Source organism: Sphingosinicella soli (assembly GCF_014199685.1).
Taxonomy (GTDB): Bacteria; Pseudomonadota; Alphaproteobacteria; order Sphingomonadales; family Sphingomonadaceae; genus Sphingosinicella; species Sphingosinicella soli.
The window spans coordinates 1-56,072 of sequence record NZ_JACHNZ010000019.1; the positions used below are offsets into that span (position 1 = coordinate 1).

53 protein-coding genes, 3 tRNA genes and 1 other RNA gene (1 of these 57 running past the window's edge) are annotated in these 56,072 nt (G+C 66.1%); 34 read left to right on the plus strand and 23 right to left on the minus strand.

Annotated features, from left to right (window positions below; translation table 11 throughout):
• Positions 1-151: 151 nt before the first annotated feature.
• The 11 genes from GGQ98_RS09255 to gcvA all read right to left on the minus strand — a co-directional run bounded on the left by GGQ98_RS09255 (position 152) and on the right by gcvA (position 11,085).
• Positions 152-679, minus strand: a complete 528-nt coding sequence (locus tag GGQ98_RS09255) for a gamma carbonic anhydrase family protein (RefSeq protein ID WP_184068441.1) — start codon at positions 677-679, stop codon at positions 152-154.
• Positions 679-1,218 (minus strand): GNAT family N-acetyltransferase, encoded by a 540-nt coding sequence (locus GGQ98_RS09260; protein ID WP_184068444.1) that lies wholly within the window; start codon positions 1,216-1,218, stop codon positions 679-681. Before GGQ98_RS09260 ends, GGQ98_RS09255 begins: the two co-directional genes overlap by 1 nt.
• Complete coding sequence (gene argC / locus GGQ98_RS09265) at positions 1,215-2,255, minus strand: N-acetyl-gamma-glutamyl-phosphate reductase (protein WP_184068446.1); 1,041 nt, start codon at positions 2,253-2,255, stop codon at positions 1,215-1,217. Before argC ends, GGQ98_RS09260 begins: the two co-directional genes overlap by 4 nt.
• A 39-nt stretch (positions 2,256-2,294) precedes the next feature.
• A complete protein-coding gene (gene motA, locus GGQ98_RS09270) occupies positions 2,295-3,167 on the minus strand; it encodes a flagellar motor stator protein MotA (RefSeq protein ID WP_184068449.1) in 873 nt (290 codons plus the stop codon).
• A gap of 70 nt (positions 3,168-3,237) precedes the next feature.
• Positions 3,238-3,843, minus strand: coding sequence for a redoxin family protein (locus GGQ98_RS09275; protein WP_184068452.1), 606 nt, complete (start codon positions 3,841-3,843; stop codon positions 3,238-3,240).
• A 39-nt stretch (positions 3,844-3,882) separates the two neighbouring features.
• On the minus strand, positions 3,883-5,931 hold the full coding sequence (locus GGQ98_RS09280) for a protein-disulfide reductase DsbD family protein (RefSeq protein ID WP_184068455.1): 2,049 nt from the start codon (positions 5,929-5,931) through the stop codon (positions 3,883-3,885).
• Between the two features lie 83 nt (positions 5,932-6,014).
• A complete protein-coding gene (locus tag GGQ98_RS09285) occupies positions 6,015-7,901 on the minus strand; it encodes an FAD-dependent oxidoreductase (protein ID WP_184068458.1) in 1,887 nt (628 codons plus the stop codon).
• A gap of 109 nt (positions 7,902-8,010) precedes the next feature.
• On the minus strand, positions 8,011-8,517 hold the full coding sequence (gene rpsI, locus GGQ98_RS09290; RefSeq protein WP_184068461.1) for a 30S ribosomal protein S9: 507 nt from the start codon (positions 8,515-8,517) through the stop codon (positions 8,011-8,013).
• 3 nt (positions 8,518-8,520) lie between these two features.
• Complete coding sequence (rplM, locus tag GGQ98_RS09295; RefSeq protein ID WP_184068464.1) at positions 8,521-8,994, minus strand: 50S ribosomal protein L13; 474 nt, start codon at positions 8,992-8,994, stop codon at positions 8,521-8,523.
• A gap of 143 nt (positions 8,995-9,137) precedes the next feature.
• The gene (locus GGQ98_RS09300; protein ID WP_184068467.1) at positions 9,138-10,157 is read right to left on the minus strand and encodes a COX15/CtaA family protein; all 1,020 of its coding nucleotides are present in this window, start codon (positions 10,155-10,157) and stop codon (positions 9,138-9,140) included.
• Positions 10,158-10,200: 43 nt separating this feature from the next.
• A complete protein-coding gene (gene gcvA, locus GGQ98_RS09305; RefSeq protein ID WP_184068470.1) occupies positions 10,201-11,085 on the minus strand; it encodes a transcriptional regulator GcvA in 885 nt (294 codons plus the stop codon).
• Positions 11,086-11,173: 88 nt separating this feature from the next.
• Here gcvA and GGQ98_RS09310 point away from each other — a divergent pair, with 88 nt between their 5' ends.
• Genes GGQ98_RS09310 through GGQ98_RS09330 form a run of 5 tightly spaced genes read left to right on the plus strand, consistent with a single transcriptional unit; the run spans position 11,174 to position 16,946 of the window.
• A complete protein-coding gene (locus GGQ98_RS09310) occupies positions 11,174-12,166 on the plus strand; it encodes a DUF1338 domain-containing protein (protein ID WP_184068474.1) in 993 nt (330 codons plus the stop codon).
• Positions 12,167-12,206: 40 nt separating this feature from the next.
• Positions 12,207-13,403, plus strand: coding sequence for an aspartate aminotransferase family protein (locus GGQ98_RS09315; RefSeq protein WP_184068477.1), 1,197 nt, complete (start codon positions 12,207-12,209; stop codon positions 13,401-13,403).
• Positions 13,403-14,404: an arginine N-succinyltransferase gene (locus GGQ98_RS09320; RefSeq protein ID WP_184068480.1), complete on the plus strand. Its 1,002-nt coding sequence runs from the start codon at positions 13,403-13,405 to the stop codon at positions 14,402-14,404. The genes GGQ98_RS09315 and GGQ98_RS09320 overlap by 1 nt, the downstream gene beginning before the upstream one ends.
• Positions 14,401-15,807: a succinylglutamate-semialdehyde dehydrogenase gene (astD, locus tag GGQ98_RS09325; protein ID WP_184068483.1), complete on the plus strand. Its 1,407-nt coding sequence runs from the start codon at positions 14,401-14,403 to the stop codon at positions 15,805-15,807. Before GGQ98_RS09320 ends, astD begins: the two co-directional genes overlap by 4 nt.
• A 26-nt stretch (positions 15,808-15,833) precedes the next feature.
• Positions 15,834-16,946, plus strand: a complete 1,113-nt coding sequence (locus GGQ98_RS09330) for an S-(hydroxymethyl)glutathione dehydrogenase/class III alcohol dehydrogenase (protein WP_184068487.1) — start codon at positions 15,834-15,836, stop codon at positions 16,944-16,946.
• Between the two features lie 119 nt (positions 16,947-17,065).
• Here GGQ98_RS09330 and GGQ98_RS09335 read toward each other — a convergent pair whose 3' ends face one another.
• Positions 17,066-18,601, minus strand: coding sequence for a phospholipase D family protein (locus GGQ98_RS09335; protein ID WP_341534171.1), 1,536 nt, complete (start codon positions 18,599-18,601; stop codon positions 17,066-17,068).
• Between the two features lie 135 nt (positions 18,602-18,736).
• Between GGQ98_RS09335 and GGQ98_RS09340 the strand changes: the two genes are divergently transcribed.
• Both GGQ98_RS09340 and GGQ98_RS09345 read left to right on the plus strand, forming a co-directional pair.
• Positions 18,737-19,975 carry an acetyl-CoA C-acetyltransferase gene (locus GGQ98_RS09340; RefSeq protein ID WP_184068493.1) on the plus strand — a complete coding sequence of 413 codons (1,239 nt, stop codon included), beginning with the start codon at positions 18,737-18,739 and terminating at the stop codon, positions 19,973-19,975.
• A gap of 12 nt (positions 19,976-19,987) precedes the next feature.
• A complete protein-coding gene (locus GGQ98_RS09345) occupies positions 19,988-20,764 on the plus strand; it encodes an SDR family NAD(P)-dependent oxidoreductase (RefSeq protein ID WP_184068496.1) in 777 nt (258 codons plus the stop codon).
• Positions 20,765-20,900: 136 nt separating this feature from the next.
• On the opposite strand, the gene GGQ98_RS09350 is transcribed toward GGQ98_RS09345, so the two are convergent.
• Both GGQ98_RS09350 and GGQ98_RS09355 read right to left on the minus strand, forming a co-directional pair.
• Complete coding sequence (locus GGQ98_RS09350) at positions 20,901-21,617, minus strand: SIMPL domain-containing protein (protein ID WP_207791334.1); 717 nt, start codon at positions 21,615-21,617, stop codon at positions 20,901-20,903.
• A 97-nt stretch (positions 21,618-21,714) separates the two neighbouring features.
• Entirely contained in the window at positions 21,715-21,969 is a 255-nt protein-coding gene (locus GGQ98_RS09355) for a GlsB/YeaQ/YmgE family stress response membrane protein (RefSeq protein ID WP_184068502.1), read from the minus strand.
• 362 nt (positions 21,970-22,331) lie between these two features.
• Between GGQ98_RS09355 and GGQ98_RS09360 the strand changes: the two genes are divergently transcribed.
• From GGQ98_RS09360 to GGQ98_RS09370, 3 genes are read left to right on the plus strand one after another with little or no spacing between them, the layout of a single operon-like run.
• Positions 22,332-23,507, plus strand: a complete 1,176-nt coding sequence (locus GGQ98_RS09360) for an efflux RND transporter periplasmic adaptor subunit (RefSeq protein ID WP_184068505.1) — start codon at positions 22,332-22,334, stop codon at positions 23,505-23,507.
• Between the two features lie 25 nt (positions 23,508-23,532).
• Entirely contained in the window at positions 23,533-26,679 is a 3,147-nt protein-coding gene (locus tag GGQ98_RS09365) for an efflux RND transporter permease subunit (RefSeq protein WP_184068508.1), read from the plus strand.
• A 54-nt stretch (positions 26,680-26,733) separates the two neighbouring features.
• Positions 26,734-27,936 (plus strand): DUF445 domain-containing protein, encoded by a 1,203-nt coding sequence (locus GGQ98_RS09370; RefSeq protein WP_184068511.1) that lies wholly within the window; start codon positions 26,734-26,736, stop codon positions 27,934-27,936.
• 4 nt (positions 27,937-27,940) lie between these two features.
• On the opposite strand, the gene GGQ98_RS09375 is transcribed toward GGQ98_RS09370, so the two are convergent.
• Both GGQ98_RS09375 and pabB read right to left on the minus strand, forming a co-directional pair.
• The gene (locus tag GGQ98_RS09375; protein ID WP_184068514.1) at positions 27,941-29,146 is read right to left on the minus strand and encodes a pyridoxal phosphate-dependent aminotransferase; all 1,206 of its coding nucleotides are present in this window, start codon (positions 29,144-29,146) and stop codon (positions 27,941-27,943) included.
• Positions 29,147-29,185: 39 nt separating this feature from the next.
• Positions 29,186-30,943, minus strand: coding sequence for an aminodeoxychorismate synthase component I (gene pabB, locus GGQ98_RS09380; RefSeq protein WP_341534172.1), 1,758 nt, complete (start codon positions 30,941-30,943; stop codon positions 29,186-29,188).
• A 45-nt stretch (positions 30,944-30,988) separates the two neighbouring features.
• Here pabB and GGQ98_RS09385 point away from each other — a divergent pair, with 45 nt between their 5' ends.
• The 7 genes from GGQ98_RS09385 to GGQ98_RS09415 all read left to right on the plus strand — a co-directional run bounded on the left by GGQ98_RS09385 (position 30,989) and on the right by GGQ98_RS09415 (position 36,856).
• Complete coding sequence (locus GGQ98_RS09385) at positions 30,989-32,959, plus strand: S9 family peptidase (RefSeq protein WP_341534173.1); 1,971 nt, start codon at positions 30,989-30,991, stop codon at positions 32,957-32,959.
• 33 nt (positions 32,960-32,992) lie between these two features.
• Positions 32,993-33,664: an MBL fold metallo-hydrolase gene (locus tag GGQ98_RS09390; protein WP_279380235.1), complete on the plus strand. Its 672-nt coding sequence runs from the start codon at positions 32,993-32,995 to the stop codon at positions 33,662-33,664.
• Between the two features lie 159 nt (positions 33,665-33,823).
• Complete coding sequence (gene rpmF, locus GGQ98_RS09395) at positions 33,824-34,003, plus strand: 50S ribosomal protein L32 (protein ID WP_184068517.1); 180 nt, start codon at positions 33,824-33,826, stop codon at positions 34,001-34,003.
• A 30-nt stretch (positions 34,004-34,033) separates the two neighbouring features.
• Positions 34,034-35,086, plus strand: a complete 1,053-nt coding sequence (plsX, locus tag GGQ98_RS09400; protein ID WP_184068520.1) for a phosphate acyltransferase PlsX — start codon at positions 34,034-34,036, stop codon at positions 35,084-35,086.
• Positions 35,083-36,066, plus strand: a complete 984-nt coding sequence (locus tag GGQ98_RS09405) for a beta-ketoacyl-ACP synthase III (protein WP_184068523.1) — start codon at positions 35,083-35,085, stop codon at positions 36,064-36,066. Before plsX ends, GGQ98_RS09405 begins: the two co-directional genes overlap by 4 nt.
• 62 nt (positions 36,067-36,128) lie before the next feature.
• Positions 36,129-36,428 (plus strand): integration host factor subunit alpha, encoded by a 300-nt coding sequence (locus GGQ98_RS09410; RefSeq protein ID WP_184068526.1) that lies wholly within the window; start codon positions 36,129-36,131, stop codon positions 36,426-36,428.
• On the plus strand, positions 36,428-36,856 hold the full coding sequence (locus GGQ98_RS09415) for a MerR family transcriptional regulator (protein ID WP_184068528.1): 429 nt from the start codon (positions 36,428-36,430) through the stop codon (positions 36,854-36,856). Before GGQ98_RS09410 ends, GGQ98_RS09415 begins: the two co-directional genes overlap by 1 nt.
• A gap of 6 nt (positions 36,857-36,862) precedes the next feature.
• On the opposite strand, the gene nudC is transcribed toward GGQ98_RS09415, so the two are convergent.
• Positions 36,863-37,762 carry an NAD(+) diphosphatase gene (nudC, locus tag GGQ98_RS09420; protein WP_184068531.1) on the minus strand — a complete coding sequence of 300 codons (900 nt, stop codon included), beginning with the start codon at positions 37,760-37,762 and terminating at the stop codon, positions 36,863-36,865.
• A gap of 236 nt (positions 37,763-37,998) precedes the next feature.
• Here nudC and ffs point away from each other — a divergent pair.
• The 3 genes from ffs (at position 37,999) to GGQ98_RS09435 (ending at position 40,108) form a co-directional block, all read left to right on the plus strand.
• Positions 37,999-38,096, plus strand: an RNA gene (gene ffs / locus GGQ98_RS09425) — signal recognition particle sRNA small type.
• Between the two features lie 63 nt (positions 38,097-38,159).
• Entirely contained in the window at positions 38,160-39,788 is a 1,629-nt protein-coding gene (locus GGQ98_RS09430; protein WP_184068534.1) for a DNA polymerase III subunit gamma/tau, read from the plus strand.
• Positions 39,785-40,108 carry a YbaB/EbfC family nucleoid-associated protein gene (locus GGQ98_RS09435; RefSeq protein WP_121049349.1) on the plus strand — a complete coding sequence of 108 codons (324 nt, stop codon included), beginning with the start codon at positions 39,785-39,787 and terminating at the stop codon, positions 40,106-40,108. The genes GGQ98_RS09430 and GGQ98_RS09435 overlap by 4 nt, the downstream gene beginning before the upstream one ends.
• Here GGQ98_RS09435 and GGQ98_RS09440 read toward each other — a convergent pair.
• Positions 40,092-40,691: a TetR/AcrR family transcriptional regulator gene (locus tag GGQ98_RS09440; RefSeq protein ID WP_184068537.1), complete on the minus strand. Its 600-nt coding sequence runs from the start codon at positions 40,689-40,691 to the stop codon at positions 40,092-40,094. The genes GGQ98_RS09435 and GGQ98_RS09440 overlap by 17 nt on opposite strands.
• 42 nt (positions 40,692-40,733) lie before the next feature.
• Between GGQ98_RS09440 and GGQ98_RS09445 the strand changes: the two genes are divergently transcribed.
• Complete coding sequence (locus GGQ98_RS09445; RefSeq protein WP_184068540.1) at positions 40,734-41,591, plus strand: metal-dependent hydrolase; 858 nt, start codon at positions 40,734-40,736, stop codon at positions 41,589-41,591.
• Here GGQ98_RS09445 and cutA read toward each other — a convergent pair.
• The gene (gene cutA, locus GGQ98_RS09450; protein WP_184068543.1) at positions 41,588-41,908 is read right to left on the minus strand and encodes a divalent-cation tolerance protein CutA; all 321 of its coding nucleotides are present in this window, start codon (positions 41,906-41,908) and stop codon (positions 41,588-41,590) included. The two genes, GGQ98_RS09445 and cutA, sit on opposite strands and share 4 nt — an antisense overlap.
• A 131-nt stretch (positions 41,909-42,039) precedes the next feature.
• Here cutA and GGQ98_RS09455 point away from each other — a divergent pair, with 131 nt between their 5' ends.
• The 12 genes from GGQ98_RS09455 to GGQ98_RS09510 all read left to right on the plus strand — a co-directional run bounded on the left by GGQ98_RS09455 (position 42,040) and on the right by GGQ98_RS09510 (position 53,431).
• The gene (locus GGQ98_RS09455; RefSeq protein WP_243451795.1) at positions 42,040-42,435 is read left to right on the plus strand and encodes a MerC domain-containing protein; all 396 of its coding nucleotides are present in this window, start codon (positions 42,040-42,042) and stop codon (positions 42,433-42,435) included.
• A 7-nt stretch (positions 42,436-42,442) separates the two neighbouring features.
• Positions 42,443-42,904 carry a Fur family transcriptional regulator gene (locus GGQ98_RS09460; protein WP_184068546.1) on the plus strand — a complete coding sequence of 154 codons (462 nt, stop codon included), beginning with the start codon at positions 42,443-42,445 and terminating at the stop codon, positions 42,902-42,904.
• A 70-nt stretch (positions 42,905-42,974) separates the two neighbouring features.
• On the plus strand, positions 42,975-44,900 hold the full coding sequence (gene dxs, locus GGQ98_RS09465) for a 1-deoxy-D-xylulose-5-phosphate synthase (protein WP_184068549.1): 1,926 nt from the start codon (positions 42,975-42,977) through the stop codon (positions 44,898-44,900).
• A gap of 2 nt (positions 44,901-44,902) precedes the next feature.
• On the plus strand, positions 44,903-45,310 hold the full coding sequence (locus GGQ98_RS09470; RefSeq protein WP_184068552.1) for a hypothetical protein: 408 nt from the start codon (positions 44,903-44,905) through the stop codon (positions 45,308-45,310).
• Positions 45,291-46,031, plus strand: coding sequence for a TlyA family RNA methyltransferase (locus GGQ98_RS09475; RefSeq protein WP_184068555.1), 741 nt, complete (start codon positions 45,291-45,293; stop codon positions 46,029-46,031). The genes GGQ98_RS09470 and GGQ98_RS09475 overlap by 20 nt, the downstream gene beginning before the upstream one ends.
• 179 nt (positions 46,032-46,210) lie before the next feature.
• Positions 46,211-46,295, plus strand: a tRNA-Leu gene (locus tag GGQ98_RS09480).
• Positions 46,296-46,342: 47 nt separating this feature from the next.
• Positions 46,343-47,926 carry a trigger factor gene (gene tig / locus GGQ98_RS09485; protein WP_184068558.1) on the plus strand — a complete coding sequence of 528 codons (1,584 nt, stop codon included), beginning with the start codon at positions 46,343-46,345 and terminating at the stop codon, positions 47,924-47,926.
• Between the two features lie 138 nt (positions 47,927-48,064).
• Positions 48,065-48,706: an ATP-dependent Clp endopeptidase proteolytic subunit ClpP gene (clpP, locus tag GGQ98_RS09490; protein ID WP_184068561.1), complete on the plus strand. Its 642-nt coding sequence runs from the start codon at positions 48,065-48,067 to the stop codon at positions 48,704-48,706.
• 148 nt (positions 48,707-48,854) lie between these two features.
• Positions 48,855-50,132: an ATP-dependent Clp protease ATP-binding subunit ClpX gene (gene clpX / locus GGQ98_RS09495; protein ID WP_184068564.1), complete on the plus strand. Its 1,278-nt coding sequence runs from the start codon at positions 48,855-48,857 to the stop codon at positions 50,130-50,132.
• Between the two features lie 262 nt (positions 50,133-50,394).
• Positions 50,395-52,788, plus strand: a complete 2,394-nt coding sequence (lon, locus tag GGQ98_RS09500; protein ID WP_184068567.1) for an endopeptidase La — start codon at positions 50,395-50,397, stop codon at positions 52,786-52,788.
• A gap of 136 nt (positions 52,789-52,924) precedes the next feature.
• Positions 52,925-53,197, plus strand: a complete 273-nt coding sequence (locus GGQ98_RS09505) for an HU family DNA-binding protein (protein WP_121049309.1) — start codon at positions 52,925-52,927, stop codon at positions 53,195-53,197.
• Positions 53,198-53,356: 159 nt separating this feature from the next.
• A tRNA-Val gene (locus GGQ98_RS09510) sits at positions 53,357-53,431 on the plus strand.
• Positions 53,432-53,446: 15 nt separating this feature from the next.
• Here the strand turns inward: GGQ98_RS09510 and GGQ98_RS09515 are convergent.
• Positions 53,447-53,905 (minus strand): hemerythrin domain-containing protein, encoded by a 459-nt coding sequence (locus GGQ98_RS09515; protein WP_184068569.1) that lies wholly within the window; start codon positions 53,903-53,905, stop codon positions 53,447-53,449.
• Between the two features lie 64 nt (positions 53,906-53,969).
• Positions 53,970-54,045, minus strand: a tRNA-Val gene (locus tag GGQ98_RS09520).
• A gap of 95 nt (positions 54,046-54,140) precedes the next feature.
• Here GGQ98_RS09520 and GGQ98_RS09525 point away from each other — a divergent pair.
• Entirely contained in the window at positions 54,141-54,569 is a 429-nt protein-coding gene (locus GGQ98_RS09525; protein WP_207791336.1) for a peptidylprolyl isomerase, read from the plus strand.
• 52 nt (positions 54,570-54,621) lie between these two features.
• Here the strand turns inward: GGQ98_RS09525 and GGQ98_RS09530 are convergent, their stop codons facing one another.
• Positions 54,622-54,882 carry a GlsB/YeaQ/YmgE family stress response membrane protein gene (locus GGQ98_RS09530; protein WP_184068574.1) on the minus strand — a complete coding sequence of 87 codons (261 nt, stop codon included), beginning with the start codon at positions 54,880-54,882 and terminating at the stop codon, positions 54,622-54,624.
• Positions 54,883-54,966: 84 nt separating this feature from the next.
• Positions 54,967-56,072 carry the 3' portion of a 3-hydroxyacyl-CoA dehydrogenase NAD-binding domain-containing protein gene (locus GGQ98_RS09535; protein WP_184068577.1) on the minus strand. 961 nt of this gene lie beyond the right edge of the window, so 1,106 of the gene's 2,067 nt are visible here — the last part of the coding sequence; its start codon lies beyond the right edge, outside the window; the stop codon is at positions 54,967-54,969.

The following is a 56,072-nucleotide window of genomic DNA, read 5'->3' on the forward strand; positions in this document are numbered from 1 at the left end:
CTCAGTCGTTGTGGCGCTCCCATGGAGTATCTGTCCCATAGCGCATCCTTCCATTGCTGGCTGAATAATGCACCATCAAAGCCTGGGATAAAACACCTAGGCCTTTGGCCAAGGCTTCGTATCCTCTCCCGCGGGCGGGAGAGGAGGGGGGTCAGGGGTTTACGATGGGCAGATCGTGGTGGGTTTTCGCCAGTCTTGCGTAGTGCTTCGGCCCTTCGCGGTTTCCGGCGATTTCCTGGGGGGTGAGGTCGCGGACGTATTTGGCGGGGCGGCCCGCCCACATCTGGCCCGAGGGGATGCGCTTGCCCGGCGTGAGCAGCGCGCCCGCCGCGAGCATCGCATCGCTTTCGATGACACAGCCATCCATCACGATCGCGCCGAGGCCGACGAAGGCGTCGTCGTGGAGCGTGCAGCCGTGGATGATGGCGGTGTGGCCGATGAGGCAGCGGTCGCCGATCATGGTGTCGAACTTGCCGCCGGAGATGTGGACGACGGTGCCGTCCTGAATGTTGGCGCCTGCGCCGACGGTGATCGTGCCGACATCGCCGCGCAGCACGCAATTGTACCACACGCTGGACCCTGCGCCGATCTTCACCTTGCCGATGACCTGCGCGCCCGGCGCGATGAAGGCGTCCTGCGCGATATCGGGCACGGCGCCCTCGTAGGCGTAGACGGGCATCAATCCCACTCGCGCGCGCGGGCGTAGGCGATGATGCGCGTCTCTTTGCCGCCGGTGACCTGCGAGCTTTCGTAGAAATCCAGCTCCGGCTTGCGGCGCATCCGCAGGCGATCCATCAGCCCCCAGCTGCGCGTGTTTTCAGACGTGGTGAGCGCGATGATGCGATCGCACTCCAGATTGGCGAAGCCCCAGTCGAAGCTGGCGTAAGCGGCTTCCTTGGCGAAACCCTGGCCCCAGCAATCGGGCCGGAAACGCCAGCCGATCTCGATGTCGCCCGCGACCGGCGTGCCCGCCTTTTCGCAGACGATCAGCCCGCAGAAGCCGATGAAGGAGAAATCCGCCTTGCGCTCGACCGCCCAGAAGCAGTGGCCGTGCGTCTTCTGGCTCTGGATCATCCGCTCCATCGCGGCATCGGCATCGGCCGCGCGGCGCGCGCCGCCGAGATGCTCCATCACGCGCTTGTCGGCGCAGAGCATGCGGAACGGCAGGCGGTCGGACTCGCGCCAGGGGCGCAGCTTCAGGCGTTCGGTGACGATCATGGGAACAGCGGCGCCGCAAGGAGCCCGGCGGTTTCGGGCAGGCCGAACATCAGGTTCATGTTCTGGATCGCCTGACCCGACGAGCCCTTCACGAGGTTGTCGATCGCGACGATGACGATGGCGCGGCCGGGGATGCGATCCTCGAACACGTTCATCACGCAGTGGTTCGAACCGCGCACCATGCGCGTCGACGGGCCTTTGCCTTCGGGCAGCAGGTGCACGAACGGCGCGGCAGCGTAGCGGTGGCCGAGCGCGGCGCGCAGGTCCGCCGCGCGCTTGCCGGGCATCAGCTCGACCGTGATGGTTTCAAGCTCGCCGCGGTTCATCGGCACCAGATGCGGCGTGAAGCTGATGGTGACGGGGCCGTTCGCGCGCTTCGACAACTCCTGCTCGATCTCCGGCATGTGGCGGTGGCGGCCGATGCCGTAGGGGTGGACGGCCTCCGCAACCTCGGTGAAGAGGTTCGCTTCCTTCAGGCTGCGGCCCGCGCCGGAGACGCCGGAGAGGGCGTTGATGGTGATGCGCTCGTGGCCGATGAGGCCGGATTCGAGGAGCGGCAGCAGCGCGAGCAGCGCCGCCGTGGGGTAGCAGCCGGGGCAGGCGACGATGCGCGCGGCGGGCAGCATGTCGGCGGCATATTCGGTAAGGCCGTAGATCGCATCGGGCAGAAGCTCTGGCGCGGGGTGCGGGTTGCCGTACCAATCCGCGTAGGTTTCGGCGCTGTTCAGCCGGAAATCCGCCGACAGATCGATGATGCGCGGCCCCACGAGCGTCGAGAGGAGCTCTGCGGAGGCGGCGTGCGGCAGGCAGCCGAACACGGCGTCGATGCCCGCCCAGTCGATCTCGTCGGCGCGGACGAGGCCGGGCAGGGGCACGTGGGCGAAATGCGGCCACACGTCCGCCATCGATTGCCCCGCCTTGGCGTTCGCGCTGAGCGCGGCGATTTCGATATCGGGATGCGTGAGCGCGAGGCGAACGAGATCGGCGCCGGTGTACCCCGACGCTCCGAGCACGGCGATGCTGATTTTCTGCGACATGGGGCGGGGCTTAGCGGATATGCCGGGGGGATTCCAGCGCTAGACGAGATCGCGCGGCAGGGCGTCGAGGGCGGCTTCCATTTCCGCGAAGGTGGGCGCGTGGTCCGAAGGGGTGGTGCGGCGGCCGAGCTCTACCGCGACCTGCGGGGCCTGGCCCTGCAGGTGCGCGACGATGACCGTTTTCACGAGCGTGAGGTACTTCGCTTCGGCGTCGATCACCTGCGCGAGGCGGGAGGCGATGGGGCCGACGACGGTGTAGCTGAGCAGCACGCCGAGAAAGGTGCCGACGAGCGCGCCGCCGATCATGGCGCCCAGCACTTCGGTGGGCTGATCGACCGAGCCCATGGTCTTGATGACGCCGAGCACGGCGGCGACGATGCCGAGCGCGGGGAGACTGTCGGCGAGGGTCTGGAGCGCGCCCTGCGCCTGATATTCCTCGGCGATGTGGCGATCGAGATCGGCCTCCATCGCGTCGGCCATCTGGTTCGGGTCTTCGAAGTTCATCGCCATCATGCGCACGTAATCGCAGATGAAGGACACGAGCGCCGGATCCGCCGCGATGCGGGGGAAAGCCGCGAACAGGCGCGATTCCGCAGGATATTCGATGTGGCTTTCGATCGCGACGACGCCGCGCGTGCGCAGCGTCTTGATGAGGACGAAGAGCAGGCAGAGGAGATCGCGGTAGTCGTCCTTGCCCCAGCGCTCGCCCGCGAACGCGCGGCGCACGCCGTCAACGGCGCGGCGGAGCGTCGTGCCGCTGTTGGCAATGATGAAGGCGCCCGCCGCCGCGCCCGCGATGACGAGCAGTTCCTGCGGGAGCGCCCCGGCGATGATGCCGAGCTCGCCGCCCGCAATCAGGAAACTGCCGAACACGCAGACAAGCACGATGGCCAGCCCGAAAAAGATAATCACGACCCACGACCCCGCGAGACAGATACACGTACGCAAGGGTCATGGTGGGGGCGGGCTGGTTAAGGGGGCTTTAAGCGTCCGGGTACTTCACCGTGCAGCCGTACGCGCGCGTGACCGGATCGGCGACGGCGCGCCCCGCTGCGACAGCGCCGAGCGCGGCGGTGACGTAGTTCTTCGCGCCCTTGATATCCGCCGGATTCGCGGTCGGCTTGTCGTCGATGGCGCCCGCGTAGCGAAGCACGCCCTTGCCGTCGATGACGTACATGTGCGGCGTGGCGCGCGCATCATACGCCTTGCCCACCTTGCCCGCAGGATCGAGGAGATAGGCGGTCGGCTGGGATTTCCAGTCCTTCATCTCCTTCGCGGCGAGCGCGCCATCGACGTGGCCCTGCTTGCCGGGGGCGCTGCTGTTGACGGTGAGCCAGACGACGCCCTTCGCCTTCGCATCGGCCTGCAATTTCTGCATGTTACCCGAATCGTAGTGCTTCTTGACGAACGGGCAGCCGCTGTTCATCCATTCGAGAACCACGGTCTTTCCGGCGTAATCCTTGAGGCTGACGGTCGTGCCCGCTGCCGTTTGCGCCGTGAAGGCGGGGGCGGGCTTGCCGACCTGCGGCGCGGCGATGGCGGGAACCGCGAAGGCGATGGCGGCGAAAGCGGCGATTGCTGTTTTCATGTCTCGTCTCCCATTTCGTGAGCGGCGAACATGCCACAATCAGACGCGGCGCGCGAGTTCCAGCATCATCGATTCGCTGAGCAGCTGCGGCAGCACCTCGGCCTCTCGGCCCTGCGGATAGAAGAGATAGAGCGGCACGCCCGCGCGGCCCTGGCTTTCCAGAAAGCGCGTGATCGCCGGATCGGCATTGGTCCAGTCGCCGACGAGCGTGCGGATTCCGGCATCGGTAAAGGCGGCCGTGACGGGGGCGGCGGAAAGCGCGCCGTTTTCGTTCACCTTGCAGGTGATGCACCAGTCGGCGGTGAAATAGACGAATACGGGCCCTTCGCCGCGCAGCGCGGCAAGGCGGACCTCGCTGAATGGTTCGACATTCGGCAGGGCGGCGCTCGCGGTGGACGATTCGGCGCGCGGCGTGATCTGGAAGATCATGACGAGCGACAAGGCGGCCACGACGAGCGGCACGGCGGCGGAGCGCCCGCCCTGCTGGCGGATGCCGACCCACCAGAGCCCGGCGGCCAGGAAAACGGCGGCGGCAAGGCCGAAGGCCATGCCCGCAACGCCCGCCTGCCGCCCGAGCACCCATGCGAGCGCAACGGCGGTGGCAAGCATCGGCAGCGCCATGACGCGGCGGAACGTCACCATCCACGGGCCGGGCTTTGGCAGGCGGCGGCGCAGCGCGGGAATGAAGCCGATGAGGATGAAGGGCAACGCGAGCCCGAGCCCGAGGCCCGCGAAGATCAGCAGGCCGAGCGCAGGCGGCAGCAGGATGGCGGCGCCGAGCGCAAGCCCCATGAACGGCCCGGTGCAGGGTGTCGCGACGATGGCGGCGAGCGTGCCGGTCCAGAATGCGCCCTGCGCCCCGCCGCGCCCCGCGAGCGCATCGCCGCCCACGCGCGGCGCGCTGATTTCGAACAGTCCGGCAAGGTTGAGCGCGATGGCCGTTACGAGCAGCAGCAGCAGGAAGATGACGCGCGGATCCTGAAGCTGGAACGCCCAGCCGATTTCGGAGCCCAGCGCCCGGAGCGCGAGGATCGCCGCGCCGAGCGCAACGCAGGTGCCGACGACGCCCGCCGTGTAGGCAAGCGCATCGCGCCGCGCCGCGCGTTCCGAATGGCCTCCGCTCGCAAGGCTGAGCGCCTTGAGGCCGAGGATGGGAAAGACGCAGGGCATCACATTGAGGATGAAGCCGCCGAGCACGGCGAGCGCGAGCGCGGTGAAAACGGAGGGGAGGCCTGTTTGGTGCGGGTCGTGGCCGGTTTGGGCGAGCGGCGCGCCCGCTGCGGCGACCTCGCCCGCGCGCGCCGTGAGGCTTGCGCCGAAATGGCTGCCGTCGGTTCGGTCGAGGCGCAGTATGCCGGTCACGTCGCCGGGATCGGCGGCCGCGCCCGCCACGGTTTCGATGATGAGCGTGTCGCCGACGCGGCTTACGGCCTGCGGCGCGTCATAATCCAGAACGCCGTCGGCATCGGGGAAGAAGTAGCCGTCGGCGATATCGTCCGCGCCCGCAGTATCGACCGACAGGCGGAACTTGCCGTCTGCGCGGGCATATCGCGCGGGCCAATCGACCGGGCGCGGCAGCGCGGCGCGCGCCCTGTCGAAACGGGGCGCGGCGGCGGGATCGGCGGCGCCGTCCCCGACCGTGAGATCGATCGCCAGATCGGCGGTTTCAGGAACGCAGAGTTCGTCGTCGCAGACGAGATAATCGACGCGCACCTTCACCGGTAGCGCCGTGCCGGGCGCAAGCTGCGGGACGGTGAGATCGACGAGGAGCGCCGATTCGCCTTCGAACACATAGTTCATGATGCCCGACACGGTGAATGTCGACGGCACCGGATACCTTATCGCCGAGGCGGAGGCGCCCGGCGGGAGGGTCCAAGCGGCCTGCGTTTCCATGCCCGCGCTGCCCGGATTCTTCCAGTATGTGTGCCAGCCCGGCCTTGGGGTCATCACGATCGCGAGCGCGGCACTGCCCGGCGCGGGCGCGGCGCTTTCCGCGATCAGCTCAACCCGGGTGTGCGGATTCTGGACGGCGGCGGCAAACGCCGGCGAAGCGAGAACGGCAAGCAGCAGAAGGGCGGCGCGGAACATGGCGCCAAGGCTTAGCCTTCCCTCGCGCATCCGAAAAGGGCCGGCGTTGCCGCCGACGCTTCCGATTGCGTTTGCAAGGCCGATCAGGCGCGCGGGGTCTCGTTCGGGCGGCTCTCGCTCGCCTTGCCTGCATCCGCATCTTCGTCTTTGTCGTCTTCGTCCGTGTTCGTGGCGCTTTCAGGCGGGCTGGCGCTGCCGGTGCTCGTGAACGAATCGTCGATGGGCGCGGCATCGGGCAGCATATCGAAGTCCTGATCCATCGCCTGATCGCCGACGAGCAACAGGCCGAGAAGGCAGGCCGCGATCAGTTCCGCCGGAATGGACCGGCGTTTCGCAGCGACGGCGCGCTGTGCGGGAGGCGGGGCGCTCACGCCCTGCAGCGGGGCGGTGTGCGCCATCCGCTTTCCGATCGCATCGCCGGTGCGCGCGGCGAGGGCGATGATCGTGAGCGTGGGGTTCGCCCAGCCCGAGGTGGGGAACAGCGAACTGCCCGCCACGTAGAGATTGGCGGTGCCGTGGACGCGGCCTTCGGGATCGCACACGCCCTCCGCAGGGCTGCTTGCCATGCGCGTGGTGCCGATGTGATGATAGCCGCCGATCGGGTGCGAACTGATGAGCGGGTCGGTCGTCCAGCGGCGCCCGCTGCCGAGCAGCCACTGCGCGGTTTCGACACGGCCCATGCCGAGGCGTTCGAGTTCGTGCCCGAAATCCTCCACGAGCACGGCGACGCTTTCGATGTCGAGCTCGCTGAGCCGCCAGTCGAGCGTGATGCGCGGGACGCCGAGCGCGTCGGTTTCCGTATCGAGCATCACGCGGCTGTCGGGGTTGGGGGCCTGTTCGGCGCGCACGAGCAGCGCAAGATCGAGGCCGCCCGTCTTGTGGAGCAGCCACGGACGCAGCGGATCGGCGCGTTCCTGCACGAACGACGCGGCGCGCTTGGTGAGCATCCAGAGGCCGCGCCCGGCGCGTGTCGGCGCGGTCTTGTGCTTGAGGCCCGAATAGGCGCGCATGCCGATGAACTGGCGCGCGTCCGCCGGTTGCCGCCCCGCGACGATCATCGAGGTGTTGAGCACGCGCCGCTCCGCCTGCCGCGCCGCGCTGGGCGTGACGAGCGCCGCGACCTTGCGGCCGTCCACGCGGTGCGGGCGGGCGAAGGCCTTGAGCAGCGCCCAGGCATCGCCTTCCACCACGCGCCCGCCGCGCGCGTGCGGATGCTCCATGAAAAAGCGGCCGACGAGATCGCGGTCGTTGCCGAGGCGGTTCGCAAGCAGCAGGCGCGGGTTTTCCAGCCCCCCGGCCGCCAGCACGAAATAGCGGGCGTGAATGCGCACCGCGCGCCCGCCGAGGCTTTTCGCGTCGACATGCGTGACCGCGCCGGCCGCGTTCGATGCGATTTCCGTGACGGTGGCGTGGGTGACGATCGTGCAGCGCGGATGCGCGCGAAGCGCCGCGCAGGCATCGAACGTGAAGCGGTTGAAGCGCTCGTCGAACTGCCATGTGCCGAGCGAAAGACGCGCCGGATCGAAATCCGGCAGCGGGACGCCCGCAGCCTTCATCGCCGCCGCCGTATCGGGGCCTTGCGGGAAGCCGAGTTCGGCCCACGCCTCGCGGTAGTAGGGCTCCAGCGTTTCGCGCGAAATCGGCCAGCCCGAATGCGGCACCCAGTCGCGGCGCTCGAAATCGATCGGATCAAGCTCGGCGCAGCGGCCGCCCCAGATCGCGGTGGTGCCGCCGAAAAAGCGCAGGCGGGAATCTTCAAGATCGTAGTACGGCTCGCCGACGTTGCGGCCGGCGCCGAGTCGCGCAGTCTCCGCCTCGTAATCGATGCCGCCGCTTTCGAGGAGCGTGACGCTGCGGCCCTGGGCAAGCAGGCGGCGCGCAACACCGATCCCGGCGGCGCCCGCGCCGATGATGCACACTTCCGTCAGCCCGTTGGGCGGGATGTCATCGGTTTCAAGGTCGAAGTACATGGTCCGAAATATAGCAGATTCGGGATGAACCGGCGATCAACAGAACAAGGATAAAACAAAAAAGGGCGCCCGAAAGCGCCCTTTTCCACGAAGTGGTTGAAAACTTCGATCAGCGTTTCGAGAACTGGAAGCTCTTGCGCGCCTTGGCGCGGCCGTACTTCTTGCGCTCGACCGTGCGGCTGTCGCGGGTGAGGAAGCCCGCAGCCTTCACGACACCGCGCAGTTCAGGCTCGAACTTGGTGAGCGCCTGGCTGATGCCGTGCTTCACTGCGCCGGCCTGACCCGAAAGCCCGCCGCCCGAAACGGTGGCGACCACATCGAACTGACCGCCGCGCTGCGACACGTCGAAGGGCTGGTTGATGACGAGACGCAGCGTCGGACGCGCGAAATACACGGTCTGATCGCGGCCGTTGACCGTGATCTTGCCCGTGCCCGGTTTGATCCAGACACGCGCGACGGCATCCTTGCGGCGGCCGGTGGCATAAGCGCGGCCCTGCGCATCGATTTCCTTCTCGCGCAGCGGCGCGGAGGAGACGGCGACAGGCGTACCCGAAGCCGGAACGGTTTCGACGGCGAGATCCTTCAGATCTTCAAGGCCCATTTTCTCTTCAGCCATGACTTAGGCACCCACCTTGTTCTTGCGGTTCATCGACCCGACGTCGAGGAGCTGCGGATTCTGTGCGACATGCGGATGCTCGGTGCCTGCATAGATGCGAAGGTTGCGCATCTGCGCGCGGCCGAGCGGTCCGCGCGGAACCATGCGCTCGATGGCCTTCTCCAGAACACGCTCCGGGAAGCGGCCTTCGAGGATCTTGCCGGCCGTGACGGCCTTGATGCCGCCCGGATAACCGGTGTGGCGGTAGTACGTCTTGTCCTTGAGCTTGTTGCCCGTGAACCGGACCTTGCCCGCGTTGATGACGATGACATTGTCGCCGCAATCGACATGCGGCGTGTAGATCGCCTTGTGCTTGCCGCGCAGGCGATTGGCGATGATCGAGGCGAGACGACCCACGACGAGGCCCTCGGCATCGATCAGCAGCCACTTCTTTTCGACTTCGGCGGGCTTCGCCGAGACGGTGGACTTGGTGTGCATGGTTCGATCCCAAAACAAAGGCGGGCCGGATGAAGCCGCCCGCGTGAACGGCGCGGCATATGATGGAGCGCCGCAAAAGCGTCAAGCGAAATAGGCGCTTATGCGTGGGGTATTATGGTGTTCAACGAAATTCGCGTGCGGAATCAGCGCATTCGCCGCCCCGGCCTGCCGAGCCCGTGCGCGCACGACACCGCCGCCCACACCAGCAGCGCGGCAACCGCCTGATGCGCGACCGCGACGTGGAGCGCGACGCCGGTGAGCAGCGTCGCGATGCCGAGGATGATCTGCGCGGTAAGCAGCAGCAGCACGAAACGCGGCGCGCCGCCGCCGCTTTCGCGCGCCGTGCGCACGGAGAGAAGCACGAGCAGCAGCGCGGCGATCCACGCCCACCAGCGATGCGCCCACTGCACGACGACGGGATTGTCGATGACGTTGCGCCACAGCGGCTCCAGCCACTCCACGCCTTCGGGGAAGACGCGCCCGCCCATCAGCGGCCATTCGGCGAAGGCGTGGCCCGCGTTGAGACCCGCGACGAACGCGCCGAGCACGATCTGGATCGCCAGCACCAGCAGTGTCAGCACGCTGAAGCCGGTAAGACGCGAGCGAACCTCGCCGCGCGCGTGCGCCGTGAGATCGCGCGCGGTCCACACGAGGCCGCCGAGAATGACAAGCGCGGCGCCGAGATGCACGGCGAGGCGGTCGTGCGCGACGTCGGGGCGATCGACGAGGCCGGACGCGACCATCCACCAGCCGATCGCGCCCTGCAGCGCGCCGAGCGCGAGGAGTGCGAGCAGGCGCGGCTTGTAACCTTCGGGAATCGCGCGGCGCACCCAGAACCACGCCAGCGGCAGCGCGAAGGCGAGGCCGATGAACCGGCCGAGCACGCGGTGCAGATACTCCCAGAAGAAGATCGCCTTGAACTCCGAAAGCGACATGCCCCGGTTGACCTTCTGGTATTCCGGATAGGCCTTGTAGGCTTCGAACTCGGCGTGCCATTCGGCCTCGTTCAAAGGCGGGACGACGCCCGAGATCGGCTCCCAGCGCACCATCGAGAGGCCGGATTCGGTAAGCCGCGTGATCCCGCCGACAACGACCATCACGAAGACGAGCGCGGCGACGGCATAAAGCCAGAGCGCAATGGCACGGGGGCGGGCGGTGGTCATGCGCCCGGGATTAATGCAGCACGCGGGGCGCGCCAAGCGGCCACTATGACGCGGCTTCGCGCACCACCCAGTCGCGGAAGCGGGCGAGGGCGTGGGTGCCGCCGGTTTCGGGGGAGACGAGATAATACGCGTCGTCGGTGGAGAGCGGCAGGGCGAAGGGGGAGACGAGCGCGCCCGATGCAAGCTCCGGCTCGATCAGGAAGCTGGGGATGAGCGCGATGCCCGCGCCCGCCGCCGCAGCCTGCGCGAGCATCAGGAAATGCTCGAACGTGGGGCCGGGGGCACCGGGCGCGGCGACGCCGGCGAGGCGGAACCAGCGCGCCCACGCGTCCTTGCGCGAGGTCTGGAAGAGCAGCGGCTTGCCGATGAGGTCGGCGGGCGCAGCGAGCGGGTTCGCGGCGAGCCACGCAGGCGCGCAGACGGGGATCGATGTTTCGCGGAACAGGAAGTCGTGCGCGGCGCCTGGCCAGTCGGGCAGGCCGAAGTGGATCGCGGCGTCGAAATCCTCCCCGGCGAAGTCGAACGTGTCCGACCGCGCGGCGAAATTGACGACGAGGTCGGGGTGCTCGGCGGTGAAACGGGGGAGGCGCGGCGCGAGCCAGCGCATCCCGAAGCTCGGCAGGGTCGCGATGCTCAGCGCGTTGTCGGGGCGCCGGGACGCCAGGCGCGCGGTGGCGCGGCGGATGCGATCGAGCGCCGGGGTGATCTCGTCGGCATAGGCGCGGCCGTCGGCGTTGAGCGCGACGCGGCGGCCGGTGCGGTCGAACAGCGGCGTCTGCAGCCAGTCCTCCAGAAGCGCGATCTGGCGGCTGACGGCGCTCTGCGTCAGCCCGACCTCTTCACCCGCGCGCGAGAAGCTGCCGTGGCGCGCGGCGGCGGCAAAGCTGGTGAGCGCGCCGATGGGCGGCAGGTGGCGACGTTCGTTCATTCCAATCTCGCATGAACAGATGAAGGCTCATTGTTTGTCATACTCTGCGTTTCCTGACAATTGGCGCTGGAACGCAGGGAGTCTGGTTATGTCGAATGTGAATGAAGGAACGATCGAACGGCTGGTGACGGGGACGCGGGCGCTCGGCGCGCTTGCGATCGACCCGGCGCTGCTCGCGGAAACCGGCGACACCGTGTCGCGCGCGGCGTTCGCGATGGCGATGAACGTGCTGCTGTTCGACGACCTTCTGAGGCGCGTGCCGAGCGGCGCGGCCTATGTGGCGGAGACGGTGGCGCGCGGCGCGCGCATCACCTTCGACCACGGCGCGCTGCGGACCATCCGTTTCCGCGAAGGGCCGACCGGCGCGCTTCCCGCCGGGCAGGACGCGTTCCAGCGCATTCTGGAACCGCTCGGCTACCGGGTTGCCGACACCTATCCGCTGCCCGCGCTGCGCATGACGGGGCGCGCCTATTGCCATCTCGACGCGCCGGAGGCGATCCCGCAGTTTTTCGTGAGCGAGCTTCATGTCGAGCGCTTCGACGAAGGCTTCGTGCGCACCGCAGAGCGCGTGTTCGGCACGACGCGCGATCCGCTGAACGCCGACGCGCAGGATGTGCTTGCAGCGTTCGCGGCGGGCGGCAGCGTGCCGTACGCGGATGCCGTGGTGGCGTTGCCTGCGATCGTCGCCTGTTTCGACTGCCACCACGACCCCGTGACGCTCGGCGATTATGAGGCGCTGCTTGCGCGCTCCGGCGAAGCGGCGTGGATCGCGACGGAAGGCAATGCCTTCAACCACGCGACCGACCGCGTCGCCGATGTCGATGCGCTCGCCGCGTGGCTGAAGGCGGAGGGGCGCCCGATGAAGGACACGGTGGAGGTGTCGAGCAGCGGCCGCGTGCGCCAGACGGCCTTCCGCGCCGACAGCTTCGAGCGCAGGTTCGCGGGCGGCGTGCGCCGCACCGTGCCGGGCTCGTTCTACGAGTTCATCACGCGCGACGCGGACCCCGCGAGCGGCAGCCTCGACCTGCGCTTCGACAGCGGCAACGCGACCGGCATCTTCGCGATGACGCGCGCGGCGTAACGCGTTAAGCAGCGCCGAACAGCTTTTTATGGAGAAGATCATGTCCGATACCTTGCTTGGGGTTTACAGCCGGGCGCCGCTCGTCGTCGATCGCGGCGAGGGCGTGTGGCTCTATGATGTCGACGGCAACCGCTGGCTCGATTGCGTCATGGGCATCGCCACCGACGGGCTCGGCCACGCGCATCCGAAGCTGGTCGCGGCGCTGGAAGCGCAGGCGAATAAGCTGTGGCACGTGTCCAACATCTTCCGCATTCCGGGACAGGAGGCGCTCGCGCAGCGCCTGATCGATTCGACGTTTGCCGACGTCGTGTTCTTCGGCAATTCGGGATCGGAGGCGATCGAAGGCGCGCTGAAGACGGCGCGGCGCTATCACCATGTGAACGGATCGCCCGAGCGGATCGACGTGATCGGCTTCGCGGGATCGTTCCATGGCCGCACCTATGCGGCGGTGAACGCTTCGGGCAACGCATCGTACCTCGACGGGTTCGGGCCGCGTCTGCCCGGCTATGTGCAGCTGACGCTCGACGACGAGGCGGGCATCGCAGAGGCGATCGCGCGCCCGACGACGGCGGCGGTGATCGTGGAGCCGGTGCAGGGCGAAGGCGGCGCGCGGGCGCTGACCGGTGAATGGCTGAAACGCGTGCGCGACCTCTGCACGCAGCACGGCGTGCTCCTGATCTATGACGAGGTGCAGAGCGGCATGGGGCGGACCGGCAAGCTCTTCGCGCACCAGTGGTTCGAAGGCGTGGAGCCCGACATCATGGCGATCGCCAAGGCGCTGGGCGGCGGCTTCCCGATCGGCGCGTTCCTTGCGACCAAGGAAGCCGCGAAGGGCATGGTCGTCGGCACGCACGGTTCGACCTTCGGCGGCAATCCGCTGGCGATGGCGGTGGGCATCGCGGCGTTCGACGAAATCGCCAAGGAAGAGACGCTGGCGCACGCGCGCGCGGTTTCGGCCGAACTCGTTCAGCAGCTGAACGCGCTGAAGGACATTCACGGCGACATGATCGTCGACGTGCGCGGCAAGGGGCTACTGATCGGGCTCAAGCTCGTGCCCAACAACCGCGAATTCATGGCGCTCGCCCGCGACCACGGTATCCTCGTGGCGGGCGGCGGCGAGAACTGCGTGCGGCTGCTGCCGTCGCTGCTGCTTTCCGGCGCCGAAGCGGCAGAGGTCGTGACGCGGCTCGACGCGGCGTTCGCCGACGCGCGGACGCGTCTCGCCAGGGCCGCCTGATGCTGGCGATCCGGCCGGCGCGCCCGGCCGATCTTGATGTGATGATGGAACTCGCGGTGCTATCGGGCCGCGGGTTCACCAGCCTGCCCGAAGACGAGGCGACACTCGCCGCGCGCCTCGACCTTGCCGAAGCCAGCTTTACCGGCGCGGTGGCGCCCGCAGAGGCGTGGTACACGATCATGCTGGAGGATACCGAAACCGGGCGGGTCGAAGGGCTCGCCGGGGTTCGCGCTGCCGTCGGCCTCAAGCGCCCGCACTTCTCGTTCCGCGTGATGACGCTCGCGCAGTATTCGTCGGCGATCGGCACGCGCTTCGACCATCAGGCGCTGGTGCTGGTGAACGAGTGCGGCGGCTGGACCGAGGTGGGATCGCTGTTCCTGCGGCCCGAGCGGCGCAGCGGCGGCGCGGGCAGCCTGCTCGCGCGCTCGCGCTACATGCTGATCGGCGCCGAGCCGACGCGCTTTTCGCACACGATCATGGCGGAGCTGCGCGGCTGGTTCGACGAGCACGGCAAGTCGCCGTTCTGGGAAGGCGTCGCCTCCAAGTTCTTCCGCCTGCCCTTCGAGGAGGCGGACCGCATGGTGACCTCCACCGACGGGCAGTTCATCCTCGACCTCGCGCCGCGCCACCCCATCTATGTCGACCTGATCGACAGCCACGCCCGCGAGGCGATCGGCCGCGTGCACCGCGACGGCGAGCCCGCGCTGACGCTGCTGGAAAAGGAAGGGTTCGACCGATCGGGGCTGATCGACATTTTCGACGGCGGACCGACGATGACCTGCGCCAGCGATGAGGTGGCGACGATCCGCGCCTCGCGCACGCTGCGGCTGGAGATCGGTACGCCGGGCGAGGGGCAGGCGCTGCTTTCGACGACGCAGATCGACGGGTTCCGCTCTGTGCGCGCGGCGGCGGATATCGGCGAGGCGGCCGTGACGATCAGCAGCGAAGCCGCCGACGCGCTGAAACTGAGGGGCGGCGATCCGGTGAGGATATCGGCATGACGATTTTCCGTTCGATCGACCCGGCCACGGGCGAAACCGTTTGGGAAGGCCCGGCGGCGAGCGCGGAGGACTGCAACGCCGCCATCGGACGCGCGCGCGCCGCGCTCGGCGCGTGGCGGGCGCGACCGGCGGAGGAGCGCATCGCGCTCGCGCGGCGCTACGGCGACGTGCTCGGCAGTCGCAAGGCCGCGCTTTCGCAGCTGATTTCGCGCGAGACGGGCAAGCTGCTGTGGGAGACCGAGGCCGAGATCGCTTCGATGATCGGCAAGGTGGAGATTTCGATCCGGGCGTTCGGCGAGCGCACCGGAGAGCGGGCGGCGGACATGCCGTTCGGGCGCGCCGTGCTGCGCCACCGGGGGCACGGCGTGATGGCGGTGCTGGGGCCGTACAACTTCCCCGGCCACCTGCCGAACGGGCATATCGTTCCGGCGCTGATCGCGGGGAACACGGTGGTGTTCAAACCTTCCGAGATCACGCCCGCGATCGGCGAAGCCATGGCGGCGGCGTGGGCGGAGGCGGGGCTTCCCGAAGGCGTGCTCAGCATCGTGCAGGGTGCGCGGGCGACGGGCGAGGCGCTGGTCGCGGGCGATATCGACGGGCTGCTGTTCACGGGTTCGGCAGGCGCGGGCGCGGCGCTGCGGCGGGCGCTGGTCGATCGGCCGCATGTGAGCCTCGCGCTCGAACTCGGCGGCAACAATCCGCTGGTGGCGTGGGATTCGCCCGAGGCGGCCGCGTCGATCATCGTGCAGTCGAGTTTCGTCACCACGGGCCAGCGCTGCTCGTGCGCGCGGCGGCTGATCGTGCCCGAAGGCAAGGTCGGCGACGCGATCGTCGAGGCGGTGGACGCGATGGCCGGGCGGCTGCGCATCGCGGCGTGGGACGAGCCGGGCGGCGCCTTCATGGGGCCGCTCGTGTCCGATGCCGCCGCAATCGGCGCGCGCGCGGCGGCGGACGGAATCGTCGCGCGCGGCGCAAAGGTGATTCGGCCTTTCGAGGGCATCGCGGGACGTTCGGCGGCGTTCGTGTCGCCCGCGATTCTCGATGTGACGGGCATCGATGTGCCCGACGCCGAGATTTTCGCGCCGGTGGTGCAGGTGATCCGCGTTCCCGACTTCGATGCGGCGATGCGCGCGGCGAACAACACGATATTCGGGCTTTCGGCGGGCCTCATCAGCGAAGAAGCGGGCCTTTGGGCGCGTTTTGTCGAGGAAAGCCGCGCGGGCGTCGTCAACCGCAACCGTCCGACGACGGGCGCGGCGGGCAATATGCCGTTCGGCGGACTCGGAGCCTCTGGAAATCATCGCCCAAGTGCGTATTACGCAGCGGACTATTGCGCATACCCGATCGCCAGTTTCGAGGCGGACGGGGTTGGCGCGGTGGAGGTTCCCGGATTAGACGGGTGACCAATACGCTGACGGAGGGGTGATTCATGAAGACGCGCGCGGCTGTGGCATTCGAAGCCAAGAAGCCTCTTGAGATTGTGGAACTCGACCTTGAAGGCCCGAAGGCGGGCGAGGTGCTGGTCGAGATCATGGCGACGGGCATCTGCCACACGGACGCCTACACGCTCGACGGTTTCGACAGCGAAGGCATCTTCCCGAGCGTTCTGGGCCATGAAGGCGCAGGCGTCGTGCGCGAGGTGGGGCAGGGCGTCACCTCGGTGAAGCCGGGCGACCACGTGATCCCGCTCTACACGCCCGAATGCCGCCAGTGCAAAAGCTGTCTTTCAGGGAAGACCAACCTCTGCACCGCGATCCGCGCCACGCAGGGCAAGGGGCTGATGCCCGACGGCACGACGCGGTTCTCCTACAAGGGTCAGCCGATCTTCCACTATATGGGCTGCTCGACCTTTTCGAACTTCACCGTGCTGCCCGAAATCGCGGTGGCGAAGATCCGCGAGGACGCGCCGTTCCAGTCGAGCTGCTACGTCGGCTGCGGCGTGACGACGGGCGTGGGCGCGGTCATCAATACCGCCAAGGTGCAGGTCGGCGACAACGTCGTCGTGTTCGGCCTGGGCGGCATCGGGCTCAACGTGCTGCAGGGCGCGCGGATGGCGGGCGCGAACACGATCATCGGCGTGGACATCAACCCGGACCGCGAGGAATGGGGCCGCCGCTTCGGCATGACGGACTTCCTCAACTCCAGGGGGATGAGCCGCGAGGATGTCGTCGCGAAGATCGTCGCGATGACGGACGGCGGCGCGGATTACACGTTCGACGCAACCGGCAACACCGAAGTGATGCGCACCGCGCTCGAGGCCTGCCATCGCGGCTGGGGCACGAGCATCATCATCGGCGTGGCCGAGGCGGGCAAGGAGATCAGCACACGGCCTTTCCAGCTCGTGACGGGGCGCAACTGGCGCGGCACGGCGTTCGGCGGGGCCAAGGGCCGCACCGACGTTCCCAAGATCATCGACATGTACATGACCGGCAAGATCGAGATCGATCCGATGATCACGCATGTCATGGGCCTTGAGGAGATCAACAAGGGCTTCGAGCTGATGCACGCAGGCGAAAGCATCCGCAGCGTGGTGGTTTACTGAGCGTCTCACCCCTCCTCTTCAGGGGAGGGGCCGGGGGTGGGGCGTATCCTCATACGCGACCTCGGAGAAGCGGCACCGCCCCTCCCCAACCCCTCCCCTGAAGAGGAGGGGCTTTAACTTCAGAGAAGCCACTCGATCGGCAGGCGCGCGAGGAGGCGGATGGCGAGGCGCTGGAGCAGCGTGGTGCCGGGTTCGGTGTCGTGGACATCGATCCCGTCCTCGGTGCGTGCGATCCAGCGCAGGCGGCCGCTGTCGCTCAGCGTCACCTCGTAGGCGCTCATCGGAATCGCGCTTTCGAAGGCGTCCTGCACGTCTCGCGCAAGCTCCGGGGATTCGATGACGAAGCCCAGTTCGGTGTTGAGATGCAGCGAACGCGGATCGAAATTGAACGATCCGACGAACAGCCGCTCGCGGTCCGCCGTGAAGGTCTTGGCGTGAAGCATCGAGCCGCTTGAGCGGAGGATCGATCCGGTGACGGAGGACGCGCCCGATCCGCCGACGCCAAGCGGCAGGCGGCGCTTGCGGCGCGTGCCCGCGTGCGGGCGCCGCATCTCGAACAGGCGGATGCCCGCCTGGATCAGCGGCTTGCGGCGCTTCGCGTAGCCGGCGTGGACGATCGCCACGTCGGTCGATTCGAGCGCGTTCGTCAGCACGCTGATGTGAACGCCCTGCGCGGCGAGACCCGCAAACGCGGTGACGCCTGCGGCCGTGGGCACGAAATAGCCGGAAACGAGCCCGATTTCGCGCCGGGGCTGCCCGATCGCATCCTGCAACTGTTCGCCCAGCGACGTGCCGGGCTTCGCCTTGTCGAGCACCTTGGCCGGGTCGTCGCTCACCATCCGGACGGGCGCCCAGACGAACGGCAGCGAGCCGTCGAGCATATCGGAAATGAAGGGCAGCGACTGCACCGTCTCGATGTAGGTCTTCGCCCTGGGGTCGGCGCGCACCTCCGCCGAACGCCGCGCAAGCTCCTCCAGCTGGTCGATGCCCACGACGGGGAGCACGCGCGCCGCGGGCCAGGACGAGGCGCAGTTCCAGTAGCGATCGAAATCGCGCGACACGTCGCTGACCACCGCGCCGATTGCGAGAACGTCGAGATCGGCGAAGAGATCGCCGTCGCGCGCGGCGAAATATTCGTCGCCGACGTTGCGCCCGCCGATGATCGTCGCCTGGCAATCGGCCGTGAAGCTCTTGTTGTGCATCCGCCGGTTGAGACGCTTGAAGTCGGTGAGGTAGCCGAGCGCCTTGGGGTGGCGGAAGAAGAACGGGTTGAACAGCCGCACCTCGATCATCGGATGGATGTCGAGCGCGGCGAGCAGATCGTCGAGGCCGGCGATGCCGTTGTCGTCGAGCAGCAGCCGCACGCGCACGCCCCGATCCGCTGCTTCGCGCAGCGCCTCCAGCATGAGCATCCCGGAAAGATCGTCGCGCCAGATGTAATATTGCACGTCGAGGCTGCGCTCGGCGGCGCGGGCGAGGAGGATGCGCGCGGCGAAAGCCTGATGCGCGTCGGCAAGCAAATGGACGCCCGAAAGGTCGGGCCTTGCGGCTGCTTCCCGCCTGATGCTGCGGCCGAGCCGTGTGGCTTCCGTATCGGACAGCGCCCGGCTCGGCGTTCGCGGCTCAAGCGGCGGCGAGTGTCTGAACCGGCGCACGATCTCTCCCTGCATGAACCCGAACCGTGGCCGAAAGCGTGGAAGGAAGCAAACAGGCTGTGAGTTTGAAGCGGTATCGCCGCGCCCACGCTTTCCTCTAGAGCGACGCGGAAGACGGAAAAAACGGAGACGGACATGCCAGAAGCGCTGATTATCGATGCAGTCAGAACCCCCCGCGGAATCGGAAAGGTCGGCAAGGGCGCGCTTGCCGACATCCACCCGCAGCAGGTGGGCGCGACTGTGCTCAAGGCGCTTGCAGAACGGAACGATCTCAACACCGCCGAGGTCGACGACATCATCTGGGGCACGAGTTCGCAGACCGGTCCGGCGGCGGGCGACCTCGGCCGCATGTCGGCGCTCGATGCCGGATACGATATCCGTTCCTCGGCGGTGACGCTCGACCGCTTCTGCGGATCGGGCATCACCACGGTGAACATGGCGGCGGCCTCGATCATGTCCGGGATGGAAGACTGCATCGTCGCGGGCGGCACCGAGATGATGTCGCAGACCGGGCAGGGCGTCTCCGCCGATGCCTCGCGCACGATGGATCGGGGCAACCGGCGCCTGCGCGGCCGCCACCCGCAGCCGCACCAGGGCGTCTGCGCCGACGTGATCGCAACGCTGGAGGGCATCAGCCGCCGCGATCTGGATGCGCTTGCCGTGCTCAGCCAGCAGCGCGCCGCCGCCGCGATCGCGGGCGGGCACTTCGATCGCAGTCTGGTGCCTGTCTACCGCGAGGACGGCAGCCTGGCGCTCGACCGGGAGGAGTTTCCACGCCCCGGCACGACGCTCGAAAGTCTCGCGCAGCTGCAGCCCGCGTTCACGCGGCTGATCGACATGCCGCTCGACGAGGACGGGCTGACCTATCGCAGCCTTGTCCGCCAGGCCTATCCGGACCTCGAGATCGAACACGTCCACCACGCGGGCAATTCCTCGGGGGTTGTCGATGGATCGGCGGCATTGCTGCTGGCATCGCCCGCCTACGCGGCAAAGCGCGGGTTGAAGCCGCGCGGGCGCGTCGTGGCGATGGCGAACATGGGCGATTCCCCCACGCTGATGCTGAATGCGCCGGTGCCGGCCGCGAAGAAGGTGCTGGCGAAGGCCGGGCTGACGGTCGATGATATCGACCTGTTCGAAATCAATGAGGCGTTCGCCGTCGTCGCGGAGAAATTCATCCGCGACCTGAAGCTCGACCGCGACCGGGTCAACGTGAACGGCGGCGCGATGGCGCTCGGCCACCCGATCGGCGCGACAGGATCGATCCTGATCGGTACGCTGCTCGACGAGCTGGAGCGGCGCGACCTGAAGCGCGGGCTTGTCACCATGTGCGCGGCGGGCGGCATGGCGCCCGCGATCATCATTGAACGTGTCTGAGGGAGAGACATCATGAGCATACCCGAACTTTTCGACCTGACCGGCAAGGTCGCCGTCATCACCGGCTCCTCGCGCGGGATCGGCAAGGCGATCGCGCACCGGATGGCGGAGCACGGCGCGAATGTCGTCGTCTCCAGCCGCAAGCTCGATGCGTGCGAGGCGGCGGTGGCCGAGATCAACGCTGCCGTCGGACGTGACGCGGCGATCGCGATCACGGCCAATATTTCCGTGAAGGAAGAGCTTCAGGCGCTGATCAGCAGCGCGACGGCGAAGCTCGGCAAGGTCGATATCCTGGTCTGCAACGCCGCTTCAAACCCGTACTTCGGGCCGATGGCGGGGATCGCGGATGAGCAGTTCACCAAAATCCTGCACAACAATATCGTTTCGAACCACTGGCTGATCCAGATGGCGGCGCCGCAGATGGCCGCGCGGAAGGACGGGGCGATCATCGTCATCTCGTCGATCGGCGGGCTGAAGGCCTCGACCATGATCGGCGCCTACAACATCTCGAAGGCGGCGGACCTGCAGCTGGTGCGCAACTACGCCGCCGAATACGGCCCCGCGAACGTGCGCGTGAACGCGATCTGCCCCGGCCTCATCAAGACGGACTTCGCGAAGGCGCTGTGGGACAATCCCGAAATCCTGAAGGAAGCGACCGCGCATTCGACGCTGCAGCGCATCGGCGATCCCGACGAGATCGCGGGGATGGCGGTGTTTCTTGCGGCAAAGGCGGGCGGCTTCACGAGCGGGCAGGGCATCGTGATCGACGGCGGCGCCACCATCGTTTAGCGCTGTATCGGCTCGGGAAAAGCCCCGCCCCTTCAGGGGAGGGGTTTGGGGTGGGGCGGTCCCGGCAGACTCTGCCGAGCGTGAGGATACGCCCCACCTCCGGCCCCTCCCCTGAAGCGGAGGGGGGTATTTCTTCCTACTGGAGTTCGAACACCACCGTTACGTTGACGTTGGTGCCGACCTCGCCGGCTTCGATCGGGGGTGCTGCCGCCATATCGGCGGATTCGCGCTGCACCATCATCTTGGGCATCGGGTAGGGCGGCTGGTAGCCGCCGCCTTCGGTGATCGAAACGATGCGCTTCACGCGCATTCCGGCGGCGCCTGCGTAGAGATCGGCACGCGTGCGGGCCTTCTTCACGGCGTCGAGCCGGGCCTCGTTGGTCGCTTCCTCGGGCTTGTCGAGGCCGAAGCTCGGGCCGTTCACCTGGTTCGCGCCTTGCGTGACGAGCGCATCGATCACATCGCCCGCGCTTGCGAGCTTGCGTAGCTTCACCGTCACCGTGTTGCTTGCCTGATAGCCGATCAGCTGCGGCGCCTTGCGCTCCTCGTACGTGTACTGCGGGTTCAGGTTGATGTTCGAGGTCTGGATGTCGCGGTCGGCGATGCCGGCTTTCTTGAGCGCGGCGACGACGCGGGTCATCTGGCTGTTGTTGGCGGTCAGCGCGGCGCGCGCCTCCACGGCCTGCGTGACGACGCCCGCCGAGATCACGGCGATATCGGGAACGCGGGTGCTCTCGCCGGTCGCGGACAGCGACAGCAGGGTTTCGGCGGGGACGCTCGGCGCGGTCTGGGCGGCGACAGGGGCCGCGGCAGCGGCGAGTGCGCCGATGGCGAGAAGCGTTGCAGTACGCATGTCTTTCATTCCTTTCGTTTTCCGCCCCAAAGCATCGGCGGCGGACAAGTTGCCCTATCCGCCGCCTGACATGAACCGAAGTTGAAAAAACCCGGCTTTAAGCCTGCCGGGCCTTCACGAGGCGATAGATCCAAAGAAGCAGGATCGCCCCTGCCGTTGCGAGCAGGATGTTGACGAGGTTCCCCCCGCCCAGACCCACCATGCTGCCGATATAGCCGCCGATCAGACCACCGGCGATACCGATGAGAATGGTGACGATGATACCGCCGGGATCCTTGCCCGGCATGATCCACTTTGCGAGCACGCCGGCGATGAGGCCGACAACGATCCAACCGAGAAAACCATAGTCCATCTGCTCACTCCCTCTGTTTTTCAGAAAAACCGTAGATGACTGTCACGTTTCCTGCGGTCCCGGAACGGCGGTATGCCGACCGGGCGATCCGCGAACACACCTCCTGTCGTGCGTTCGTCGATGATAAAATCCGTTTATCGAATACCTGTCGAGCCGAAACTTCCTGTGGAGTCTACGCAACGTGTGCTGAAATATTCGGTTATTGGCTCGTTTGATTGCTCTGAACGTGCTAATCGCCGCGCGTTTTACATCATCCGGGCCATGCTCGAATGCTCCCGGGTGTCATGCGGACCTTGCGCGAACTGACCTATTCGGGTAATACACCTTTCGATACGAAACAGGCACAGTCACTGGCGATGAACATGCATCAACCCGTCGATAGCTCTTTCAGGAGCAGCGTTTCCCGGTCGTGGTCATCGACCGGGGAGGGCGGCAGCCGTCGCCGTATTCTGATCGTGGCGGTCATCCTCGTCGCGGCGGCCGCTGCGGCCTGGTTCATCTTCGGCGGCGGCGGCGATGCGCCTGCCGCAAACCCCGATGCGAGCCGCCCGGTCATCACCGTGATGGTGCCCGGCGTCACGCAGGTCGCCGACAGCGTCAGCGCGGTCGGCAGCATCGCGGCGCGCCGCGATATGCCAGTGGGCGTTCAGGGCGAGGGCGGCGCTGTCGTGGCGGTGCTCGTGGATGCCGGCGACTATGCGCAGAAGGGGCAGGTGCTCGCGCGCATCGACCGTTCGGTGCTCGAACAGCAGGTGAGCCAGCTGCAGGCCTCCGTAACGCGGGCCCGCGCCGATGCGGCGCTTGCACAGTCCGAGCTTGACCGGGCGCAGTCGCTTGTCTCGCGCGGCTTCATTTCCAAGGCCGACATCGACCGCCGCACGGCGACGCGCGACGGCGCCAACGCCGACGTGAACGTCGCCGCGGCCCAGTTGCGGGAAGCGCAGGCACGCCTCGGGCGGCTCGATATCCGCGCGCCCGAAGCCGGGCTCATCCTTGAACGCAACGTGGAACCCGGCCAGGTCGTCAGCTCCGGCAGCGCCGCGGTGTTCCGCATGGCGCAGGACGGCGCGATGGAAATGCGCGCGCTCGTCGCGGAGCAGGATCTCTCCGGTATGCAGGTCGGCCAGGAGGCGACGGTGCAACTGATCGGCTCGCAGACCCGGTATGCCGGGCGGATCTGGATGGTGGAGCCGGTCATCGATCCGCAGACCCGCCAGGGGCTCGTGCGCATTGCGCTTTCCGGCGATGCTTCGCTGCGTCCGGGCGGCTTCGCCTCGGCGCGGATCGAAGTGGGCAGGGCCGACCGGCCGCTGCTGCCGGAATCGGCCGTGATGGGCGATGCGGAGAGCAGCTACGTTTACGTCGTGCTGCAGGACGGCACCGTCGAGCGCCGCGAAATCAAGGTGGGCATGGTCTCATCGGCGGGCGTGGGCGTGTCGAGCGGCCTTTCCGGCAAGGAGCAGGTCGTGATGTCGGCGGGCGCGTTCCTCAATCCGGGCGAGAAGGTGACCCCGGTTCTGCACAAGCCGCAGAAATAAGCCACGGACGGCAGGAAGCGAAACGATGCGGAATATCTCGTCCTGGTCGATCCGGAACCCGTTTCCGCCGATCGTGCTGTTCGTGGCGCTGACGCTGGCGGGCATCGTCAGCTTCATCCGCATGGACATCAACCAGAACCCGGACGTGAGCTTTCCGGTCGCACAGATCATCATCAGCCAGCCGGGCGCCGCGCCTTCGGAAATGAAGACGCAGATCACGCAGATCGTCGAGGCGTCGGTGCGCAACGTCAGCGGCGTGGACGAGATCACCTCGTGGGTGAGCGAGGGCACATCCACCACGGTGGTGCAGTTCGATATCGGCACGCCGATCGACCGCGCCGTCAACGACGTGCGCGATGCGGTGCAGAATGTCAGGGGCGATCTGCCCCAGGGCATCCTGGAGCCGCAGGTGGTGCGCGAGGATATCGAAGGCGTGCTCGCCTACTGGACGGTGCAATCGACGGACATGACGCTGGAGCAGCTGTCGTGGTTCGTCGACAATGTCGCGGCGAAGCGGCTGCTCTCCGTGCCCGGCATGTCGGTGGCGAGCCGGGGCGGCGGCGTTTCGCGCGAGATCCGCGTCGAGCTGGACCCGATGAAGCTGCAGGCGCAGGGCATCACCGCCGCGCAGGTCAATCAGCAGCTTCGCCGGCTCAATCTCAATGCCACGGGCGGCCGCGCGGAAATCGCGGGCGCGGAGCAGGCGGTGCGCGTGCTCGGAAACGCCGATGACGCAGCGGCGCTCGGCGCAACGCAACTGAGTGTCGGAGGGCAGACGCTGCGGCTGTCCGACGTTGCGGACGTGCGCGACTCCTATGGGGAGCAGCGCAGCCTGGGCCTGATCGACGGGCGGCAGGTGGTCGCGATCCGCCTCGCCAAGGCGAAGGGGTCTTCCGACGTCGCGGTTTACGACGAGGCGCTGAAGGTTCGCGAGCAGCTCGCGGCGGAGTATCCCAAGGTGAAGATCACCGAGATGTTCACCACGGTGAAATACACCGAACTCCAGTACGAAGCCTCGATGGCGGCGCTGATCGAAGGCGCCGTGCTGGCGGTGATCGTCGTGTTCATTTTCCTGCGCGACTGGCGGGCGATGCTGATTTCAGCCACTGCGATCCCGCTGTCGGCGATCCCGGCCTTCTGGTTCATGGATCTGATGGGCTTCACGCTGAACAACCTGTCGCTCCTCGCGCTGAGCCTTGTTGCGGGCGTGCTCGTGGATGATGCGATCGTGGAGATCGAGAATATCGTGCGCCACATGCGCATGGGCAAAACCGCCTATCAGGCATCGATGGACGCTGCCGACGAGATCGGGCTTGCCGTTGTCGCGACCACGTCGGCGATTGCCGCCGTGTTTCTGCCTGTCGGTCTGATGGGCGGCATCACGGGTCAGTTCTTCAAGCAGTTCGGGCTGACGGTGGTTGTCGCCGTCATGATGAGCCTTGCGGTCGCGCGCATGATCACGCCGCTGATCGCCGCCTATTTCCTGAAGGCGAAGGGCGAGGAGAACCACGGCGACGGCCCGATGATGGACCGTTACCTCGCGATGCTGCGCTGGTCGCTCGATACCGCGCCTGCCGAGAAGGTGCGCGCGCGGCGGGACTGGAAGCGCCATTTCTGGCGTCTTGCCGATCACCGTATGTGGGTGATGGGCTTCGGCGTCGTCGCGCTGCTTCTCACGGTCGTGTCGTTTGCGACGCTGCCGTTCACCTTCCAGCCCGAATCCGATCAGGATTCGACCCAGCTCAAGATCGAAATGGTGCCGGGCACGACACTCGAACAGACGCGCGCCAAGGCCGAAGCCGCCAATGCCGTGTTGCTGAAACAGCCTGAAACGCAGCTCAGCTACATCGATATCGAGCAGCCGGGCGAGGCCATGATCTACACGCAGCTACGCGAGAAGCGGCAGCGCACGAGCATCGAATACCAGCGGCAGCTGGCGCCGGAACTGCAGCAAATTCCCGACGCGCGCATCACCTTCCAGTCCATGGAAGGCTGGGGCGGCGGGCGCGACGTGACGGTGATGATCGCCGGTGACGACAACGATCTTCTGCACGAAACCGCGCTGAAGATCGTCGGCGAGATGCGGACGCAGAAGATGTTCGTCGCCCCGCGCATCGAAGGCGATCTGCAGCGGCCCGAGATCGTCATCTCGCCGCATTTCGATCTCGCCGCGGAACTCGGCATCACCACCGCCGACCTCAGCGAAACGATCCGCATCGCGACGATCGGCGAAATCGATCAGAACGTCGCCAAGTTCTCGCTGTCGGATCGGCAGATCCCGATCCGCGTCGTGCTGCCTGCGGACTCGCGCAAGAATATCGCCACGATCGAAAACCTGCCGGTGCCGACGGCGAGCGGCGGGTCCGTGCCGCTGAAAGTCGTGGCCGATATCGGTTTCGGCGCAGGCCCCTCCATCCTCAGGCGCTACAACCAGCGTGACCGCATCATCGTGGGCGCCGATCTTGCCGAGGGGTATGTGAAGGGCGAAGGCTCCAAGGTCGCGTTCGCGCTGCCCACGGTGCGCAACCTGCCCTCGGGCGTCGAGCGCGTGGAGTTCGGCGAATCGAAGATGCAGGCCGAACTCGTCACGCAGTTCACGATGGCGGTGATTTCGGGCGTGCTGCTCGTGTTCGCGGTGCTCGTGCTGCTCTACAAGCGCATCATGCCGCCGTTCGTGAACATGGGTTCGCTGCTGCTCGCGCCGCTCGGCGGGGCGCTGGCGCTGCATCTGACCGGGCAGGTGATCTCGATGCCCGTGATGATCGGCCTCTTGATGTTGCTCGGCATTGTTGCGAAAAACTCCATTCTGCTCGTGGATTTCGCGATCGAGGAGATGAACAAGGGTGTCGACAAGGTGACGGCGATCATCGATGCAGGCCACAAGCGCGCGCAGCCGATCGTGATGACCACGGTGGCGATGGCGGCGGGCATGCTGCCCACGGCGCTATCGCTGACCGGCGACGGCGCCTGGCGCGCCCCGATGGGCATCACCGTGATCGGCGGGCTGCTGCTTTCGACGCTGCTGACACTCGTGATCGTTCCGTCCGCTTTCAGCCTTGCCGACGACTTCGAGCGCTGGATGGGCGGCAAGCTCGGCAAACTTTTGACCCACGATCATCCCGGCAAGCCGTCGGCGGCGGCGTCTGCCGCTCCCGCCGCTCCCGCCGAGTAGGACGGGACGATCGGGTCAGCACGCACATGGGTAACGGCCGATCCGGCGCGGCACATGAAGATCGTCGCCACGGGTATGCTGTTGCTGATGGCGGCGGTGTTCCTTGCCGCGCGGGCTCTGGGCGAGGCTTTCGTCTGGGCGCCCTACGTCGAATCCTTCGCCGAGGCGGCGATGGTCGGCGGGCTGGCCGACTGGTTCGCGGTGACGGCGCTGTTCCGCCATCCGCTCGGCCTGCCGATCCCGCACACCGCGATCATCCCCAAGAACAAGGACCGGCTCGGCGATAACCTCGCGCTGTTCGTGAAGACGAACTTCCTGAAACCGGCGATCGTCGCGCGGCGCATGCGCGGCGTGGATATGGCGGGCGCCGTCGGGCGCTGGCTGGCGGCGCCGCCGGCCCAAACACGGCTGCGCGGGAGCATCGGCAAACTCGGCATCCAGCTTCTCGACGCGCTCGACAACGAAGCGGTGTCGGGATGGATACGCGGCGCCGTCGGCGGCAATCTGCGCCGTTTCGAACTGGCGCCGCTGATCGGCCGCGTGCTCGACCGCTCGATCGACGAGGGGCGGCTGCAGCCGCTCGTCGATTCCGGCATCACGTGGCTCGCCCGCGTGCTCGACCAGAACGAGGGGCTGATCCGCGATCTCGTGGAAGCGCGGACGATGTGGCTGCTGCGGCTGGCCTCGCTCGACGAGCGGCTGGCGAACTCGATCATCGAGGCGCTGCGGCGGCTTTTGAACGAGATGTCCGCAGACCCCGAGCATCCGCTGCGCCTGAAGGTGATGGAGGCGCTGAAAGACGTCGCGTTCGATCTTCAGTTCGAATCGGAGATGCAGACACGGGTGGAGACGCTGAAGCTCGAACTCATCGAGAATCCCGAACTCGGCGGTTTCCTCGACGGCATCTGGACGAACGCCAAGGCCTCGCTGCGCGCCTCGCTCGCCGACCCCGATCAGGCGCTGGCGGGACGGCTGGGAGAGGCCGCGCGCCATATCGGCCAGACGATCGAAAACGACCCTGCGCTTCGGCGCGCGCTCAACAAGTATACGCGCCGCGCCATCGTGGGCGTGGTCGCGGACTACGGCGACGAACTGGTGCGCATCGTTTCCGACACGGTGCGGAGCTGGGACGCGAGAACCGTCACCGACCGCGTCGAGGCCGCAGTGGGCCGCGACCTTCAGTTCATCCGCATCAACGGTACGCTGGTCGGCGGCCTCGTCGGCCTGACCATCCACGTGGTGTCGGAACTGGTTTAGGGCCTTACGCCGCCTTCAGCGCCCCGCAGGCGCGCTGCATGCGCGTGCAGGCATCCTCCAGAAGTTCGGTCGAGGTCGCGTAGGAGATGCGGAACGCGGGCGATACGCCGAATGCGCCGCCGTGGACCACCGCAACGCCTTCCGCTTCCAGCAGATAGCCCGCGACATCCTCGTCGCTGGCGAGCACCGCGCCCGAAGGCGTCGTGCGTCCGATCAGCCCCGTGCAATCCGGGTACACATAAAATGCGCCGTCGGGCGTCGCGCACTTGAGGCCGTCTGTCTGGTTCAGCATCGAGACGACGAGGTCGCGGCGGCCCCGGAAGGTTTCGACGCGCGCCTTCAAAAAGTCCTGCGGGCCGTTCAGCGCCGCTGTCGCCGCCGCCTGCGCGATCGCGCAGGGGTTGGTGGTCGATTGCGACTGGATCTTGGCGATCGCCTTGATGAGCGGCGCGGGTCCGCCCGCGAAACCGATGCGCCAGCCGGTCATCGAATAGGCCTTGGAGGCGCCGTTCACGGTGAGCGTGCGGTCGTACAGATCGGGGCAGACATCGGCGATGGTCGCGAATTCGATATCGTAGATGATGTGCTCGTACATGTCGTCCGACATCACCCACACCTGCGGATGGCGGCGCAGCACCTCGCCGAGCGCGGCGATTTCCGCGCGCGTGTAGACGGCGCCCGTGGGGTTCGACGGCGAATTCAGGATCAGCCAGCGCGTTTTCGGCGTGATCGCCGCTTCAAGCTGCGCGGGCGTAATCTTGAAACCAGCCTCGATACCCGCCGAGATGAACACCGGCTTCGCGCCGCAGAACTGCACGATATCGGGGTAGGAGACCCAGTAAGGCGCGGGGATGATGACCTCGTCGCCCGCGTTCAGCGTGACGAGCAGCGCGTTGAAGATCGTGTGCTTGCCGCCGACGTTCACGGTGATCTGGTCGAGACCGTAATCGAGGTTGTTGTCGCGCTTGAACTTGCCGCGTACGGCCGCTTTCAGAGCGTTGGTGCCGTCTACGGTGGTGTATTTGTTCTGCCCGCCGCGAATGGCGGCGATGGCGGCCTCCGCCACGAAGTCCGGCACGGGCATGTCGGGCTCGCCCGCGCCGAGCCCGATGATGTCCCGCCCGGCCTCTTTCAGCGCTGCGGCCTTCTGCGTGACGGCGAGCGTGGGGGAAGGCTGGATGCGCTGGATGGCGTCGGACAGGAAGGTCATTGAGAGGCTCCGCTTATGGGCTGCGCGGGCCTCTTAGGATCAAGCGCTTTGCTGGGCAACCAGCACCGCGCGAAAAAGTCCGCGCAGGGCGTTGCCGAGGAAGAAACCGTCCTCCAGATCGGCGCGGGTAAGGGGCGCCTCCCGCGCGCGGCCGGTTTCCAGAAGATGGCGGCGCAGCACGCCGGGCAGCAGGCCGTCGCTTGCGGGCGGGGTCAGCAGAACGCCGCCGCGCTCGACGAACAGGTTGGTGAAGCTGCCCTCGGTGAGCCGCCCGTCGCTGCGTTCGAAGACCACTTCGTCCATGCCGGAGGCGCGGCGGGCGGCATCGTAGAATGTGCGGTCGCTGGTCTTGTGCGCGAGCCTCGGGTCGCCGGGCGGCACCGGCAGCGGCATGATGGCGACCTTCGCCGAAACCGGTGTGGCCGGCATCCGGGCGCAACTTATCGCCGCCGCGCCGCCCGCCGCGAGCACCAGCTTGATTCGGGCCGGAGCCCGCAGCGCGCCGACAGCGGCCTGCAACAGATTGCGGACATCGTGCCGGTCGAAGCGGAAGCCGTGCCGAACGGCGGAGTCTTCCAGCCGTTCGAGGTGCAGCGAGAGGTGGGCAATCCCCTCGTCGGGCGTGAAGCCCATCGTTTCGATGAGGTGGAACGGCCGTCCCGATGCGCTGACGAACGCCATTTTCTCTCCGCACTCGCGCCACTCAGACGCCGCATCGCTATCGGCGACAATGCCTGATCCAATGCCCATTGTCGCGTTTTGGTTCCGGATTTCGATCGTGCGGATCGCGACGTTGAACTGCGCGGTGCCGGGGCCGACGGCGCCGATGGAGCCCGTGTAGAGGCCCCGCGCGCGGGCCTCTATGGCGTCGATCACCTCCATCGCGCGAATCTTGGGCGCGCCGGTAATGGAACCGCACGGAAAGAGCGCCTCCACCACGTCGAACGCGTCGAGGCCCCGGCGGAGCCGCGCCTCAACCGTCGTCGTCATCTGGTGGACGGTGGGATAGCGCTCCACCGCAAAGGCATCGCGCACGCGCACCGATCCGGCCTCCGCCACGCGCGCGAGGTCGTTGCGGATGAGATCGGTGATCATCAGGTTTTCGGCGCGGTTCTTCGGGTCGGCGGCAAGCGCGGCGGCAGCGGCCGAATCCTCCCCGGCAAGCGGGCGGCGCGGGGCGGTGCCCTTCATGGGGCGCGTTTGCAATGTGTCGCCCGAAAGCGAGAAGAAGAGTTCGGGAGAGAAAGAGAGAACCCATGTGCTTCCGGTGAACACGATCGCGCCGTGCCCCATCCGCTGCGCGCGCCGCAGCCGCGCATAGAGGGCAAGCGGGTGGCCTTCGACCGAAAGCCCGGTGGGGAAGGTGAGATTCGCCTGATAGATGTCGCCCGCCTCGATCAGCGCCTTCACCCGTGCGACCGAGGCCGCGTAGCGCGCGGCATCCAGAGCGGGTTCAGGCGCTGAAATGCGGACGCCGCGCCCTGCGGCGGCGCTCAGAAGCGTATCGGGCGGCACGCGCTGCGGGGCATCGAACACACCGAACCACAGCAGCGGGCCTTCGGTATCGCGCTGCGGGATGGCGGCAAGGCGCGGTTCCAGCGCGTGCCCGGCCTCGTAGGCGAGGAAGCCCGCGACATGGCGTCCCTCGGCGACGCGGCGCCGCAGCAGCGCGAGCGCGGGGCGAACCTCGTCCCGCCGCATCGCCGTGACGATTTCGTGCGCGCCGCTGTAAAGCGTGAACGGCGCGGTGCCGTCGCCGCGCGCGTCGTCGAGCGCCACGAAGGGCGCGCTCAGCACGACACCCGTTGCCGTGCACGCGGCGTCGTCACTAGAGTGGAGGCGGTGAAAAAACGAAAAGTCATGATCCGGGGGTGGTTCTTAGCAGGTCTTGCAGCGCTTGCCGCAAGCCTTCTCCCGCATGATGCCCGCGCCGCATCGGTGGAGGCGCCCGCGTCGCTCATCGTAAGCGGGGTTCCTCCCGTGCCGGCAGCCCTGCTGGAGCAGGCGAAGCCCTACCTCGAATACCGCTCCGCGCGGCTTCTCGGCTGGCATCCGGTGCGGCGATCGGTGCTGATCGGCGCGCGCGACGACAGCCGCCAGCTCTACGAAGTGGCCGCGCCCGGCGCCGATCCGCGACAGCTCACCTTCGGCGAGGAGCCGGTGATCGGCGGGGAGTTCTCGCCGGTTTCAGGCGACGTGATGCTGGCGCTCGCTGACCGGCAGGGGGATGAAAACTACCAGATCTTCCGCGTCGAAGACGGCCGCATGATCAGCCTCACCGGCGAGGAGGGGCGCAACCTCGGCGTCCGCTGGACGCGGGACGGTGCGCGCATCGGCTATTCCACGACGCGGCGCACCGGCCTCGACACCGATCTTCACATCATGGATCCGCGCGATCCGGCGACCGACCGGCTGGTGATGGAAGGGCGGGGCGGGGGCTGGAGCTTCGCCGACTTCTCCGCCGACGGAACGCGCGCGCTGCTTTACAATTACATATCCGTAACGATCAGCCGCCTGTTCGAGATCGACCTCGAAACGCGCGCGCTGCGGGCGCTGGTACCGCCGACCGCCGAGCCGTTCGCATTCGGATCGGCGCGCTACGGACCGGGCGGGCGGATCCTCGCCATCACCGATTTCGGGGCGGAGCATCGTTATCTTGCCGAGATCGACCGCGCGACCGGCCTGCCGCGCAGGCTGAACGCCGAAACCGACTGGTCCGTGGAGGACTTCCGCATCGATCCGCACGGGCGCTTCCTTGCCTATGTGCTGAACGAAAACGGGGTGTCGCGGCTGCGCCTGCTCGATCTTCCCACCGGACGCCCGCGCGCAGCGCCGCCGCTTCCCGGCGGCATCATCACCGGGCTTTCGGTGGCACCGTGGGGCGAGGTCGGGTTTTCGCTGGCGACGGCATCCTCCCCCGGCGATGTCTGGTCGTTCGACCCCGACGGGCCCGGCCTGACGCGCTGGACACAAAGCGGCGCGGGACTGCCTGCGGGGGTAGAGCCCGAGATCGTCGCGGTGAAGAGTTTCGACGGGCTTCCGGTTTCCGGGCTGCTTTACCGGCCCGATCCCGCGCGCTTTCCGGGGCCGCGCCCGCTGGTGATGGTTTTCCACGGCGGACCGGAGGGGCAGTCGCGCCCCGGCTTCCTCGGCCCCGCCAACCACAGCGTCAACGAACTCGGCATCGCGCTGTTTTTCCCCAACGTGCGCGGCTCCACGGGCTATGGCAAAACCTTCGTTGCGCTCGATAACGGGCCGCTGCGCCGCGAAGATGCGGTGCGCGACGTGGGGGCGTTCCTGAAACGCCTGCGCCGCGATCCGGGCATCGATCCGTCGCGCATGGCGGTGAGCGGTGCCTCTTACGGCGGCTACATGACGCTCGCCTCGCTGATCCGCTACCCGAAGGACTTTCGCGCGGGGGTGAGCACGGTCGGCATTTCCGATTTCGTGACCTTTCTGGAAGGCACGGGCGAATACCGCCGCGATCTGCGCCGTCTCGAATACGGCGACGAGCGCGATCCCGCCGAGCGGCGCAAGCTGAAGGCGATCTCGCCGCTGACGCGCGCGAACCGAATCCGCGCCCCGGTTCTCGTCGTCACCGGTGCGAACGATCCGCGCGTGCCGCCTGCGGAGGCGGACCGGATCGTGACGGCGCTGCGCGCACGCGGCGGCACGGCGTGGCATGTGGTCGCAGAGGACGAGGGGCACGGGTTCGAGAAAAAGCCCAATGCCGACTACCAGTTCCTCGTGACTGTGCTGTTCTGGCAACGCTACCTGCTGGGCACCGCGCCCCATGCCCTCTCAAGCCGTTGACATTCCACCCTTGCGGGCCTCATTGCTGCGCATATGACGACCGACACCCGTCCGCTGGCCGCTGCGATCGTTCCGGTCACGCCGCTGGAGCAGAACTGCACGTTGCTTTGGTGTACGCGCACCATGCGCGGCGCGTTCGTCGATCCGGGCGGCGACCTCGACAAGCTGAAAGCGACGGCGGCGCAGTACGGCGTCACCATCGAAAAGCTGCTCGTCACGCACGGCCATATCGATCACTGCGGGCTTACGGGCGTGCTTGCGGACCAGCTCGGCGTGCCCATCGAGGGGCCGCATCCCGAAGATAAGTTCTGGATCGACATGGCGAGCAGCGTCGGCCACCAATACGGCATCACCGGCGCTGCGCCGTTCACGCCCGACCGCTGGCTTGCCGGCGGCGACACCGTGACCGTGGGCGAGCTGACACTCGACGTCTATCACTGCCCCGGCCACACGCCGGGCCACGTGATTTTCCATCACCCGGAGAGCCGACTCGCCATCGTCGGCGATGTGCTGTTCCAGGGATCGATCGGCCGCACCGACTTCCCGAAGGGCAATCACCAGGCGCTTATCGAGTCCATCCGCACGCAACTCTGGCCGCTCGGCGACGACACCGCATTCGTGCCGGGCCACGGGCCGATGTCGACATTCGGGCAGGAACGGCAATCGAATCCGTTCGTCGCGGATGCGGTTCTGGCGCGCGCCTGATATAGTCGCACCCGTGCAACAGAAAGCCCACTTGCATCACGGCGATGAATCGCTATGTTCTCGCGCTCAACCGAATCCGGCGGGTTTCCGGGGCAATTTCTATTGTCCTGAAAGGTCGGCCGGTGTACGAAAAACCACGTTGAAGGTAACAGGTGCCGCATGGCTGTCCCCAAAAGAAAAACCTCGCCATCGCGGCGGAATATGCGTCGTAGCCATCACGCGCTCAGCGCGACGACGTTCCAGGAATGCTCCAACTGTGGCGAGCTCAAGCTTCCGCACAACGTGTGCGGCGCCTGCGGCTTCTACAATGGCCGAGAGGTTGTCGAAGCCGGCGCATAAACCGGTGGAGAGCGCTCCGGGATGCGTCCGATGACGGTCGCGCCTGTCATAGCACTTGACGTCATGGGTGGCGACGGCGGCCCGGCGGTGACAATCGCCGCCGCCGAGATCGCGCGCACGCGCCATCCCGAGATCCGATTCCGGCTCTACGGACGCGAAGACGCCATCCGCGCCGAACTCGCCAAAGCGCCGCTCGTCGCGCGCGACGCCGTCGTCGTGCATACCGACGGCGAAATCCTGGGCACCGACAAGCCGAGCCAGGTGCTGCGCCGCGCGCGCCAGTCCTCGATGGGGCTTGCCGTCGACGCGGTGAAGGCCGGGGAGGCGCACGCCGCCGTGTCCGCCGGTAACACCGGCGCGCTGATGGCGATCGCCAAGCTCGGCCTCCGCACGATGCCGGGCATCGACCGCCCCGCGCTCGCGGCGCTGCTGCCGACGGCGAAAAACGATTCCGTCATGCTCGACCTCGGCGCCAACGCCGAATGCGATTCCGAAAACCTCGTGCAGTTCGCCGTGATGGGCGCCGCCTTTGCGCGCACCGTGCTCGGCCTTGCGACGCCCCGCGTGGCGCTGCTCAACATCGGCGAGGAAGACCTGAAGGGCACCGACGAACTGAAACACGCCGCCGCGCTGCTGCGCTCCGCCGACCTTCCCATGCAGTTCGCGGGTTTCGTGGAGGGCGACAAGATCGGCCGCGGCGACGTGGACGTCATCGTCAGCGACGGCTTTTCGGGCAACATCGCGCTCAAGACCGCCGAAGGCACCGCGCGCCTCGTCGTCGAGCTGCTGACGCGGGCGTTCAAGAGCAGCATCTTTTCGATGTTCGGCTTCTTCATGTCGCGCGGCGCGCTGCGTTCGCTGCGCAGCCACCTCGATCCCAACGCGCACAACGGCGCGGTTTTCCTCGGTCTCAACGGCCTTGTGGTGAAAAGCCACGGCGGCGCGACCGCGCAGGGCTTCGCCAACGCGATCCGTGTTGCGCACGACCTGGTGGTGGACGACATCGCTCATCGCATCCGCGAGGATCTCGACAATTTCCAGGCGCATCGCACCGCGCCGCCCGCAGTGCAGGCCGCGCAATGACCGGACTCGTCGCACGCACCATCGTCACCGGCACCGGCAGCTATCTGCCAGAGCGGGTCGTTTCCAACGCCGAGCTTTCCGAAACGGTTGACACCACGGACGAGTGGATCGTCGAACGCTCGGGCATCCGCCAGCGCCACATCGCGGCGGAGGGCGAGTTCACCTCCGACCTCGCGGTTGCGGCGGCGCGCGCCGCGCTGAAGGCGGCGTGGCGCGAGCCCTCGGAAATCGACCTCATCATCGTCGCCACCGCGACGCCGGACCAGACCTTCCCGGCAACCGCCACGACCGTTCAGGAGAAGCTGGGCATTAACGATTGCGTGGCGTTCGACGTCGCGGCGGTCTGCTCGGGCTTCCTCTACGCGCTCACCGTGGCGGACGCGATGCTGCGCGCCGGAACGATGCGCCATGCGCTCGTCATCGGCGCGGAGACGTTCAGCCGCATTCTGGACTGGGAGGACCGCACGACCTGCGTGCTCTTCGGCGACGGCGCGGGCGCGGTTGTGCTCGAACGCTCCGAAGGCAACGGCGACGCGGACGATCGCGGCATCCTTGCCGCGCGGCTCCATGCCGACGGCCGCCACAACAGCCTGCTCTACGTGGATGGCGGCCCGTCCTCGACCGGAACGGTCGGCAAGGTCCGCATGAAGGGCAAGGAAGTCTTCCGCCATGCCGTCACCAACCTTGCCTCGGTGATGACCGAGACGCTGGAGGTCGCCGGCTGCAAGGCGGAGGACGTGGCGTGGGTGATCCCGCATCAGGCGAACCTCCGCATCCTTGAAAGCACGGCCAAAAAGCTGGGGCTGGACATCGATCAGGTGGTCATCACGGTCGACCGCCACGCCAACACGTCGGCAGCCTCCGTGCCGCTCGCGCTCGACACCGCCGTGCGCGACGGACGCATCAAGACCGGCGACCTTCTGCTCCTCGAAGCGATGGGCGGCGGCTTCACCTGGGGCGCCGCCGCGCTGCGCTGGTAGACTCTTCAACAGACTGCGCTATTATACGGGCGGCATTGAGGTTTTCTGCGCGGGAGCGGATTATGGACAAGTCTTCGACATTGACGCGCGCCGAGCTTGGCGAGGCGGTCCACAATACCATCGGTTTGTCGCGTGCGGAGTCGTCGCAGCTCGTTGAAACCGTGCTCGACAAGGTGTCGGACGCGCTGATCGCGGGCGAGAACGTGAAGATATCCTCGTTTGGCAGCTTCATCCTGCGCGACAAGAACCGCCGCATCGGCCGCAACCCCAAAACGGGCGAGGAAGTGCCGATCGAGCCGCGCCGCGTGCTCACCTTCCGCCCCAGCCAGATCCTGCGCGAACGCATCAACGAAGGCGCGTGATGGCGGACAAGAGCGCCGACGCCTTCCGCACCATCAGCGAGGTCGCCGAAACGATCGGCGTGCCCCAGCATGTGCTCCGCTTCTGGGAAACGCGCTTTCCGGCGGTGAAACCGTTGAAGCGCGGTGGCAACCGCCGCTATTACCGCCCTGAAGATGTTGAACTTCTGCGCGCGATCAACCGCCTGCTCTACACCGACGGCTATACGATCAAGGGCGTTCAGAAGCTCCTGAAGGACAAGGGCGCGAAGGGCTTGCTCGGAGAGGCTGCGCCGACAATACCCGTGTCTCCGGCGGTGACGATGCCCGAAGCCGCCGCGCCCGGCGAACTGTTCGCACGGCCTGCGCAGCCCACTGCGGTGGACGCCGCATTCGTCACCTCGCTCCGCGCGATCCGCGACCGTCTGGCCGGGGCGCTGGCGCAGGCCTGAACCGCTTCACCCCGTCGCCGCCACCCACGTTTCCAGCAGCGTCCTTGCAATCGCCAGCGGCGGCGGCACGGTGAAGCTGCCGTTTCCGGCGAGCGCGGCGACGCATTCGTCGCGCGTCACCCAGCGCACCTCCTCCATTTCCACCTCGTCGATGCTGATTTCGGTGGAGAGCGCCTCGGCGAAGCAGCCGATCATCAGGCTGGAGGGGAAGGGCCACGGCTGGCTCGCCACATAGGCCACGCGCCCGGCGATGATGCCCGCTTCCTCGCGGATTTCGCGGCGCACGGCGTCTTCGAAGCACTCGCCCGCCTCGACGAACCCGGCGAGCGCGGAGAGCGAGCCCTTGGGAAAGCGCGGCTGGCGGCCGAGCAGAACGCGGTCGCCGTCGATGGCGAGCATGATGACCACAGGGTCGGTACGCGGGAAATGCTCGGCGCCGCAGCCGGAGCAGTTGCGCCCGTAGCCCGCCTTCACCATCTCCGTCGGCGCGCCGCAATTGGCGCAGAAGCCGTGGCGCTGGTGCCAGTCGATCAGCGAGCGCGCCTGCGCGATGATCGCCGCGCGGCCATCGTCCATCAGCATCGCGGCGCGGCGCGCATCGACCGCCGTGCCCGGCAGCCCCTCGGCGCTTCCCGCCACGGCGAAGCGCGGGCTGCCGTCCTCAAGGCCGAGATAAACCTCGGTCGCAGCCTCCGGCACTTCGGACCGGCGCAGCCACGCAATCTCCGGTCTGTCCTCGTCGATCAGCGGATTGAGCCCATCGAGCACCATCCACCGCGCGCCGGGATGCACCCGCGCCGCCCAAAGCGTCTCCGGGCTGCGCTGAATGCGGTCGTCCCGCTCGATGGGGGAGCCGATGAGGCCGGTGTGGGCGAGGGGGAAGCGGGGATCGAAGAGGCTGGTCATCGCGGGAGGTCAAAGCACGGTGGGTGGCATGGTGCAACCGGGGAGTGTGTGACGACTTTTTGCGGAACTGGGCGGAAAGGCGACTTCGCTTTGTTCGGAGCCACACTTATCGTCATACCGGCGCAGGCCGGTATCCATAACCAAAGCGCGTATGGATACCGGCCTTCGCCGGTAAGACGAGCGGGGAGGTGTGGCCACCCACCCTTGCTTTCCCCATCCCCCCGCGCCATATGCGCGCCGGGAGTCGGGCGGACGGGCGCGTCGCCAACCCGGTCAGGTCCGGAAGGAAGCAGCCGTAACGATTTTCGCACGGGTCGTTCCGGCTCCCACCCTCAATCGACATCGCCAGACCTAAGCGGCCTTGCGCCCCTGCCGCCCAGCGGCCACTTTGCGCGCGATGTCTGAACTGATTCCCGAACCCTACCGCGTCCTCGCGCGCAAATACCGTCCGCAGGGCTTCGATACGCTCATCGGGCAGGATGCGATGGTGAAGACGCTGGCGAACGCCATCGCCGGCGACCGGCTTGCCCACGCCTTCCTGCTCACCGGCGTGCGCGGGGTTGGCAAGACCTCGACCGCGCGGCTGCTCGCGAAGTCCTTGAATTGCATCGGGCCGGACGGGCAGGGCGGGGCGACGATCAGCCCCTGCAACGTCTGCGAGCCGTGCGTGGCCATCTCCGAATCGCGCTACATCGACGTGATAGAGATGGACGCCGCCTCCCGCACGGGCGTCGACGACGTGCGCGAGATCATCGAGGCGGCGCGCTATGCGGCGGTGTCGGCGCGCTACAAGATATACATCATCGACGAAGTCCACATGCTGTCGCGCAACGCCTTCAATGCGCTTTTGAAGACGCTGGAGGAGCCGCCGAGCCACGTGAAGTTCATCTTCGCGACGACGGAAATCCAGAAGGTGCCGGTGACGGTGCTGTCGCGCTGCCAGCGCTTCGATCTGAAACGCATCCCGACCGAGCTTCTCGCGTCGCACTTCGGCGGCATCACCGCGAAGGAAGGCGCCGAGATCGAGGACGAGGCGCTGCAGTTGATCGCGCGCGCTGCCGAAGGCTCGGTGCGCGACGGTCTCTCGATCCTCGATCAGGCGCTCGCGCACGGCCACGGCAAGGTGATCGCGCAGGACGTGCGCGACATGCTCGGGCTTTCGGACCGCAGCCGCACGCGCGAGCTGCTGGCCGCGCTGATCGGCGGCGACGGCAAGGCCGCGCTCGACAATCTCGCCGCGCAGTACGCGCTCGGCACCAGCCCCGATGCGCTGTTCGAGGCGCTGCTCGAACTCGTCCACGGCGTTACCCGCGCGCAGGTGACGGGCACGCCCGACGCGGCGATGTCCGAAGAGGAACGCACCGCCGTTTCGGACTGGGCGGGGAGCCTCGGCGCGCCGGTCCTGCACCGGCTCTGGCAGCTTCTGCTCAAGGGGCTTTCCGAAATCCGCAGCGCGCCGATGCCGATGCAGGCGGCCGAAATGGCGCTGCTGCGCATCATCCACGCCTCCACGCTGCCGGATCCGGGCGACCTCGTGCGCCGTCTGCTCGCCGAGCCGCGCGGGGAGGGGAGCGCGCCGCCCGCGCCCACCGAACTGCGTCCGCCGCCGGCATCCGCGCCATCGGCGTTCAAGGCAGCGCCGCGCGACTTCAAGGCGTTCGTGAAAATGTTCGAGGACGGGCACGAATCGGTGCTCGAAACCATCCTCCACGATCGCTGCCAGCTGCTGCGCTATGCGCCGCCGACGATCGAGCTGAACGCCGGGGATGCGCCCGCCGATTTCGCCTCGCGGCTCGGCGCGTGCCTGAAGGAATGGACCGGCGAGCGCTGGACGGTGACGCTCACCACCTCGCCCGGAACGCCGAGCCTGAAGGCGCAGGCCGAGGCCGAAGCGGCGGCGAAGCGTGCGCGCGTGATGGCCGATCCGGCGGTGCGCGCCGTGTTCGAGGTCTTCCCCGACGCCGAACTCGTCGACTATGAGATCGGCGATCCATCCGAAACCGAATCATCAAGGAGCGCGCAGTGAAAAACCTTCAGGACATCATGAAGGCCGCGCAGAACGTGCAGGAAGAGCTGCAGAAGGCGCAGGCCAAGCTCGATACCATCGAAGTGATGGGCACAGCCGGCGGCGGCCTCGTGAACGTGCGCGCCAGCGCCAAGGGCCGCATCATCAAGATCGACATCGATCCGTCGCTGCTCGTGCCGGACGACAAGGAAATGCTCGAAGACCTGCTCGCCGCCGCGTTCAACGACGCGCGCGCCAAGGCGGACGCGGCCTCCAACGAGGAAATGCAGAAGATGCAGTCGGCGCTGCCGCTGCCGCCGGGCTTCAAGCTCCCGTTTTAGTATCCCGCTGCGCCGCGATCGACGCGCGGAGCTGCGCCGCCGCAATTTCGCGCGCGGTTTCGCGGGGCAGGCCGAGCGCGGCCGCCATCGGCCCGCCGAGCAGCGCGTTGCCGAGCGCGGTCAGCACCAGCGCCAGCGTCTGCTCCTGGATCGGCGCGTCGGCGGTGTCGTGGCCTTCGCCGAGCTTGTCGACGAGGCGGTGGATCGCCTCCAGGATCGGATTGAGCGCGTCCTCGTTCCCGGAAAGCACCATCCAGCTCGCAAGCGCGCCGCCGCCGCGATCGAACGCGTCGAAGGTCAGGTCCACGACCTCGCGCGGGTCGCTGCCTTCGGCGCGGGCGCGCAGCACCGCCTCGCCGATCTGCGCCGTCACCGACTCCGCGAGCGATGCGATCAGCGCCTTTTGCAGCCCCGCCGCCGACCCGAAATGATGCAGCAGGTTCGCGTGCGTGCGGCCGATACGGCCCGCCACGGCCTTCAGCGTCACCGCCTGCGGCCCCGCCTCGATCAGCAGTTCGCGCGCGGCTTGAATCGCAGCGGCGCGACTGTCTTCAGGGTTCAGTCTTTTGCGCTGTATTGACATTTGTGTAAGTAAAGCCCATTCTGTGCGCTGAGGAGCACTGCAATGACCCGTGAAAAAACGCCTGCGGATCTGACCATTACCCCCCGTGACCGACGCTTCGGGCGCGGCATGAGGCAGGATCGGTGGTGGATGCGCGGCGATCCGATTGCAACGGCTTTCTACAATGCGCTCTCCGTCACCTTCCCGCGCGGCGAGGCGTTCTTCGTGGAAAGCGTGCGCGGTTTTCGCGACGGCGTGCCGCCCAAGCTGGAGCGCGAGATCAATGCGTTCATCAAGCAGGAGGTGATGCACAGCCGCGAGCACGTGTCGTTCAACAAGCGCGTCGCGGAGGCCGGCTACGAGATCGGCCACCTTGAAGACGTGGTCATCGAATCGCTCGAACTGACGAAGGACCGCCCGCAGATCCTGAACCTCGCCGTCACGATGGCGCTTGAACACTATACCGCGATCATGGCGCAGCGGATGCTCGGCGACATCGATTACTGGAAGGGCGCCGACCCCCAGCTCGTCGCGATGTGGAAGTGGCATGCGATCGAGGAGATCGAGCACAAGGGCGTCGCCTACGACACCTGGCTGCACGCCACGCGGGACTGGTCGCGCTGGAAGCGCTGGAAGGTCAAGGCGATCATGATGCTGCTCGTCAGCAAGGAATTCTGGAAGAAGCGCTTCCAGGGGATGCTCTACCTTTTGAAGCAGGACGGCATTGAAGGGCCCGGCGCATGGGCGCGCATCCTGTGGTTCTGGTTCGGCAGGCCCGGCGTGGTGCGCAGGCTGATCCCGGCGTGGAGCGCATTTTTCCTGCCCGGCTTCCACCCGTGGAACCACGACGACCGCAAGCTCATCGCACTCGCCGACAGCGATTATGCCGATGCGGTGATGCCGGGGGCGGTCGCGGCCTAACGCACCTGCGCGCGCACCCACTGCACATAGGCTGCCGGGGCGTGCTCGATCGGCCAGACGGTGACGGCCGGGTTCTCGTAGCCGTGCACTTCGGCGAGCCGTTTCGCCAGAATCTCGGCGCAGCCCGCCGTGGTCTTGAACAGCGCGGCGACCTCGTTTGCCTCCTCCACCTTGCCCTGCCAGCGATAGATGGAAAGCGCGGGGCCGAGCACGTTGATGCATGCGGCGAGGCGTTCCTCCACCATCTGGCGGCCGATGCGCGCCGCGTTTTCTGCCGAAGCGAAGGTGACGTAAACGCTGACGATGCCGCTGCTCATGCCGGTTCCACCCGAAGACTCAATCCGTTGCCGCTTTGGATAGCGGATGCGCGTTGACGTTCCGTTTCCGGGAATGGTCAACGGCTTTAAGGGCTTGCGCATGTGATAATGTTACATTATATCCCCGCGCCATGCAGAACCGCTTCAACATGTGGATCGACAGGTCCGCGATCGGCCTTTCCGGGCTCTGCCTTCTGCATTGCCTCGCAACGACGCTTGTGATCGCGCTGTTGTCGGTCGGCACGACGGGTTTTTTCCAGCACGACATCCACAAGATGGGCCTGGCGCTTGCGATTCCGCTTGCCGTCGTCGGTCTCGGGCGCGGCGTTTACCGGCACCGGCGGTGGAGCGTGATCGCGCTCGGCGCGCTCGGCATCGGTTTCATGGCGGTCGCGCTGACGATGGGGCACGGCAATGCCGAACTCGGTTTCACCGTGATCGGCGCGGTGTTCGTGGCGTGGGCGCACTGGCTCAACATCCGGTGCCTGCACGGCGGAACTTGCCGCGAAGGGTGCGGATGCCCATAATCGGGGCATGGCGACGAAGCACAAACATCATGAACCGCACGGCGAAAGCCTGATATCGGCCGCCGCGCGGACGCTGACGGCCGCAGGCGAGCAGTGGACGGACATGCGGGCAAGCGTTTTCGAGGCGCTTGCGCAGTTCGATCGGCCGGTTTCGGCTTACGACGTCGCCGATTCGGTTTCGAAAGCGCGCGACAAGCGCGTCGCCGCCAACAGCATATACCGCATCCTCGACCTGTTCGTGACGACGAACCTGGCCAAGCGCGTCGAATCGAAGAACGCCTATATCGTCAACGCGCACCCTGATTGTGTCCACGACTGTATCTTCCTTGTTTGCGACACCTGCGGGAACACGACCCACCTCGACGATGATTCGCTGAGCGAGAGTGTTCGCGAGCGGGCCCGCCGGGCGGGTTTCAAACCCGTCCAGCCCGTGCTGGAAGTCCGCGGAACGTGCGCCGGCTGCGTCTGATCCCCGCAGCGCAATCGACAAGACCGCGCTGCAAGGTTAAGAAACGGAGACATTCCACTTGGGGGATTCCTTGACCAATTCGCCGAACACGCCGCTGCTCGACACGGTCAAAGACCCGGCAGACCTTAGAAAACTGGCGCCTTCGCAGCTCCGGCAGCTTGCAGACGACGTGCGCGCAGAGATGATCGACGCGGTCAGCCAGACAGGCGGCCACCTCGGCGCCGGGCTCGGTGTCGTGGAACTCACCGTGGCGCTCCACTATGTGTTCGATACCCCGCGCGACCGGCTGATCTGGGACGTCGGCCATCAGGCCTATCCGCACAAGATCCTCACCGGACGCCGCGATCGCATGCGCACGATCCGGCAGGGCGGCGGGCTTTCGGGCTTCACCAGGCGCGGGGAGAGCGAATACGATCCCTTCGGCGCGGCGCACAGCTCCACCTCCATTTCCGCAGCGCTCGGCTTCGCGGTCGCCAACACGCTCTCGGGCGCGCCGGGCAAGGCGATCGCGGTCATCGGCGACGGGGCGATGTCTGCGGGCATGGCCTACGAGGCGATGAACAATGCGGAGGCCGCGGGCAACCGCCTCATCGTCATCCTCAACGACAACGATATGTCGATCGCGCCGCCCGTGGGCGGGCTTTCCGCCTATCTCGCGCGGCTCATTTCCAGCCGCGAGTTCCTGGGCCTTCGCGATCTTGCCAAGCGTCTCGCGCGGAAGATGCCGCGCCCGCTGCACTCGGGGCTGCGCAAGGCCGACGAGTTCGCGCGCGGCATGGCGACGGGCGGCACATTGTTCGAGGAACTGGGCTTCTACTATGTGGGGCCGGTTGACGGACACAACCTCGATCACCTGCTCCCCGTTCTGGAAAACGTGCGCGACGCGGCGGAAGGTCCGTGCCTGATCCACGTCGTCACCAAGAAGGGCAAGGGCTACGCGCCTGCGGAAGCCTCGGCGGACAAGTATCACGGCGTCACCAAGTTCGATGTCATCACCGGCGCGATGGCGCCAGCCAAATCCGGCCCGCCGAGCTACACGGGCGTGTTCGCCAAGGCGTTGATGGCCGAGGCCGAGCGCGACGACAAGATCGTCGCGATCACGGCGGCGATGCCTTCGGGCACCGGGCTCGACAAGTTCCAGCAAAAATTCCCGAAGCGCAGCTTCGACGTCGGTATCGCGGAGCAGCACGCCGTCACCTTTGCGGCGGGCCTTGCGGCGCAGGGCTACCGGCCGTTCTGCGCGATCTACTCGACCTTCCTGCAGCGCGCCTACGATCAGGTCGTGCATGACGTGGCGATTCAGAACCTGCCGGTGCGTTTCGCCATCGACCGGGCCGGGCTGGTGGGTGCGGACGGCAGCACGCATGCAGGCTCGTTCGATGTCACGTATCTCGCGACTCTGCCCAACATGGTGGTCATGGCGGCGGCGGACGAGGTGGAACTCGTCCACATGGTGCACACGGCGGCGCTCCATGATTCCGGCCCGATCGCGTTCCGCTATCCGCGCGGAAACGGCATCGGCCTCGCGCTTCCCGAAACCCCCGAGCGGCTGGAGATCGGCAAGGGCCGCGTGGTCCGCGAAGGCCGCAAGGTCGCGATCCTGACGCTCGGCACACGCCTCGGCGAAGCGCTGAAGGCCGCGGACGAACTCGATGCCAAGGGGCTGTCGACCACGGTCGCCGACCTCCGCTTCGCCAAGCCGCTGGATGAGGCACTGATCCGCAAACTCGCTGCGACACACGATGTGGTGGTGACCGTGGAGGAAGGCGCCATCGGCGGCCTCGGCGCGCATGTCCTGACGATGGCGTCCGACACCGGCCTGCTCGATGCAGGCCTCAAGATCCGTACCATGCGCCTGCCCGATGTGTTTCAGGAACAGGACAGCCCCGAAAAGCAGTATGCCGAGGCGGGCCTCGACGCGGCAGGCATCGTCAAAACCGTGCTCAGCGCGCTCCGCCACAACAGCACGAACGTGACCGAGGGCGCGCGGGCATAATTTTGGCTAAAGTCGCTTTCGTCGTAGCGGTACTGCTTGTTCTCATGATCGGAGGATCGCTCTGGCTGAATAGTCAGCAGCGTAAATTGGCGAGGGGGCGTACCGGATTCGATAAGAATACATTTTGCGCTTTGGTGGAAGAGCGAGGTGTCGATCAAAGAGTTGCCGCCATCGTTTGGGACGAGCTGGAAGCCTATTGTGCGAAAGGCGTGCTGCCCCACCCGGACGATGATGTGTCGGCATTTTACCATATCGACGACGAAGAGGTTTGCGACATTCTGGAGCGGATTTTCACCGTTTTAAATCTCTCCATTCCTGAAAAGAACTCCCCACTACGGATTCCGGTGTTCAATACCGTTCAGGACATTCTTTTCTTTATAAATCAGCACAATGCCCAAAACCCGCATTGATCAGCTTCTTGTCGCGCGCGGGCTCGTGGAGAGCCGGGCGAAGGCGCAGGCGCTTATCATGGCGGGGGTGGTGTTCGTCGGCGAGCGCAAGGTCGCCAAGGCGGGCGAGACGGTGGCCGAGGATGCAGCCGTGGAGGTGCGCGGAAAGGATCATCCGTGGGTCTCGCGCGGCGGGCTCAAGCTCGAAAAGGGCCTCGACCACTTCGGGATCGATCCGGCGGGGCGCGTCGCGATGGACGTGGGCTCCTCGACCGGCGGCTTCACCGATGTGCTGCTGTCGCGCGGCGCCGTGAAGGTTTACGCGGTCGATGTCGGCACCAACCAGCTTGCGTGGAAGCTGCGGCAGGATCCGCGTGTCGTCGTGCTTGAAAAGACCAATGCGCGCCATCTGACGGCAGAGCAGATACCCGAAGACATCGACATCATCGTTTGCGACGCCAGTTTCATCGGCCTCGCCAAGGTGCTGGAAACGCCGCTGAAATTCGCGGGCGCTGGCGCGCGACTCGTGGCGCTCATCAAGCCGCAGTTCGAAGCGGGGCCGGCGGAGGTGGGGAAGGGCGGCGTCGTTCGCGATCCCGCCACCCATGCCCGTGTCTGCGCCGAGGTCGAGGCGTGGCTCGGTGCACTGCCCGGCTGGCGTGTGCTCGGGATCACCGAAAGCCCGATCAAGGGGCCCGAAGGCAATGTCGAGTTCCTGATCGGTGCGGTGCGGGAGGGGTGACCGGGCCTTTGTGCCTCGTAAAAACGTGCATCATCCCGAGCGACGTCGAGGGACGCACAGCGCCCGTGTCGTTCTCCCGGAGCAGTCGGCGGCATAACTGGCGCCCAAGCCTTGCCACCTTGCGCGCCCGTGCGTATAGACCGCCGCCAAAGCTGCCGGGGTCACCCCTTGGTGGACCTGCGGGCGTGGCGAAACTGGTAGACGCGCCAGATTTAGGTTCTGGTGTCGAAAGACGTGGGGGTTCGAGTCCCTTCGCCCGCACCAGACTTTGAACAGACACTTGGGTTCTTGAACGAAAGCCGACCGACAACATGCAGATTGCCGAGAAGACGAACGAAGGCCTGAAGCGCCAGTACGAAGTGACGATCCCCGCGAAGGATCTCGAATCGCGCATCGACGCCCAGCTCACGCAGGTCTCCGGCCAGATCCGCATGCCCGGCTTCCGCCCCGGCAAGGTTCCGAAGAATCTTGTGAAGAAGATGCATGGCGAGGCGATGCACGGCGAAGCGCTGAACGCCGCCGTTCAGGACGGCGTTCAGAAGCTCATCGCCGACAAGAAGCTGCGTCCCGCGATGCAGCCCGGCGTGGCGCTTGCCGACGATTATGCGCAGGGCAAGGATGTCGTGTTCACGGTCGATCTTGAGGTTCTTCCCGAGATCGCTTCGGTCAACATCGAGGGCATCACGCTCGAAAAGCTCGTCGTCGAGCCGGGCGATGCGGAAATCGAGGACGCGCTCAAGCGCTTCGCCGATCAGCAGAAGCGCTTCGAACCCGCCGCGAAGAGCTACAAGGCCGCGACCGGCGACGTCGTGGTGATGGATTTCGTCGGCAGCGTCGAGGGCGAGGAGTTCGAAGGCGGCAAGGGCGAGGCCATGCAGATCGAGATCGGCTCCGGCCGTCTCATTCCGGGCTTCGAGGACCAGCTTGTCGGCGTGAAGGCGAACGACAAGGTCAAGGTGGAAGTAAACTTCCCCGAAGATTACAATGTTGCCTACCTCAAGGGTAAGCCGGCCGTGTTCGACGTCCTCGTCACCGAGGTGCGTCAGCCGCAGGAAGCTGCGATCGACGATACGCTCGCGACGAACCTCGGCCTCGAGAACCTCGACAAGCTGAAGGAAATCCTGAAGGACCAGATTTCCGCCGAGCTTTCGGGCATGACCCGCACGCACATGAAGCGCAAGCTGCTCGATCACCTCGCCGCGAACCACGATTTCGACGTGCCGCCGACGATGGTGGAGGCCGAATTCGGCCAGATCTGGACGCAGCTGGAGCACGAAGCGAGCCAGGAGAGTGATCCTGCCGCCGCCGTTGCCGAGCTTGAAAAGGACAGGGACGAATATCGCCGCATCGCCGAGCGCCGCGTGCGCCTCGGGCTGCTTCTCTCCGAAATCGGCCAGAAGGAAGGCGTGAACGTCACACAGGCCGAGATGAACCGCCTGATCGGTCAGGAAGCCGCGCGCTATCCGGGCCAGCAGCAGCAGGTCGTGAAGTACTTCCAGGAAAACGCCATGGCCTCCGCGCAGCTTCGCGCGCCGCTCTATGAGGACAAGGTCGTCGATCTGCTCATCGGCAAGGCCGAGCTGACCGAGCGCAGCGTCAGCCGCGAGGAACTGCAGCAGGCGATCGAGGACGACGACGAGACGCCGACTGGCCACGTCCACGGCCCGGGCTGCGGCCACGATCACGATCATTCGGACGGGGAGGGCAAGCCTAAGAAGGCTGCCAAGAAGACGGCGAAGGCGGAAACCGCCGAGCCGAAGGAAGACGCGGTGAAGGCCGAAAAGAAGCCCGCCGCCAAGAAGACGGACGCAAAGGCGGAAGCAACTGAAGCCGATGCGAAACCTGAAAAGAAACCAGCAAAAAAGGCCCCGGCGAAAAAAGCCGCGAAGGCCTGAACCGAGCGAACTGATGCCGGGGGGCGGCCATGCCGGCCCCCGGGCTTCCTTCGCCTCCACTTCGCCCACTTGACAGCGGGCGCCCCTGTGCCGACCTATCCTGCTATCGGAACAGATAAACGCCCGCGAAGGACACTCATGATCGACCCCGTCAGCAGCCTCACGAACGCTCTCGTCCCCATCGTCATCGAGCAGTCGAACCGGGGCGAGCGCAGCTTCGACATCTATTCGCGGCTGCTTCGGGAACGCATCATCTTCGTGACCGGACCGGTTGAGGATCACATGGCGTCGCTCATCACGGCGCAGCTCCTCTTCCTCGAATCGGAAAACCCGAAGAAGGACATCTTCATGTACATCAACTCGCCGGGCGGTGTCGTCACGGCGGGCATGGCGATCCATGATACGATGCAGTACATCCGCCCGCGCGTCGGCACGGTGTGCATCGGTCAAGCCGCTTCGATGGGTGCGTTCCTTCTTGCGGCGGGCGAGCCGGGCATGCGCATCGCGCTCACCAACGCGCGCATCATGGTCCACCAGCCCTCGGGCGGCGCGCAGGGTCAGGCGACCGACATCGAGATCCAGGCGCGCGAAATCCTGCGCATCCGCTCGCGCATGAACGAGCTGATGGCGAAGTACACGAAGCAGGCGGTCGAGAAGATCGAAACGGCAGTCGAGCGCGACAAGTTCATGTCTGCGGACGAGGCGAAGGATTTCGGATTGATCGACGAGGTCTTCGAAACACGCCCGTCGCCGACCGACGCGGAAGCCAAGGCGGCGTGATGCGGGTATCCGCCCGTTCACGTTCCGTTGAACAAGGCGGTGCTATATATTTCGGGAATGTGACCGTATTGTCCATTGAAGCGGCGTGCGTGCGCGCTAGGATGGCAAGCGGCAAAGAAACCGGCGCGGAGGCCGGAAGAGGCGTTTTATGACCAAGCTCAGCGGCGGCGGCGACTCCAAGAATACGCTCTACTGCTCGTTCTGCGGGAAGAGCCAGCACGAGGTCAGGAAGCTGATCGCGGGTCCGACGGTGTTCATCTGCGATGAATGCGTCGAGCTTTGCAACGACATCATCCGCGAAGAAACCAAAGGCGCGCTGGCGAAGAAAAGCGACGGCAGCGTGCCCAGCCCGCGCGAAATCTGCGACGTTCTAGACGATTACGTGATCGGGCAGTCGCAGGCCAAGCGCGTGCTCTCGGTCGCGGTTCACAACCACTACAAGCGGCTCAACAACGGCGCCAAGGGCTCCGAGATCGAGCTGGCGAAGTCGAACATCCTGCTCGTCGGCCCGACCGGCTGCGGCAAGACGCTGCTCGCGCAGACGCTCGCCAAGACCTTCGACGTGCCGTTCACGATGGCGGACGCGACGACGCTCACCGAAGCCGGCTATGTCGGCGAGGACGTCGAGAACATCATCCTGAAGCTGCTGCAGGCGAGCGACTACAACGTCGAGCGCGCGCAGCGCGGCATCGTGTATATCGACGAGATCGACAAGATCAGCCGCAAGGCGGACAACCCCTCGATCACGCGCGACGTTTCGGGCGAGGGCGTCCAGCAGGCCCTCCTGAAGATCATGGAAGGCACCACCGCGAGCGTTCCGCCGCAGGGCGGCCGCAAGCATCCGCAGCAGGAGTTCCTGCAGGTGGATACGACGAACATCCTGTTCATCTGCGGCGGCGCTTTCGCGGGTCTCGAACGCATCATCGCGGACCGCCTGCAGGGCAAGTCGATCGGCTTCGGCGCTTATGTCGCCGCGCCGGATGAACGCCGCACGGGCGAGGTTCTGAAGAACTGCGAGCCGGAAGACCTGCTGAAGTTCGGCCTGATCCCCGAGTTCGTGGGCCGTCTGCCGGTCATCGCGACGCTCGAGGATCTCGACGAAAAGGCGCTGATCCAGATCCTGACCGAGCCGAAGAACGCTCTGGTCAAGCAGTATCAGAAGCTCTTCGAGATGGAGAACGTGAAGCTCACGTTCAGTGAAGACGCGCTGATGGCGATCTCGAAAAAGGCCATCGAACGCAAGACAGGCGCACGCGGCCTCCGCTCGATCATGGAAGGCATCCTGCTGGACACGATGTTCGATCTGCCGAGCTTCGATGATGTTGACGAAGTTCGCATCGATAAGGACGTCGTGATGGGCAGCAAGGAACCTATCAAGGTCTTTGCGAAGAAGGCCAAGGAAAAGGTGTCCGGCGACGCAGCCTGATAGCCAAAAGCGGTGATCTATCTACAAACGGCGGCCTCGGGCCGCCGTTTTTCTTTACCGGCTAAAAAACGACACGCGCTGCCGCGCAGCGCCCCCGGCAGGAAGCGCGAAAGCACCCGCCGCTCTTTTCGTTCACGAAACGAGAATTCACTCCCTCTTCAGTGAAAGCATGTAGTGTCGCCATTGTGCGGCGTGCCGACCGTGCCCATATTGACACACGAGGTGGCGCGGTGCCGCGCCCGGCTTTGGAGTTGTTGAGAGAATGACCGAGACCTACCCCGTCCTGCCGCTGCGCGACATCGTGGTCTTTCCGCAGATGATCGTGCCGCTCTTCGTTGGACGCGAAAAGTCCGTCGCGGCGCTGGAAGCGGTGATGACGGCGAACAAGAACGTCCTGCTGCTCTCGCAGCGCGATCCGTCCGAGGAAGACCCCGAGGGCGAGGATCTTTATGAAGTCGGCACCGTCGCGACGGTGCTGCAGCTGCTGAAACTGCCCGACGGCACGGTCAAGGTTCTCGTGGAAGGCCAGCACCGCGCCGAGGTGACGCGCGTGCGCGCCGAGGATGCCTATCTGGAGGCGGACGTCGTCACGGTCGAGGACGAGACCCCCGACGAGGCCGATCTTGAAGCGCTCGTGCGCTCGGCGGTCAAACATTTCGAGCAATATGTGCGCCTCAATAAGAAAGTGGCGCCCGAAGTCGTCGTGCAGGTCGGCCAGATCGAGGATCCCTCGCGACTCGCCGATACCATCGCATCGAACCTGAGCCTGAAGATCGCCGACAAGCAGGCGCTGCTTTCCGAACGCTCGCCCAGCAAGCGGCTGGAGATGGTTTTCGGCTTCATGGAAGGCGAAATGGGCGTGCTGCAGGTCGAGAAGAAGATCCGCAACCGCGTCAAGCGGCAGATGGAGAAGACCCAGCGCGAATATTACCTCAACGAGCAGCTGAAGGCCATTCAACGCGAACTGGGCGACGGCGACGACGAGGGACGCAGCGAAGTCGACGAACTCGCCGAGAAGGTGAAAAAAACCAAACTTTCGAAGGAAGCCCGAGAAAAGGCCGAAGGCGAACTGAAGAAGCTGAAGGCGATGTCGCCGATGTCCGCCGAGGCGACCGTCGTGCGCAATTACCTCGACACGCTGCTGGCGCTGCCGTGGGGCAAGAAGACGAAGGTTCGCAAGGATATCAAGGCGGCCGAGAAGATTTTGGACGAGGACCACTACGGGCTCGACAAGGTCAAGGAGCGTATCCTCGAATATCTTGCCGTGCAGACCCGCGCCAACAAGCTGAAGGGGCCGATCCTTTGCCTCGTCGGCCCGCCGGGCGTCGGCAAGACCTCGCTTGGCCGCTCGATCGCGAAGGCGACCGGACGCGAGTTCATCCGTCAGTCGCTGGGCGGCGTGCGTGACGAGGCCGAGATTCGCGGCCACCGGCGCACGTACATCGGCTCGATGCCCGGCAAGGTCATCCAGAACCTGAAGAAATCCGGCACATCGAACCCGCTGTTCCTGCTCGACGAAATCGACAAGCTGGGACAGGATTTCCGGGGCGACCCATCGTCGGCGCTGCTTGAGGTGCTTGATCCGGAGCAGAACTCCAAGTTCAACGATCACTATCTGGAGGTCGATTACGACCTTTCGGACGTGATGTTCGTGACGACGGCGAACAGTCTCAACATGCCCCAGCCGCTGCTGGATCGCATGGAGATCATCCGGCTGTCGGGCTACACCGAAGACGAGAAGCTGGAGATTGCGAAGGCGCACCTGCTGCCCAAGCAGATCGAAGCGCACGGTCTGAAGGATGGCGAGTTCGCGATCGAGGACGAGGCGCTGCGCGATCTCATCCGCTATTTCACGCGGGAAGCCGGTGTCCGTACGCTGGAGCGCGAATTGGCGCGCCTTGCCCGCAAGGCGCTGCGGCAGATTCTGGAAGGCAAGGCCGAGAAGGTCACCATCACCCCGGACAATCTCGGCGACTATGCGGGGGTCCGCAAGTTCCGCTTCGGTATCGGCGAGGAAGAGGATCAGGTCGGCGCGACCACGGGCCTTGCGTGGACCGAGGTGGGCGGCGAACTTCTGACCATCGAGGCGGTGACCGTGCCCGGCAAGGGCGCGATCCGCACGACGGGCAAGCTCGGCGACGTGATGAAGGAATCGATCGAGGCGGCGAACTCGTTCATCAAGTCCCGCGCGCCGCAATACGGCATCAAGCCGACGGTGTTCCAGGTGAAGGACATTCACGTGCACGTGCCGGAAGGCGCGACCCCGAAGGATGGCCCCTCGGCGGGTGTCGCGATGGTCACGTCGATCATCTCGACGCTGACGGGCATTCCCGTGCGCAAGGAGGTGGCGATGACCGGCGAAGTGACGCTTCGCGGGCGCGTGCTGCCGATCGGCGGGCTCAAGGAGAAGCTGCTCGCAGCGCTGCGCGGCGGGATCACCACGGTGCTGATCCCTGCGGAGAATGAAAAAGACCTCGCCGAAATTCCGGCGAACGTGAAGGATGGCCTGACGATTCGGCCTGTCAGCCATGTCGATCAGGTGCTTGCCGTGGCGCTGGCCCGCCCGATCGAGCCGATCGAATGGGTCGAACCGGTGATTCCCGCGCCTGCAGTGGCTCCGGCGACCGAGGCTGGAGACCTCTCCATCCGCCATTGAGGCGAAAAGCGATAAAAAGTTCGGGAAAGCCCCAAATTCTGCGGTTTTCCCTTTGACTCTGATAAAGCCGGGCACTTACATGGCGCCCGGCTTTTATTCGCCGATCAACCACTCTTCCGTCTTGGGGGTACAGGGAATGAACAAGCAGGAACTTATCGGCTCGGTTGCGGACGCAGCAGGTCTCTCGCGCGTTGACGCGGGCAAGGCCGTCGAGGCCGTGTTCGAGAGCATCACGAAGGCCCTGAAGAAGGGAGACGAAGTGCGTCTCGTCGGCTTCGGAACCTTCGCAACGGCGAAGCGCAAGGCTTCGACGGGCCGTAACCCGCGCACGGGCGAAACGATGAAGATCGCAGCCAGCGTGCAACCCAAGTTCAAGGCCGGCAAAGGCCTCAAGGACGCGGTCAACTAGGACTGCGCCCGCAAGGGTTTGGTCGAAGGGCGTCGCATTCGCGGCGCCCTTTGCATTTCGGGCATATGCATTTTGAGCCGAGGCGGTGGTTCAGCAGAAACGGGCTGGACACATGGCGGGCGGAAACGTATCTGCACCGCCGGTCCGGTACGCCGGGGCGGGCGCGTAGCTCAGCGGTAGAGCACTCCCTTCACACGGGAGGGGTCACAGGTTCAATCCCTGTCGCGCCCACCATTCCTCTCGTTGCACTTATGTATCTGCGGCGATTTCTGCCTTTTCCGCGGCCTTGCGCTCAGCGAAGACCTCACCCATCTCGTTTTCACACGCACGGGACAACTCTTCCTCTGCGGCCGGGAAGATATCCTCTTCCTCCTCGTCGATGTGGTGCTCGTAGCGATGCTTCATCTGGCGGAAGGTCTCATCCCATTCAGGGGTGGCCATATCCAGATCCTGAAGCTCCTCAAGGAAATCGTCGATCTCCTTGTGCTCCGCCACCGAATGCCGGCCTTCCTTCTGAAGCTCCGGGTTGCCGAGCATGACCGAATACAGCGACTGCTCCTCGGCATTGGCGTGGGCCGTCACCTCGATCCGGAAATCCTCGAACAGTTCGCGCCGTTTCGCGCTGTCGCCCCTCAGGTCGTCGAGCTTCGCGAGAATGGCGCGGTGGCGGTCGTGGTCCGCCTTCAGAAGCTTGAAAACGTCGGTCATCATCGTCCTTCCGTTGCACTGCCGGTTCAACGGTCGAGGATGTTCTGAGGTTCCGCAAGGGCGATGGTGGGCGGTGACGGGCTCGAACCGCCGACCCTCTCGGTGTAAACGAGATGCTCTACCAACTGAGCTAACCGCCCTTATTCGCTTGCGTGTGCTTTTGCCCAACGGCTAGGGACGCGGCAAGCCCTATCTCAGCAAAAAAGGATATGCCGTGACCACCGATACACTCGTTATGACGCTCGAGACGGGCGACGTGAAAATCCGCCTGCGCACCGATGTGGCTCCGGCCCATGCCGAACGCATCCGCACGCTTGCGGACGAGGGTTTCTACGACGGCGTGGTGTTTCACCGCGTGATCCCCGGCTTCATGGCGCAGGGCGGCGACCCGACCGGCACGGGCATGGGCGGATCCGAAATGCCCGACCTGAAGGCCGAGTTCAACGAAGTGCCCCACGTGCGCGGCGTTTGCTCCATGGCGCGCAGCGCCAACCCCAATTCAGCGAACAGCCAGTTCTTCATCTGCTTCGACGACGCGCGTTTCCTCGACCGCCAGTACACGGCCTGGGGCGAGGTGATCGAAGGCATGGAGCACATTGATGCGCTTCCCAAGGGCGAGCCGCCGCGCGAGCCCGGCAAGATCGTGAAATTCCGTTCGGCATGACAAAAAAAGGGCGTCCAAAGCGGACGCCCTTTTCCATTGGTAACGTGGCCCGTTAGCGAACGGTGCCGCGACGAACCAGATTGACGATCGCCAGAAGGATGACCGCACCCAGCAGCGACCAGAGAATGGTCACCAGATTGAGCGGCGCATTCAGGATCGAGGCACCGCCGCCGAGCAGAAAACCGGCGATCAGCGCGCCGACGACACCGACGACGATGTTGAGAAAAATGCCCTGCTGGCCGTCGGTCCGCATAATCATGCTGGCCACCCAGCCGATAAGACCGCCTACGATAAGCACGAGAATGAGATTCATGGCGAGCTCCCTCCTATTGGATCAGGCCCGAAGCCTGAAGCCATAAAGCGAAGCAATCGCCGGATTGTTCCGTAGCCGCGCCAGTTAGTTAAGATCGCGGAAAGATTTGCCTTCGCCGGCAAGGCCGATCAGCAGCGCGGCGGGTTTGAAGGCTTCGCCCTGGGCCTTTTCGTATTTGCCGAGACCCTCGACGACCGTCCTGAGCCCCGCAGTATCGCCGTAGAACATCGGACCGCCGCGATACACGGGGAAGCCGTAGCCGTATATCCACGCGACATCGATGTCGGACGGGCGCTGGGCGATGCCTTCTTCAAGGATCTTCGCGCCTTCGTTGATCATCGGATAAAGGCAGCGTTCGAGGATTTCCGTGTCTGAAATCTGCCGCCGCGCGATGCCGAGTTCGGCTGACTTCGCCAGGATGATTTCCTCGGCGACCTTCGAGGGCGTGCGGTTGCGCTTCTCGTCGTAATCGTAAAAGCCGCTGCCGGTCTTCTGGCCGCGCTTGCCAGCCTCGCAGAGCCGGTCGCGGATGCTCTCGCCCTTCGACGTCGCCGCCGACCAGCCGATGTCGAGCCCGGCGAGATCGGACATCTGGAACGGCCCCATCGGGAAGCCGAAATCGTAGAGCACGCGGTCCACATCCCACGGCATCGCGCCTTCGAGGATCAGCGCCTGCGCCTGATCCTGACGGGCGCGCAGCATGCGGTTGCCGATGAACCCGAAGCAGACGCCTGCAACAACAGGAACTTTGCCGATCGCCTTGGCGAGCGACATCGCGGTGGCAAGCACATCGGGCGCGGTCTTTGCGCCGCGCACCACCTCCAGCAGCTTCATCACATTGGCCGGCGAGAAGAAGTGGAGGCCGACGACATCCTGCGGGCGCGCCGTAGCCGAGGCGATCTCGTCGACGTCGAGATACGAGGTGTTGGTGGCGAGGATCGCACCGGGCTTCGCGATGCGGTCGAGCTTGCCGAAGATATCCTTCTTCACGGCCATGTCCTCGAAAACGGCCTCGATGATGAGGTCGCAGTCCGCCAGCGCCTGAAGGTCGAGAGCGGGGGTGAGGCGCGCCATGTTGGCCTCGACGGCGTCGGGTTTCAGCGCGCCCTTGGCGGCGCTCGCCTCATAGTTGCGGCGCATGACGCCGACGCCGCGATCAAGGGCTTCCCGGCTCGTTTCGACGATGGTGA

Bases quoted from the DNA above. Each gene is read 5' to 3' on its own strand.
- GGQ98_RS09255 (WP_184068441.1), bottom strand. From the start codon at position 679: ATGCCCGTCTACGCCTACGAGGGCGCCGTGCCCGATATCGCGCAGGAC.
- GGQ98_RS09260 (WP_184068444.1), bottom strand. From the start codon at position 1,218: ATGATCGTCACCGAACGCCTGAAGCTGCGCCCCTGGCGCGAGTCCGAC.
- argC (WP_184068446.1), bottom strand. From the start codon at position 2,255: ATGTCGCAGAAAATCAGCATCGCCGTGCTCGGAGCGTCGGGGTACACC.
- GGQ98_RS09275 (WP_184068452.1), bottom strand. From the start codon at position 3,843: ATGAAAACAGCAATCGCCGCTTTCGCCGCCATCGCCTTCGCGGTTCCC.
- GGQ98_RS09280 (WP_184068455.1), bottom strand. From the start codon at position 5,931: ATGTTCCGCGCCGCCCTTCTGCTGCTTGCCGTTCTCGCTTCGCCGGCG.
- GGQ98_RS09285 (WP_184068458.1), bottom strand. From the start codon at position 7,901: ATGTACTTCGACCTTGAAACCGATGACATCCCGCCCAACGGGCTGACG.
- rpsI (WP_184068461.1), bottom strand. From the start codon at position 8,517: ATGGCTGAAGAGAAAATGGGCCTTGAAGATCTGAAGGATCTCGCCGTC.
- rplM (WP_184068464.1), bottom strand. From the start codon at position 8,994: ATGCACACCAAGTCCACCGTCTCGGCGAAGCCCGCCGAAGTCGAAAAG.
- GGQ98_RS09300 (WP_184068467.1), bottom strand. From the start codon at position 10,157: ATGACCACCGCCCGCCCCCGTGCCATTGCGCTCTGGCTTTATGCCGTC.
- gcvA (WP_184068470.1), bottom strand. From the start codon at position 11,085: ATGAACGAACGTCGCCACCTGCCGCCCATCGGCGCGCTCACCAGCTTT.
- GGQ98_RS09310 (WP_184068474.1), top strand. From the start codon at position 11,174: ATGTCGAATGTGAATGAAGGAACGATCGAACGGCTGGTGACGGGGACG.
- GGQ98_RS09315 (WP_184068477.1), top strand. From the start codon at position 12,207: ATGTCCGATACCTTGCTTGGGGTTTACAGCCGGGCGCCGCTCGTCGTC.
- GGQ98_RS09320 (WP_184068480.1), top strand. From the start codon at position 13,403: ATGCTGGCGATCCGGCCGGCGCGCCCGGCCGATCTTGATGTGATGATG.
- astD (WP_184068483.1), top strand. From the start codon at position 14,401: ATGACGATTTTCCGTTCGATCGACCCGGCCACGGGCGAAACCGTTTGG.
- GGQ98_RS09330 (WP_184068487.1), top strand. From the start codon at position 15,834: ATGAAGACGCGCGCGGCTGTGGCATTCGAAGCCAAGAAGCCTCTTGAG.
- GGQ98_RS09340 (WP_184068493.1), top strand. From the start codon at position 18,737: ATGCCAGAAGCGCTGATTATCGATGCAGTCAGAACCCCCCGCGGAATC.
- GGQ98_RS09345 (WP_184068496.1), top strand. From the start codon at position 19,988: ATGAGCATACCCGAACTTTTCGACCTGACCGGCAAGGTCGCCGTCATC.
- GGQ98_RS09350 (WP_207791334.1), bottom strand. From the start codon at position 21,617: ATGCGTACTGCAACGCTTCTCGCCATCGGCGCACTCGCCGCTGCCGCG.
- GGQ98_RS09355 (WP_184068502.1), bottom strand. From the start codon at position 21,969: ATGGACTATGGTTTTCTCGGTTGGATCGTTGTCGGCCTCATCGCCGGC.
- GGQ98_RS09360 (WP_184068505.1), top strand. From the start codon at position 22,332: ATGCATCAACCCGTCGATAGCTCTTTCAGGAGCAGCGTTTCCCGGTCG.
- GGQ98_RS09365 (WP_184068508.1), top strand. From the start codon at position 23,533: ATGCGGAATATCTCGTCCTGGTCGATCCGGAACCCGTTTCCGCCGATC.
- GGQ98_RS09370 (WP_184068511.1), top strand. From the start codon at position 26,734: ATGAAGATCGTCGCCACGGGTATGCTGTTGCTGATGGCGGCGGTGTTC.
- GGQ98_RS09375 (WP_184068514.1), bottom strand. From the start codon at position 29,146: ATGACCTTCCTGTCCGACGCCATCCAGCGCATCCAGCCTTCCCCCACG.
- GGQ98_RS09390 (WP_279380235.1), top strand. From the start codon at position 32,993: ATGACGACCGACACCCGTCCGCTGGCCGCTGCGATCGTTCCGGTCACG.
- rpmF (WP_184068517.1), top strand. From the start codon at position 33,824: ATGGCTGTCCCCAAAAGAAAAACCTCGCCATCGCGGCGGAATATGCGT.
- plsX (WP_184068520.1), top strand. From the start codon at position 34,034: ATGACGGTCGCGCCTGTCATAGCACTTGACGTCATGGGTGGCGACGGC.
- GGQ98_RS09405 (WP_184068523.1), top strand. From the start codon at position 35,083: ATGACCGGACTCGTCGCACGCACCATCGTCACCGGCACCGGCAGCTAT.
- GGQ98_RS09410 (WP_184068526.1), top strand. From the start codon at position 36,129: ATGGACAAGTCTTCGACATTGACGCGCGCCGAGCTTGGCGAGGCGGTC.
- GGQ98_RS09415 (WP_184068528.1), top strand. From the start codon at position 36,428: ATGGCGGACAAGAGCGCCGACGCCTTCCGCACCATCAGCGAGGTCGCC.
- nudC (WP_184068531.1), bottom strand. From the start codon at position 37,762: ATGACCAGCCTCTTCGATCCCCGCTTCCCCCTCGCCCACACCGGCCTC.
- GGQ98_RS09430 (WP_184068534.1), top strand. From the start codon at position 38,160: ATGTCTGAACTGATTCCCGAACCCTACCGCGTCCTCGCGCGCAAATAC.
- GGQ98_RS09440 (WP_184068537.1), bottom strand. From the start codon at position 40,691: ATGTCAATACAGCGCAAAAGACTGAACCCTGAAGACAGTCGCGCCGCT.
- GGQ98_RS09445 (WP_184068540.1), top strand. From the start codon at position 40,734: ATGACCCGTGAAAAAACGCCTGCGGATCTGACCATTACCCCCCGTGAC.
- cutA (WP_184068543.1), bottom strand. From the start codon at position 41,908: ATGAGCAGCGGCATCGTCAGCGTTTACGTCACCTTCGCTTCGGCAGAA.
- GGQ98_RS09455 (WP_243451795.1), top strand. From the start codon at position 42,040: ATGCAGAACCGCTTCAACATGTGGATCGACAGGTCCGCGATCGGCCTT.
- GGQ98_RS09460 (WP_184068546.1), top strand. From the start codon at position 42,443: ATGGCGACGAAGCACAAACATCATGAACCGCACGGCGAAAGCCTGATA.
- GGQ98_RS09475 (WP_184068555.1), top strand. From the start codon at position 45,291: ATGCCCAAAACCCGCATTGATCAGCTTCTTGTCGCGCGCGGGCTCGTG.
- tig (WP_184068558.1), top strand. From the start codon at position 46,343: ATGCAGATTGCCGAGAAGACGAACGAAGGCCTGAAGCGCCAGTACGAA.
- clpP (WP_184068561.1), top strand. From the start codon at position 48,065: ATGATCGACCCCGTCAGCAGCCTCACGAACGCTCTCGTCCCCATCGTC.
- clpX (WP_184068564.1), top strand. From the start codon at position 48,855: ATGACCAAGCTCAGCGGCGGCGGCGACTCCAAGAATACGCTCTACTGC.
- lon (WP_184068567.1), top strand. From the start codon at position 50,395: ATGACCGAGACCTACCCCGTCCTGCCGCTGCGCGACATCGTGGTCTTT.
- GGQ98_RS09505 (WP_121049309.1), top strand. From the start codon at position 52,925: ATGAACAAGCAGGAACTTATCGGCTCGGTTGCGGACGCAGCAGGTCTC.
- GGQ98_RS09515 (WP_184068569.1), bottom strand. From the start codon at position 53,905: ATGACCGACGTTTTCAAGCTTCTGAAGGCGGACCACGACCGCCACCGC.
- GGQ98_RS09525 (WP_207791336.1), top strand. From the start codon at position 54,141: ATGACGCTCGAGACGGGCGACGTGAAAATCCGCCTGCGCACCGATGTG.
- GGQ98_RS09530 (WP_184068574.1), bottom strand. From the start codon at position 54,882: ATGAATCTCATTCTCGTGCTTATCGTAGGCGGTCTTATCGGCTGGGTG.